Genomic DNA, 57671 nt, shown 5'->3' on the forward strand with positions numbered 1-57671 from the left:
GATGTCGCAAACGAAACAAAAACCTTTTGACATTAGATTTGACCGGGTAGTACTTGCCTATCAAACGGTGAAGGCCAATAAGGGTAGCTATGGTGTAGACGATGTGTCGCTGGAAGCATACGAAGAAAACTTGCAGGGTAATCTGTACAAGTTATGGAATCGTATGAGCTCAGGAAGCTACTTCCCACAACCAGTGAGACAAGTGCAGATAGACAAGAAGAACGGTGGCACCCGTCCACTGGGAATTTTTGAAACCCGTCCGAATGCAAAGCTCAAAAACGTTGGCTGTAATTTTAAAAAGACACATTCCAGTATGAAAAATTTCATGATCTTTCTTGTTGTGTTATTCCTTACAGTCTCAACATCCTATGACAGACCCAAACTTCTGACACTATACAAATCAAATCGTGTTCAGAAACTGTAAATTATTCAGTTGATGACATGATATTAAAAGGCCAGGTTGGACAAACTCTTGCAAAGCCAGACACAAATCCTTCATTCCAAGGTGGGCTTGACGAGCTTAAAAAATATTTTGCATCGCACCCCTTGACTGACACAAGAGCTAAGAATATCGTTTTTAGAGTTCATATCGGATTCTTAGTTAATTGCAATGGATAATCAGGAAATTTTCAAATAATAAGCAAAGGCAAAGGTAACTTACAGGAAATGGCACATCAAGTGTTGAAAATAGTAAAAGATATACATCAAAACTGGCAAGCAGCATCTGTTGACAATAAAACTGTGGACTGTTACCAAATCTTATCATTTACTGTTTTAAACGGAGCATTGGACAAAGTATCATGTCGTTAGACAAAAACTGCCATACCGCTACATCGCCAATGCTTCAACGTTGGTAGCAAGCCAAAAGAGATATCCTACATCTTATGTAAAATTGGCTGACAAGGCATTTATAAAAATGAAATTTCTTCTGCTGACATTTTTCTTTTGCGTGACTCAAGCTACTTTAAATGCACAACAACTTGACAAAAGACTTTTAGATGAAAAAGTAAAATTAATTGACTCGACTTTCAGATTCAAACAGACAATGTATGTAATAAATGGCATTCCTTACTCTGCGGCTGATAGTGTGACAATTGATTCCGTGCTTCTAGCAAACGGATTTAAATATTTGGTAAGCATTGATATTTTAAAGGAAGCAGCAAGAAATCTAATGCATAACAACAATGATGTTATCCTTGTTACTTTTGCTTACAATCAAAAACTTAAACGAAAAAGGGAACTTTTTAGAACTGTAAGACAACGTTTTGTTGATAATTACGTTTCATTTTCTCAACACTTTTTTACAGACGCAAAAGATCCGGTACTTTACATTGACAATTTATTGATACATCATACAGAAGCTAAAGAGAAACTAAAAGGACTGACATTGAAATCTGTTTATTACATTGACTATAATGACAAAGCCGTTTCAACTGAACATTATGGACAAAATGCAAAGAATGGACTTGTTCGAATTTGGACAGCACCAAAATAGACAATGGCCAGCCACTAACATTGGGTTTTATGCAAGTTGGGCGACACGGAATACCAATTCCCAACCTGCATAAAGTCCTGAACGTTGACTGCAAGTTCTTCGACCAGTTTCAATCCCAAAATTCACAACAACAAATTGGTGCGACTAAAAATTTTGCTATTCCTTTTTGGTGGCCGTTAGCCGCAATTATTCACATCCACTTTAAATATGATACTGTCAAAGAGAGCATCCGATTTTTTGCAGAAATCTAAAAGAGAAAGTTCACAACTGACAGACTCTGAGATTCGAGAACCGTCAATTATAATAATGCACCAATATTTGAACCATTGATTGACTTTCAGAAAAGATATGGTGGTTTTATTTTCTATGCAGGACTTGAACCTATTAAGTTCAGTCTTATAAAAGGAGGGGGCGGATATCCTAAGTCCAGTAAAACAGCGATTGTAGAATTTGAAGAATCGGAATCAGCATCACCAAAATACTTTTTTGATTGTGCGACCACACGTTATCAAATGCAATTCTTTTTAGATGAAAATGGGGTTTATTATGAGGATTATGAAGCAAAGGCTTCTAGCTTTGCCAAAACAGTTGAACATTTAGCCTTGTGGGACGAGATGCGTAATCGAAAAGACTTTGAACTTCTTTTCAGAGACCGTATTCTTAAAAATAACAATGTTGACAAAGAATTAAAACTTGACCTTTTATCAGAAGCATCCGACCAATACACTCTTTGGTTCAGTAATGATGTTATTTATATGCAACAATGGCAAGGACAGACTACATTAGTTGTATCGAACAGTTATCCAGACAAATCAAAGCTTTTAGCACTCTAACGAATGCGGCTAACATTGGGTTTTATGCAAGTTGGGCTCGACATTCTAACATCAACTAATTGCAAATCCCAGCTTCAGTTCGGTCAGACGAATAACTATAAGTTTTTGTACATAACTTCAACAATATATTTTCAATCGACAGTGATTATCGGCAGACGGAATGTTATTTCCCAACCTGCATAAAGCCCTGTTCGTTAGTGGCAAGGCTTCAAAAACTTCACGATGCCAAAACAAAGACAATATTCGGGTGACGAGACAACTGAAACTCTTACCAATTGGAAGAAGGATCAAAAGTCAGCAGAACGGCTGGCAAGTAGCGTATTACATTTAGATAACTTCACTGACATAGACCCATCACATCCAATGGGTGGACGAGATGGCACAAAAGATATTAGTTGCAAAAAAGGTGACAAGACTTTTATTGTAGCCGTTTATTTTCCAAGAACAGCTCAGGCTTTTACTACAATTTCTAAAAAATTTCAGCAAGACTTCGCTGGCGTTTCAAAGAATAAAGCAGATGGCATAATATTCTTTACAAACCAACATCTAACTATAGGAGAAAGAGCAAAAATTAAGAAGGCAGGAAAAAATGTAGAAGTTGAAATTTATCATTTAGAAAGAATTGCTTCTATACTTAACTCACCTGTTGGCTATGGCGTTCGATTGGAATTTTTGGATATAGAGTTAAGCAAGGCAGAACAGCTTTCTTACTTTGCACATAAGGACAATGAATACAAAGTTATTCAAAGCAACCTTTCAGATCTTTTAGGAGTATTAAATCAAACCGGTAGTCTTCCAAATATCTCCACTGATAAACTTAAAGAATTCAAAGAAACATTGGAAACAATAGTTGGTGACAGAAATTCAATATTTGTTTACGGAAACTCTCTAATTGATAGGCTTCACGTTCCACTTAAAGAACTAAAGGAGTTTCAAGAGGTTTTGAGTGACTTAACCGGTTCGGATGGTAGCTGGTTGGTTAATAGCTATTACTTTGCTCCGCTACAAAAACTAAACGTTCCGGTTCAAGCTCTTGAGGAATTTAGAGATATGCTATATGATATTGTTGGCGACAACAATAGTTGGATGATAGCGAATAACGCACCGATAAACAAACTTTATGTTCCTTTAAAAGAGTTAGAACAATATAATGAAGCTCTCGATGACACTTTAGAAAAGCTTAAAGAGATAGAAGAACTTAGACAGAGAACAATAAAATAGCCCATGCCGCTAACATGGGGTTTGGCACTATGGCGGCGGAAGAATATATACTCATCGTTCCGTTCGCTGCTAAGCTGTGGGTCAGGGGCCGACACGATTACAAAGGCAACTTTTTCATAAATTCATATTCATAATTTTGTTTATCACCAGCACCGGGCTGACGGATCACGGAATATCGCCACAGCGCCAAGCCCCGGCCGTTGTGCGTCATTCTTTCGGCTACTCTAACATGAACAATCAGCTAAAAAATATCAGTATTTGCGACGAATGCAATAGCGAATATTATTCCGACACTTCTCAAATGACTAGACTCTGCCCCGAGTGCTCTCATGTTTTATATGGTTATGAAAACTGTCAACACGAATTCGCAAACGGACGATGTATCAAGTGTTTCTGGAATGGCAATTCATCTGACTATATAAAAGGTCTTAAAGAAAAACAGCAAAAAAAGAGCGAGAGAATATTGTACGTCGTAGACTTTTTCCGAACTAAATATGGTGCGACAAATATTCTGATAAACGACCATTGGGAAAGCGATGCAGAGGCGACTGGCTTAACTGATAGAAGTGGTCAGTTTTTAGCTTACATATCAACAATAAGTGGCAAGGACAACAATTACTATTTGGCTTTAGAAAATCCATCGACGGACAATCAATTACCATATTCGCCGGCTGGTGAGTTTGACAATTTGATTTTGGAGGAGCTTGAGAGCCTATTGACAAAACATTTAAAATTGGCTGACTAAAACGAACGCACAACAGGTGGTTTTGTGCAAGCGGAGCACGGCATTGTAACTTCAGCTAAGTGCAATCATCATCAGCAGTTTCGTCTGGACGAACTAAGCCAAGCGATAAAATAAACAATGAATAATAATTTATGAATTTAGCAGCGGTAATGAACAGACGGAATGCTAATTCCCCACCTGCACAGCCCTGTACGTTAGCAGCAACTCTATTTAACAACCCTATGTTTTGGAAAAAGAAAAAGACGGACACCTCACACGACAGCAAAATCATTCTTGGAATGATAATGCTCAATGACAACAATACTTTTGACATTGACCGATTTACTGTCGATTTCAAAAACAATTACGTTAAAACCATTCAAGAACCTTCTGGTGACAATGCTTCTTTTGTATTTAGAATCGGCGATGAAATGGTGGCTATTGCACACATGGACATTCCTATTCCCAAAGGTGACATTGAAGCGACAGCTCAATATTCCTACAATTGGCAAACCGCATTAGAAGACACAAAAGACCATAAAAGCCATTTGATTGTTTCCGTTATGCAAGGTGGACAAGACCAGATAAAGCGATTCAAACTTTTTACACAAGTTCTTTGTTCACTTTTGCGGACAACAAATGCAATCGGAGTTTACAAAGGAAACCAATCTTTGTTGATACCTAAAGAAGACTATTTGAATGAGGCTGAAGTAATGAGTGAGGAATACTTGCCTTTGAACCTCTGGATTTATTTTGGCTTACGTATGACTGAAAATGGCAATGCAGGTTATACATACGGGCTTAAAGAGTTTAACAAAACCGAGATGGAAATTGTAAACTCTTCAAAAACCTTGGAAGACATAAGAGGATTCCTTTTCAATATTGCTCATTATGTGTTGGATTACGATGTAGCATTTCAAGATGGACAAACTGTTGGCGGTTCAGCAGAAGAAAAAATAGCAATCAGTTTTTCTAAGGGACAATTTGTTGAAGGCGAAACATTCAAATTAGCTTATTGACAAAGAGTGTGCTGCTAACATTGGGTTTTATGCAAGTTGGGCTTGACATTTTAACATCAGCTAATTGCAAATCCTAGCTTCAGTTCCAGCAGACGAATAACTATCAGCTTTTGTACATAACTTCAACAATATATTATCAATCAGCAGCGGTTATCGGCAGACGGAATACTAATTCCCAACCTGCATAAAGCCCTGCCCGTTAGCTTCAAACTTAAAGACGATACACATGAGCGACTTACCATATAGAATTAGGATAAAAAATGAAGCAACTGGAATGAGAGTTGTCGCTCAATTTATTCAAGAGTTCTGGGAATGCGGTTGGCAACCTTTTGACGCAAGAAATGACAAAGGAATTGACGGATTAATTCTCATGAAAAAAAGAAACACTGACCTTGGTGTAAAAATTAACGTTCAAGTGAAGTGCGGGGCAAAATATATATCGAGCGAAACTAAAGATGAAATAAAAATATCCATTGACGATGAACATGGGTTAATTGAGCATATTGAATATTGGAAAAAACAAGTTGAGCCTGCGATTTTAATTTTTGTAAACCCAGCAAAACCAATCAGAGATAAGAGTGGAAATATTGTTAAAGATGATAAGGGTAGGACCACTTGGAAGGAAAGTCGCTTAAATTCAAAAGCATGGTGGGTAGATTTAAAAAGTGATGATTTAAGAGTTGAGAATTCAAAAACACTAATTAGCATTCCGAAAAAAAATGTTTTTGGTGAGCACAGTAAAGGGGCGTTTCTTAAATTGATAAGACCTCTTATGTCCAATGCTCATTTACCTTTAATTGAGTTGAATACTGAAAGTAAAAGACTCTTGAATTCTATAAAGCTCAAAGAAGAATCTCATAAATTTTACAAGGATTGGAAAAATGGTAATACCATATTTTGTAAAGCACTAGATAAGAATGTTAGAGTTTCAAGAACTGGTTGGAATCATATTTTGTCGTCAAATAGAGGCGCAGAAAGACGAATTAACTCATTAAAATTGTTAGGAGTTGCGAAACAAATGATTGACCAAGTTGAAAAAGACAAGTTCTTTTTGCTTAACCAAAAGGAAAATTTATTTGAACTTGAGCAAAAATTAGGAATTAGGGCGAGATACATTGACAAGCAACTCGGTGAACAAGTCGTTCAAGTAATTATATTAAGAAAGCTAAATACAAGAAATCGAAATGAAAAACTATGGTTTTACAGCGTTCATTACAGGAGATAGATGCATTACCCTTGTTTAATTCACCTTTATAATCGGTTGACTTGCGTCCTAAAACGCTAAATAGCCGGCCACACATCTATCTCGCTGAAATGAGTGATAAATATATGAAAAATCTTGAAAAAGCCAACAGGTAACACGGGTTTTGCGTCAAAAGGGCTGACGTGCAAATTTGGAGCTTTGTGCTTCTAATGAACTTTAGTAATAAAATGAAAGTAAAAAGTATTTTGACCGGTATTGGCTTTGTTGTTCTCTTTTTTATTGTAGTAAACTTAATACCTAATTCTGGCACGACTTATTACGAATTTGAGAACTACAAAAATACCATAGATTCATCAATTTCGGGAACAGTAAAAAGACTTATTGCATCATAATTACGTGCTGCTAACATGGGTATTGCTGGCAAGCGGGGCTGGACATTGGAACTTCAGCAGTTTGCATCGCTGTACATTAGTCCGGGTTGGACGTTATTAATTTCACTTTAGATCATATCTTCCTCAAAAATATTTTCAATCATCATTTGTTCGGGGCTGGACAGTATAAACATCCCGCCTGCACCAATGCCTTTCCGTTAGCGGTCAGCTTAAAACGACACAACAGAAATAAGAAATGATATTTTTATATACTGCAAGGGGAACATATGACAGTACTTATGACGAAGACGGAATGTCTTGGGACAAATACATTGAATGGTCTAAGTTGACACATTTAACCGAACTTGTTTCGCTAGACGGAATGTTAAATGAAATTTTAGTTGACCCTGATTATGACAATGCAGACGATTGGAACTATATTCATATCGTAGAACAATATCAAACAGGCTTTTTTACGACACTTGACTTTGTATTCAAACGTCTAAAAGCAAAAAGCAAGTTTAACCTTTTGACAGTTGTGTTAGAGCCAGACAAAGACTGCAAGAATATAAACGTTGAAGGTTATGAATTTATCGGTTATGATTTATTAGACCAAGATTTCAGCATCAGTGCTTTGACAAATTGTGGTGGTTTTGACGAATCATTTTTGCCAGCAGACGTAAACGACAAAGGACTTATTGACGACTTCACAAAAGCATATGAAATTAAAAAACGACTTTTAGAAAACAATCCTGAAGAACATCACGCAGACACAAACGTTATTGCTGTTTGGCGTCACAAAACAATTGGACGATGACACAAACTGATACGAACAAAGAAAGCCAAACAACTAACAGACGTTTGGCTCAATGGCGGGTGACGTGCTTAATTGAACATTCTACCTCGCATCAACGTTTGTGGTGTATTGACAGTTTTGTGCTCCGAAATCCGCCACTGCGCCAAGCGCCAAAACGTTAGCGGTAATAATATGACGACACTACCGAAACATAACATAACAACCGAAAGTGCGACTGACTTATTAAAAGACGGACGACCCTTGACTGACATTTATATTGACGGAGTACTAAAAATTGAAACGTCTGACACATGGGACAAGGAAGTTGTATTTGAGAATTGTATCGTAGAATATTTTTCTGGTAGTGTTACTCAGTTTGACAAACCTGTAAGACTAATAAACTGCCACTTCAAAAAATGCCAATTCGTATTCACTTATTTTTTAGGCGGACTGACAATAGACAATTGCACTTTTGACAATTACTTGGACTTTCAAGCAGGCGGACATAACAAAACAGGAAATCCAGTAATCATAACTAATAACGAATTCAAAGACTTTGTAAACTTCTTTGACTGTTGGTATGAAAATGAAGTTACAATTCGCAACAATAAGTTTCACAAAGGGACGAACTTATTAGGCAAACCACATAATATTCCTGTGACATTTGATAAAATAGCAATTATCAAAGACAACATTGGACAACTTGACTTAGATAACGAAGGAGAAAAAAAGTGAGTAACAGAACGATAAACATATTGACAGCCATACTGCCCAACAGTTTCATCAGCGTTGGGGCGACAGTAAAAATGTTCTTTATCATTTAGATTTGACTTGACCCAAAGCCCACATGGGCTTGACAATCTTTGTTCGGCTTTTGTACATTTTTTGTTCTTGGTTTTTCAATTTAGCTTTTGTAACTGGTGGACTTTTGCTCAAGTCTAAGCAAGTGGACATAGTACACGGTTTGACAATCACTGCAACCTTGACAAAAACTATGACCAGCACGCACATAACTATCAAGCAATAACGTTTATTTTTATGAAATTTTTGAGACTATTATTTCTACTAACATTGCTGACGAATTACTCCTTATTGCAAGGGACAAGACACTTTAAAACATGCCAACATAGAAAGCAATAAAGTTAGCTTTGTGACAACTATTGACATCAAACAAGCGACTAAAGACGGTATTTATCTAAATGGTTACGTTGTAAATATTTCATATGACAAGCTGATGAAATTAAATGGCAAAAGAGTTCGTATTAGCGGCAAAGTGACTATTGTAAAAGGACTTAAGCATTATAATGACGGAGAAATAAGACAAGGAAGACAAGAAGACACCAAACATATTTTAAGACCTAAAATCAAAATTATTGACAATTGATTTCTCCGTTTTAAACTTATGAAAGACGTAAGAAGTACGGCACAAGAGGGTTTCTGCTATGGTGGCTTCAGAATAAGTATGACAGGCTTCTAGCCAAGACGGAATTCTCGCGATGACCCCAAAAAATATTAAAGACGAAAGGAAAATAGTTACTGCTGCCATCTCAGCTGGCATCATCTTGTATTTATCGAAATTTTTAAGACCCTACTTTAGTGACAATAATTCTGCCCTATTTATTCTGGGATTTTTACCCAATTTAGGGTTGGCGTTTGCTCTACCGTTTATTTATGTTGCCAATAGGATTCGATTAAACAAACCAATTAAGCATTTTACTATTTCCTGTGTTGTTACACTTTTCCTAATGATTTTGAATGAAATAAGAGATCAATATCAATCAGGGCGAGTATTTGACTGGTATGACATTTTTGGATCATTAGGTGGAGTTGTATTTGCATTTTTAGTATTTAATTTTGTATTTAAAGTAAATAGTGGAAAAGTTTGAAAACCGAGTTCACCCAAAAATCTGCGCAACGAACCGCTAACAGGGGATTTCTGCTATGCTGGTTCAAGTGCAGGAATTCTATTGAACATTTGTGCCAAAAATCCGCCACATCGCCAAGCCGTAACTCGTTGGCGGCAATGCCAGGGAAAACTTTTTCCAATCAGCAACAAAAAAGACATCTTATATTATGACAAGGCCGCTTCTGTTAGTATTATTATTGGCAAATCTTCAAAGTGCAATTGGACAGCAAAAAGATATTGATGACTTGAAGACGCTCAATCAGAACTGGCTCAATTCATATCCAAAAAAGGATACTGCAACATTGGCAAACATCTTTGCTGACGATTTTCTACTGATATCTCCTAACGGTACCAAAATGACGAAGAATGACATTCTAAGAAATTTGAATAAACAGGAGACAGTTTCAATAAGGGCGGACAGTGTGGACGTAAAACTGATTTCTAGCAACGTGGGATTAATAACCGCTTACACAACATTTGTTTTAAAGGTGGATGGCAAAGAAGTGACAGGACGAAATTGCTATCAAGATGTGTATGTAAAAAGAAAACGCAGGTGGTTTGCTGTTGCAGCTCATGTGACATTACTCAAGACCAATTGAGAAGATGCTCTGCATGGCACATGCCACCAACAAGGGGCTTTCTGCTATGCTGGCTTCAGAACATATCCTCATCGATATATCGCTATTCAGCTTCAGTCCCAACTGAACGAAAATAACCGAACTTTGGAATATACCCTCAGCTTTCTATCTTTACTCAGCAACAATACCAAGCTGAAGTCGACTTTCAGCACAGCAGAAAGCCCTGGATGTTGGCTGCCATTTTAAGACGAACGATAATGAACATATTTGGACTAAATAAAAATGACAATTCAGAAGACATTTACTTCCTTAGAGAGACCTTGCCACACATTGACACCTCAAAGCTTTTCACAATGACTAGCGAGTACGGAAAATTGCGTGTTCAAAATAAAAATGTAAACTGTTTATTCAGTAATCTGACCCGCGACAGTTTTGACAAAATATACAACGACTTTAACCGACACTTAAACTTGAACTTTGAGCCGCTTAATCTCGACAACAAAGTATATTCTCTGACAGCAGACGAACAAGAAAAATTGTTCGAGACAATCGTGACAAGTTGGATATACTACTATACTATAAACAATTTGATTGTTAAGGTAAAAAGGTCAGACTTTACGCATCCTTATATGGTTGACTATGTTCTTAACATTGTTGACAAAAAATATGGGTCTGACACTAATGTAAGTTTGGCTTTAGGGGCAAAAATACTTCGACAAGACCTAAACGATTATACAAAGACCGTAAAAGGACGAAAAGCATATTATGACAGATAAAAAGCGTCAGCTAACACAGGTTTTGCGTTAGTGGGACGGACGGTACGAATATGAACATTGAACAATTAATAAACGTTGGTGCTGGCAGACAGTTTACGGTTTCAAAAGCCCACCAACGCAAAGCCCAAAAACGTTAGCTGCGATTTTGACAGAACTGCTATATCAAATCACACACACAATGAAACTTGTAACGATTTTGACCCTTGTGTTGGTCACAAAATTTTCTATAGGACAAACCACTTTCAATGATACACTTGCTAAGCAACTTGAAATTGTTTACAACGACGACCAAATCTATAGACAACAACTTGACAGCGTTCAAAAGAAATATGGACCAAAATCAAAGGAGATGCAAGCACTTTGGCAAAAGTTAAATCAGCAAGACAGTATTAACGAAATAAAAGTGAAAGCAATTTTGGACAAGTATGGATGGCTTGGATCCAACATTATTGGGGTAAATGGAAATGACGCATTGTTTTTGGTAATTCAACATGCAGACTTATCGATACAAGAGAAATATTTGCCAATAATGAAAGAAGCTGTTAAGAATCGAAACGCAAAAGCAAGCAGTTTGGCATTACTTGAAGATCGCGTTGCTTTAAGACAGGGCAAAAAACAAATCTACGGTAGTCAAGTTAGCTGGAACATGGAGACAAACGAATACTTTGTTTTACCTCTTATTGACCCGGACAATGCAGATAAGAGACGAGCGGATGTTGGACTTCCGCCACTTGCACAATATCTAAGTAATTGGAATATGAAATGGGATGTAGAACAATACAAAAAAGACTTGCCAAAACTTGAAGAGAAGTTGAAAACTAAAAACCAATAAATCGCAGCTAACATCGGTTTTGCAATATGGTAGCTGATGAATAAGTGTTCAGCGATTGTAATACTATTAAACTTTAGTAATAAATTTAAACTGACGGAGTACGGAATGCCACCACATCGCAAAGCAACATTGGGTTTTATGCAAGTTGGGTTTGACCTTGTACCATCAGTTAATTGCAAATCCCAGCTTCAGTTCCAGCAGACGAATTACTATCAGCTTTCTTACATAACTTCAGCAATATATTTTCAATCAGCAGCGGTTATCGGCAGACGGAATGCTAGTTCCCAACCTGCATAAAGCCCTGTTCGTAGGCTGCTACTTTAAAGAAACTCTCAAATTATCAGACACTGACATCTAATATATGCGACACATTTATTTGTTGATAACAACTCTAATTTTTATAAACGCTTGTGGACAAAATAAAAGTAAAAGACTGACAGTTATTTATTTTGACGACCAAAACCCGAACTCAAAGGTGACAATTGACACATTGCTTAAAGCAAAAAAAATCAATGTAGCAGACACACCTATTGATTTATTTTTTGCTTGCAAGAATTTTCATTTGCCTTATTACGTCCCATCTGACGGGATTTATAAAAATGCAGCTAAAGACAAAGAGTGTGACATGAAGATTTATCCAAGAAATGTAAAGTGCTATGAATATGACAACAAGAAAAGAGTAACCAAAATGACTGTTAAGGGAAGCGGAACGATGAATAATTTCACGTACTTGTATAATGACAAAAGCCAAATCACGGAGATAACAGATATGGGTTCAAAGTTCGAGTTTACATATAATACCGACGGAACACTTTCTGAATTAAAACAAACAAGTCCATTTAATAAAAAATTAGTTTTCGTTTACGAGTGACGAAAAGCAGCAGCCAGCAGGCGGTTTGGCAATATTTTTACCCAAATTTGGGTTGGCGTTTGCTCTACCGTTTATTTATGTTGCCAATAGGATTCGATTAAACAAACCAATTAAACATTTTACTATTTCCTGTGTTGTTACACTTTTTCTAATGATTTTGAATGAAATTAGAGATCAATACCAAGCAGGGCGAGTATTTGATTGGTATGACATTTTTGGATCATTAGCTGGAGTTGTGTTTGCATTTTTAGTATTTAATTTTGTATTTAAAGTAAATAGTGGAAAAGTTTGAAAACCGAGTTCACACAAAAATCTGCGCAACGAACCGCTAACAGGGCTTTCTGCTATTCTGGATTCAGAACATATCCTCGTCAACAAATCGCTAATCAACTGAAGTCCTAACTTTACGAACATAACCGGGCTTCGGAATATTACTGTTATTGTAAGTGGACCATAAACAACAATAAAACTACCACCAACAAAAGTATTTGCAAAAGCAACCGGGCTGAACAATCAATGAATTCCCTGCCTTTGCAAATACTCGAACGTTACCTGCAATTATTAAGCAGCCTAATTAATTCAAATGAGACAATTCACATTCGCAATTCTTTTTATTTCTTGTATCGGCTTTTCGTTTTGTAGCAGCGGACAAGAAAGTTTCCCAGACAAAATCATGGTTGCTAAGTCAGACAAATTAAAGAGAGTGAAAGGAACAAGACTTTTTGTTTCCACACCAGATAATTACAAACCAATAGAAAGTATGGTTCGTATGCAACGAGATGACAACACTTACTTTCAGGTGCTTGAAATTCCCAACACCAACTTTCTTGAATACAAAGGCAGCTTGACAAAAGAAGCGATTGAAAGTAAGGGAGCAAAAGTTGACATTGACAAGCCAGTTAAATACAACGGGTTTGACGCCATCTATTTTTCAGGACCATCGAAAACAGACGGTGAAACAAAATTAGGTTTAGCCTTTGGCGACCAAGATTTTGTTGTAATGCTTGTTGGTGTTTGCAAAACTCCCGATAAGACGGCTATGGATGAACTGAATAAAATTTTCAGCACTTCATATTACGACAAATCATTTGACCTTAATCCATTGGAGTTAGCTTCTTTTAAGTTTGATGGTAGCATTACAGGTTTCAAGTATGCTTCATCAATGGGTAACGTTTTCATTTATACTCCTAATGGCAAAGAAGACTTGAATAAACAGCAAGACGACTTACCAATTTTTCAATTTTCCACAATTGAAGCTCCCACCTTTTCAAAAGCAAAAGAGTTTTTGGACTATACCATTTCAAGATACAGTGTTCAAGGAATACAAATGAGTGACATTACTAAGAAGGACATTTCTATTAACGGAAATCCTGCTTACGAAGTAACAATAAAGGCAAAAGATGCTAATAATAACACGACATCCTTATATCAAGTCATCATTCATAAAGGGACAAAAGCAATTTTATTCTTAGGCTCTGACACAAAAAACGGAAAATGGCTTGACAAGTTTAAAGCGACAGTTCAAAGCATACAACTATAACTGCAGACAACAGTGCATTGGCAATATGGCGGCTCGACGAACAAATTGTCGGCTACAAATCGTTAATCATTACACCTGTTCGGTTCGACCGAATTTAGTAAGCCTTTGAATAAATTTTTACATTAGTTCTTTAATCAGCTTCTCGGCAGACGAATACTAATTCCCAACCTGCATAAAGCCCTGAACGTTAGCAGCAATTTTAAAACGACACTAAATAAAAATATGAATAAGAAGATTGATTTGGCTGAATCACAATTTATGATTACAGTTAATTACGACTCGCAAATTTTGATTGATAATCAAAGTGTGGGAAATGTTAAGAAAGGAGAATTTGGAATTTTTAAAGTATTCCCAGGAGAACATTACATTGAAGCTAGAAGTTTAGACGGAAAATGGAAATACAAAGGACTTCATAGCGTTCAACTTGGTTATCAAGAAATAGTGGAATTAGTTTTGCTACCAGCAGATGTTAGTATAGGTCTTTCTGGAACTTATAGAGACCAACGTGACAATCGAACTTATAAGACAGTCAAAATCAATGGAAAGACTTGGTTAGCAGAAAATTTAAAATACACTATACATCGTAGCTGGTGTTACAGTAACAATCAAAATAACTGCAACAACAATGGACGACTATATCATTTAGATTATATTAAAGATGCCTGTCCTATTGGCTGGCATATTCCGACTAGAGAAGAATGGCTAGAACTAATTCAATTGTATTCTAATGAAACATTGATAAATGATTTGAAGTCCGGGGGTAAATCAAACTTTAACTTACAATTTAGTGGCAATATTTGGGCTCGTATGAACAATAATGCTGTTTTTGAATCTTATGAATTAGGGCAAACTGAAAAATTTTGGTTAGACGAACCAACTGTGGTTGATGGTCATAATGAAAAAGGAATGTGTGTAGCATTTAATCTCAATGGATTTAGTATACAAAAAAATGTTGCTAGACAACATGGTAACCAATACTGTAATGCTATTAGTTTAAGATGTGTTAAAGACGATTAAAAATAACAGTTGCTAACACGGGTTTTGCGTCAGGCGGGGATACGTGCAAAATTCAATGTTAGTTTTTCAATTGAATATTAGTAATAATTTCAGCTTTTGTGGTCCGAAACCCGCATGAACGCAAAGCCCGAAAACGTTAACTGCAACTCTATTTGACACATCACTATGTTTTGGAAAAAAAGGTAGACAAAACTCAAGACAGCAAAAAAATCTTAGGAATGGTCTTGCTGCAAGACGCTAAGGCTTTTGACATTGACCCTTTCTGCAACGAAAAGACTTAAAAATGGAACTTGCTAAAAAACTAATTCAAAGTTCACAAGACAAATAGGGCAGCAGGCAACAAAAGTATTCGGGCGGTACGTTCATCTTTTCAATAAAAGAATCTTATACATCCAGAGGCGTGCCCGAAGTGACGTGAATTTTAAAGATGGCGAAACCATCGGTTACACTGAAGACCAGAAAATTAAAATTACATCATCTAAAGGAGTATTTGTTGACGGAGAATCCTTCAAACTTGAAATGTAGAACAAAAAAGCAGCATACAACAAGGGGATCCCGCCCGAACGCAAAGCCGAAAACTGTTAGCGGTAATTAGATTAAAAAACTTCTTGGTAAAGAAAAAAATACAACAATGGATTTTCAACAACTAGTTCCGAATGTTTATTATGTGAATATTACTAATGGCTTGAAAATGTTTTCCGACTGTTTAGGTTTTGTTATTGGACATAATGAAATAAAATCTGACCAACCTTTTTGCGTACTGAATAATGATGGATTAAGCATTTATCTTTTTGAACATGCAAAGCTTGCCAAGGAACATAATCCTGAGTTTAGGTTTGTTACTAAAAATATTGAAGAAGTTTATGAAAGGGTTTCTAAATCTCATCCAGAATTTCTTCATCCAAATCTTAAAGAAATTACGCTTCGCCCATGGGGTGCTAAAGAATTCGCATTAAGGGATGAACAGGTGTGTATTATAATTCAACAGTGGTGAGGTCATTTTGCAGAGCGACACCCAAACCGGCACATAGATAAAATGGATCAATGACAATTTGAACAATGAAAAATTATTTATTAAAAACTCAAGTTTTTACTTTCTTGACAATATTACTTTTTGGCTCTGCCTGCAACGGACAGGTTAAAAAAGATTTACCAAAAGAAAAGGAACATCCAAAACTTATAAAAACCTTAGGTGGCCCCCGCTATGGAAATGTTCAATGTATCCTACAGGACAAAGCCGGCAACCTTTGGTTCGGCACCACAGAAAATGGTCTTTATAAATACGACGGAAAATCGTTTACCCAATATTTGGTGGCAGATGGGCTTAACAGTAATAGCGTCTATACCCTATTTGAAGATAAAGATGGTAAGTTTTGGATAGGTACAGAAGTGGGGCTGTGTCTTTACGATGGTAAAACATTTGCAGAAATCAAGATTCCTTTACCCAAAAACCTGCCTCCCAACAAGAATAACCACTATCGCAACAAGCATTGGGTATTCAGTATCATACAAGCAAAAAGCGGAAAATTATGGTTCGCAACTATAGATGGTGTTTATATCTACGATGGCAAATCTTTTACTCCATTTATAATTAATGACACAGCTAGTGGCTTTTTGAGCACTAACCATAACGTGGAACGAATTTTAGAAGATAAAGCAGGTAACATTTGGTTTGGAGCACGAACCGACAAAGGTGTGTATCGTTACGACGGAAAATCTGTAACAAAACTTGAACTAATGGAATTATTTCAAGATGGGCCAACGCCAAAACCTCATAGTTGGGGCTGGCCTCAACTGCAAGACAAGAACGGGAATATTTGGTTCACTAATTGGGGTGGAGCCTACCGGTATGATGGCAAATCATTTACAAGTTTTAAGTTTCCTAATAATGGGTTTACCCGAATTATAGAAGACAAAAAGGGAAACCTTTGGTTTGGTGGTGATGGTATTCACCGTTATGATGGCAAAACTTTCACTCATTTTTCTACAAAAGATGGGCTAACCAATCCTTGGGTTTGGTCAATTTTGGAAGATAAAAGTGGCAATCTTTGGATAGGCACAAGAGAAACAAGTCTTTTTCTTTACGATGGAAAAACATTTATTACTTATTCGGAATATAAACCCAAGCCTGTAACGGACTAACTAAATTTGCTGCAAATAGACTGAATTGGAATCTTTTTCTTGAACAACGATGATGTAAATGAAAATATTGAATTATAGAAAAAATAGCTATAAAAGGCGTTTGGCAAAAAGGCGGGTTCAGTGCTCAAATGAAGCTTTGTGCTTCGTATTAATAAAATATTTGCAAAAATAATGACAAATATTTCGAAACTCTTCTTCCCGACAATTCTTTTAATAGCACTAACATTTTGTGGACAGACACCAAAAAGCTTTGACAATGGTGCTTATGTTGTTGACCCCAGCATAAAATCCAGGATTGACAAAAAAGTAAAATCTTTTAACGGTGTCACTATGAGTTCTATGGATTTTAAATTGTTTAAAAATGACAGCATCCTTGCTGACACTTACGCTAAGGGAAAAAGTATTGACGAATGTATGACTATGACTTCACTTGACGGTGACACAATAAACATTATAGGGTTTATGGGAATGTTTGCAGGTTTTGGTTATCAAATTGCCTTATTTAAGGACGCTTGTATAGTTAGACACTTTGCGAAGTCTGACGTTGAAATTTATAAATTAAAGAAGACAGACTCTTTAAGTTTCGGCGTATCTGTTCCTTGTAAAACTTACAAATTGACTTTGGTGAGCAAGCCAACTTTCAAAAAAGGCGACATAGTGGAAGGAATTATTGAATTGATGAGTGATGAATATTATGCAGCAGCAAACGGTAATGAACGAAAATATAAAATGCAGTTGACAGGATATTTTAAGACCAAGCCATTAGCAAGTTCCGCAGAAAGTTATCAAAAAACTAATTGACAAAAACAAATGAGCATGCTGCTAACAGCCAGTAGCGGCGACATCTTAGGACAGCCCTACACTTATTAATTATTTTCAATAATGACCATTAAGGAACTTTTCGGCAAAACAATAACTAATATCTATGCGACCTTTGGTGTAGAGCAAGAGTGGCTAGACACGGCAGATTGTTTTATTGAACTGGATAATAATTTAGTTATAGCATTTCCTTTCAGTTTTTCTGAAGAAGTTTGGGTAAGAGAACTTGACGCAAAAGCAACCACACTTTTTAATGACTTATCTGATTATCCAGTTTATCACGTAAACAAAGAAGGAAAATCCATTGGGGAAATCGCAGCGACTTATCAAAAACAAAAGCGAAATATTTTCAATAGAATCAAAAAGGCAATATTTGGACAAGATGTAGTAATTAAAGAATATCAGCCTTACAAAGTTGAGTATAAAGAGAATAAAGCTAAATACATTCAAGGGGCTAAGATTTCAGACTTTCTTTGGTATGACGACGAATCCGAGAAAGGACTATTTCTACTTGAAAATGGCTATGTGATTACGGAAACAAGAATGTCGCCAAGCGGTACTGGACTTGCTGGACTGAACTACTATGAATCGTTGCAGGACTTGGAATCATGGAGAGGAAATGATTTTAAGCGACTTTCGGAAAACGAACAAGGCAGCCGCTAACAATGCATTGGAATATGGCGGGGCGACGAACATATTGTTTATCATTGGCGCCCACCGTCACCAGTTGTGCGTTGTGCCGGGCTGAACATTCAATGAATTCCCTACCTTCGCAAATACTCGAACATAAACCATTTAAAACCTCTATGCAAAAAAAATTATTGACCATTTTAACTGCTTTCGTAGCGACAATTTCCTTTGGACAAAACGCAGAAGAACTTAACAAGAAATCAAAAGAATTCCTTGCCCAACAAGACTTCAAAAATGCCGTTCCCTTAATCAAACAAGCAGCTGAAAAGGGAAGTGCGGAAGCTCAATATAATTATGGCATCTGCTATCAACAAGGCGTTGAAGTTCCCAAAAGCGACAGTATTGCCAACATTTGGTTTTCAAAAGCTGCCAATCAGGGTTGGAAAGACGCACAGTTTAAGATGGCTTACAGTTACGCAATAGGTCGCGGTGTGACAGAGGACGATAATCAAGCATTTTATTGGTTTGTTAAATGCGCCGAACAGTATGACGTGGAATGTATGTTTAACGTGGTGACCTATTATAAGGCAGGTCGTGGGACTCAGAAGAATATGGACAGCATGTTGATTTGGGCGACACGTATTGCATTATTAGAAACACCGGAAAATTTAAGAATAAGCGGACAAATCACTTCAGCGAGAGCAAATCTTGCAATGATGTATCGTGACGGACAGGATGTTCAAAAAGACCTTACAAAAAGCTACATGTGGTTTCTGATATACAATGAAAGCAAACGTGATTTTTCAGTTCTTGTGCAACAGAAAAACATAGAAGCCATTCAAGCTTTGGAAAAGCAACTTTCTCAGGCCGACAAGGACAAAGCAAAACTTGATGCGGAGAAACTTTTAGGAACGAAGTTGGAAAACCTTGCTAACCTTTATAAACAGGATTTGTAGTGCGACAACAGGTTTGACCAATCCAGAAACAGAGAAATTCCAGTTGGAATGAAAATGATCAAACTTCCAAACTCCATTCACAACGATATGGACGACCACGCTAATAATGAGCAGCGAAATGAAATTAGAAGATATATTACGGCATTTTTAAATGACTGACAATTTTCTGACAACTATATGGAAGAAATTCCTATTGGTAAGTGGTTAACTTATAATCCCGACCATACAATTAAAAACATAGCGTATTACAATGATGGTAAGGTTGTTTCGCTTGACAAATAACTATGGAATGCCCCCTTTTACAACAAAAACTGAAACTGTCGCTTGGCGCCGTCGTTGCCCCAGTCTTTCATAATGGTTTGCACATGCGACCGGTAATCAGTGCCGGTCATTTTCTTTCCTTTCCTTGGCGATACCAGGTCTTTATCTGTCACTTCTATCAATTGCAGTTTCGTGGCATACCAGGTGGTATGCAATCGCGGAATGGCAAGCCCCAGTATCATGCCCGGTAATCCATTAAATGATTCCGGTCCGCCGTTGGTTAAAATTTCATCGGTGTAGAATGCGATCACAACAATGGAATCCATTACCTTGCCTACCGCTTTACGGCAATCGAACCCGGCAATCTTTCTTATTTCGGGCGTGATCTTCCATTCTACATGACGCAGCGAGTCTGCTACCAGATATAAATCGCCCCATATGCTCCTTTGCGTTATAGAGGTATTGCTGTCTAATTTGGTGAGAATGGTATTCTCCGAATCAAATATGCCCCAATATTTATTCTGCTTCGTATCCGGATCACGGCCCACTTTGAATATCGTGCGGTCTCCTTTGAAGGTGAGGTCATAATAGAAAGTTACAAATTTCGGCAGGTTCTTTTTAGCCATATCATCCCAGATGCTGCTTTCATCCATAAACGCATGCTGGTTGGTCTTCCGTTCAAATTCAATCCTTCCCTGGGTAATAAATTGTTGCTGCGCCAAAAGCGTAGAAGGGGATAATGATGCGATTATATAAATAAGTATCTTCATTGCTTTATTGATAGTTTTTTGTTATTTAGTTAAGAACTTAATAACTAATGAACTTATAAACTTGCTTTTACCAATCCATCGGTTTTCCATTCTTGTTAAAATTCCAGATGAACGACAGCATAAAATACCGCCTGATGGTATCATAGGTTCGCTCTGATAAAAAGTTGCTGTTGATGTTCCGGTTGAACCCGATGTTCTGGTCAAGGATGTCATTGGCGGAGAACCGTAACCGGGCTGCATCATTCTTGAACAGCTTCCGGTCTAACCGCGCATTCAACCTTATTGAATTGTTGTTCTTGTCAAATACACTTGTTTTTTGGCGAATATTGAAGTTGCAGGAACTGCCTATTTCAAGTTTCCAGGGCAGGTGTACGTTTGCATCTACATAATGGTCTTGCGTCCAATACCGGGTAACCAGGTCGCTTCGTAACGATGTTTTGGAAACATTATGGTTGAAGTTCGTGGTAAGCCAAATAGAAAATTTCTTTTCCTTTTCATAGCTGAATTCTGGCCCTGCACCGAATGTATAACTATCGTTCTCGTTTTGTAATCCATCAATAAAATTGGTGTTGTGGTTCACATTGAACCGGCCATTGACGCCCGCCCTGAATCCCAATTTCTTTATTTTCTTTCCATAATAGAAGTAGCCGTTTATTCTATAATTACCGTCCACATTTACGGGTTTGCTTGTTTTTCGCCCGGTAGAAAGGTCTAATGTATTGAGCGTACTGAAATCATGCTGGGTGGCAGTCATATTTAAGCTGACATAAATATTTCGCTCCGATAAAAATTTATAACTGTTGAACGTCAGGTAAAAGTTGTGGCGAAATGCCTGTTTCAGATCAGGATTGCCCACCCTGATGTTCAATTGGTCTGTAATGTCCTGTATCGGTTGTATCTGGTCAATAGAAGGCGCTTGCGTGCTTCCGTTATAATTAAACCGCAGGTTGCCTTTGCCGCCCATGGTCCAGTTAAGGTTTGCCTGGGGATAAAAATTGGTAAAGCTGTAATTGATGGTGGAATCGCCTTTCAGGTCTTTGCGGGAAAAAGCGGCATTAGATACATTCATGCCGAAGGAAAAATTAACTCGTTTGGGTTTGGCATACCGGTAATTGATGCCGCCCGATTGTGTCAATACATTAAAGCTGTATTCATTGCTTAAGGAATCTATTCTTTCTTCATATTTCCCTGTTGGGGCTGTTTTTTCAAATGTAGCAATGCGCGATTGCCGGTGGTTGTTATCGATACTGTAATTGAATTCGAGTAACGATCTTTTGGTAAGCGGCTCGGTGTATGTAATGCGGGAATTTATTACCGACGTAATATTATCCGTTCCTTTTTGCTGGTCCAGTATTTTAGTGCTATCCAGCACGTTGTTCCTGAAATAATTGTTGTCGGAAAAGAAAATGCCTTTCGATGCAACTTCAGTATAATTCTGGCGGGCAGCCAGTGAAATGGTCCTTCCCTGTTTTTTGAATTTCTGTTTCCACAGCAGGGTAGAGTTGAAGTTTTTGTTGTTTGCATCTGTGGTGGTTTCCCGGTCAATAATACTCAGGGTATCACCGTAACTGTTCAACGATTCCTGGTGAAACTTACTATGGCCATAGTTATTGCCCGTTGATGCCTGTGCCGTTATTTTTACTGATGAGAAGGAGTCGATCTGAATTTCATACAGGCCCTCGATGCGGTTTCTGTCGCGGCTTCGGAAGCTATTGCCGTAATCATTCACATATAATATGGTATCGGGTAAACGATACTGGCTGAATGTATTTCCCTGGGCTTCCGTGTTTATTTTATTATACTGGTACGTACTGTTTAAATGGATCTTATCGCCCTTCCATTTATTGGAGTAATGCAATCCACCGTTCCATCCTTTGGGCAAGCCTTCGCCCCAATAATTGCCGTAACCAAATTCATCATCATTACCATTAAAGGAAATGTACATGCCGCCCGCATCATCGCTACCCATTTCTACGTTATTGTTGGCGCCGTAGTTCATGCCTTCCTTCCAATCGAGCCCCGTTTTACCGGTGTTCGACATAATACTAAAAGCCGCAAACTTCCGTTTTCCTTTAAAGGCATTCACCATTACATTATTGTTCCAGTAACGGTTGGCATCGGAACCCAGTTCCACTTTGCCAAAATACCCTTTCTTTCTATCTTCTTTCAGTTGCAGGTTAATGGTCTTTGTTTTCTCGCCATCATCGATGCCGGTAAAGGCCGCCTGATCGCTTTTTTTATCAAATGCCTGTACTTTATCTACGGCGTCGGCTGTTAGTCCACGCGTGGCAATGGTGGGGTCATCGCTGAAAAATTCTTCACCGTCAACCAATACTTTTTGAACCGTTTCGCCCTGGGCAGAGATCTTTCCATCTTTGTCTACCTGAATACCGGGTAGTTTTTTCAGCAGGTCTTCCACGGTAGCGCCCGCACCCAGTTTAAAACTGTCGGCAATATACTCGGTGGTATCGCCCTTGATGCGAATAGCGCCCAGTTTGTGCTGTACTACTACTTCCTGCAACAACTGGCTTTTCAGGGTCAGTGAAATAGCGCCCAGGTCAACCGTTGAACTTTTGGTTATTTCTATACGGTCGAAATAATCGGCATAGGCCGGGCGGGTAACCATAAGAATAAATTTGCCCGGCAATAACTTTTGCAGGTTGAACTGGCCCGCTTTATCAGTACGGGTAAAGCCTGCCAATACCGAATCGGCAGGTCGCAATACAGCAATAACAGCATTGGAAAGGTTTCTTTTTTCCGATGTGTCAATTACTGTACCTTTAATAGCGGCATCCTGGGAAAATACAGTCAATGAAATAGCGAATAAGACAACAAGGAGTGCAGTCGTTTTTTTCATGGCGTTTTTAAAGGGACAAAAGCAATTAGCCATATTGCTGGTTAATATGTTTTAAGGAATCTACCCCAATACGCCTTTTTGGAGTTTGCGAATGTCTGTAATGAAATTGGGAAATGACCTGATCGATATCTTAATTTAACGTTAAAGCACCGTTCAATTTATCTGGTAACGTAAAAAAGACAAGTAATAACCGGAACAAACAAACAGAACAGGTATATGGATACATTGAAAAAATACGAAGAGGTCCATTTTGTAGACAGTACAAAGGCAGTATGGAATTATTCTTTATTATCGGAGGAAGACATCCGCAATTTTCAGCAGGGCACGCATTACCGATTATACGATCTGTTTGGCTCACACGAAGTGGAGGTGCTGGGAAAAAGAGGCTATTACTTTGCCGTATGGGCGCCCAATGCTACTATGGTTTCGGTGATCGGTAATTTTAATGACTGGAACCCCAACAGTCATCCGTTGTTTGTACGGCTCGATAAATCAGGTATATGGGAAGGTTTTATTCCCGGCCTGGCAAAGGGCGAAGTATATAAATATCATATTGATGGTTTCCAGGGCGTCAAAACCGACAAAGGCGACCCATATGCTAATTTCTGGGAGAAAAGACCCAATACCGCTTCTATTACCTGGAACCTTGATTATACCTGGAAGGACAACGAGTGGATGCAGCACCGCGCGTGGCACAATTCGCTGGAAGCGCCCTGGAGTGTTTATGAGGTACACCTGGCGAGCTGGATGCGCCCGAATAAATATGATGAAGAAACATATAACACTTATGATCAGATTCGCGAGCTGCTGGTTCCGTATGTAAAGGAAATGGGATTTACCCATGTAGAGTTTATGCCGGTGATGGAACACCCGTTTGATGGCAGTTGGGGGTACCAGGGCACAGGTTATTTTGCGCCTACATCCCGCTATGGCGATCCGCAAAGTTTTATGGAGCTGGTAAATGCTTTTCATGCCGCAGGCATTGGCGTTATTCTCGATTGGGTGCCTTCACATTTTCCTTACGATGCGCATGGCCTGTTTATGTTCGACGGGGCCAACACCTACGAATATGCCGATATGCGCAAAGGTTTTCATCCCGACTGGAACAGCTATGTGTTCAATTATAGAAGGGGAGAGGTGAAATCTTTTTTGATCAGCAGCGCCCGCTTCTGGTTCGATAAATTTCATATCGACGGCATACGGGTTGATGCGGTGAGCTCCATGCTGAAATTGAATTATTCGCGTACCCACGGTCAGTGGGAGCCCAATGAATACGGCGGCGATGGCAATATTGAAGCCATCTCGTTCATCAAAGACCTGAACGAATGCATGTACCGCGATTTTCACGATATACAATCCATTGCTGAGGAAGCAACGGACTGGCCCGGCGTTTCGCGCCCTACTTTTCAAAACGGCCTGGGCTTTGGCATGAAATGGATGATGGGCTGGATGCATGATACGCTGGATTATTTTAAAATGGACCCTATTTACCGGCGGCATTACCAGAACAAGTTTTCCTTCAGCATGATGTATTATTATGACGAAAACTTTTTATTACCATTAAGTCATGACGAAGTGGTGCATGGTAAAAGCCCGATGATCTTTAAAATGCCCGGCGATGAATGGCAGAAGTTTGCCAACCTCCGCACGTTGTATACATATATGTTTACGCATCCGGGAGGGAAACTCTTATTCATGGGCAGCGAGTTTGGCGATACCAATGAATGGAATTATAAAAGCGAACTGCAATGGGACCTCTTGCAGTTTGATGCGCACCGCCAGTTGAAAGATTGTGTAAGGGATTTGAATAATCTATTACGTACCGAACCGGCGATGTATGAAAACCAGTTTAATATTTACGGGTTTGAATGGGTAGACCTGAACCATCCGGCCGAATGTGTGATAGCGTATCGCCGTAAGGGTAAGGACCCGGCAAACGATCTGCTGATAATTTTAAACCTTACGCCTGTGGTACGGAACGACTGGAAGGTATACACCTACGGCAAATCGCAGTGGAAGGAAATTTTTAATTCCGACGACAAAAAATACTGGGGAACCGGGGATATTTACAATCCTGAGATATTAACCACTAGTCTGGATAAAAACGATAATATGTATGAAATAAATGTGCACCTGCCGCCGTTGGGTGCAATAGTGTTGAAGTAAAGCTTTTTGCAGTGAAGAAAATATAATAACTATGAAGAACCTTAATATTATATTAATGTTGGGATTGATTTCCAACATTACTTATTCTCAGACCGACAGCACTGATTTTTATTTTCAGAAAGGAATGGCCGAAAAAGAGGCCCGCCGTTTCCGGGAAGCAGAAAAGAATTTTGCCAAAGCCGCACAATTCTCTCCCGGCAGCGCCAAAGTGTTGGTAGAATGGGGCCAGTCGCTGATAGAACAGAAACGCTACTCTGAAGCCAGGACAAAATTTACCACCGCTTATCAGTCGGATAACAAAAATCCCGAGGTCATTGAAAACCTGGCCACCTTGTCGGTGAATACCCGCCAGTGGAATGATGCGATCACGTACGCAAAAAAAATGCAGGAAGCGAAAATTGGTAACTCCGCCAATTACATTATAGCCAAAAGTTATTATGAGCTGCAGAATTATGGCGAATGCCTGAAATACTGCGAGCTGGCATTCAAAGAGGATCCCAAACGGGCTGAAACCCCTTATATTGCCGGTCGCAGCCTGGTAGAGATGAGCAACTACAAAAAGGCCGCCGGTTGTTTTGAACAGGCTATTGAGCGTGACAGCACCAAAGCGAACTGGATGTATGAAGCGGGACTGGTTTACTACGCAATTCCCGATGACAAGAAAGCCATCTACTGGTTCGAAAGAGCAGGCGCCAAAGGATATACGCGCAGCAACGATTATATGGAGAACCTCGCCAATGCGTACCTGAATATCAAGAATTATGAGAAAGGCCTGTCGCTGATGCAGGAAGTACTGCAACGCAAACCGCAGGACCAGGAATTATTATATAATATTGCTGATGCTTATTACCAGACTGGTAAATATGACGACGCCATCAGTTACTGGGACAAGATCCTGGCCATTGATAAACAAAACGCCAGTTCTTTATATATGATCGGCTTATCGTACCAGAAGAAAGGAGAGAAGGAGAAAGGGCAGCAGCTTTGTGACAGAGCCATTGAAATGGACCCTTCTTTGAAGAAATTGAAAGAGGAGAAGAAAATGCCCGGTGGAATTTAATTAGGAATAGTTTGGTTATAATAAATAGCTTCCAATTTTAATGATTCATTTAATTGGCAATTGGCAATAAGCAATTGGCAAAGAATTCAAAAAGTTTATTATATAAGAAAGCCCCGGATTATAGTACCCGGGGCTTTTGATTTTTAATTTGCCAATTGTCTATTGCCTATTGATTCACTACATTCTCTCCGGTACCCGTATCCCCAGCAACGCCATCCCGGATTTAATAACATGGGCGGTCATTTGGGATAATTGTAAACGCAATTCCTTCTTTTCAGCAGATTCGGCTTTCAAAACTTTATGCTCATTGTAAAATGAATTAAACAGCTTCGCCAATGCAAATGCATAACCCGCGATCACACTGGGGTTCATTTCGGCGCCGGCTTGTTGTAAAACGTCGGCATATCTTTCCAGTGTAATGATCAGTTGTTTTTCGAGCGGCAACAGATCAGCGCCTATTTCACCACCTTTCGGTAATTCCTGTCTGAATATAGACTGCATACGCGCATACGCATATTGAATAAAGGTAGCCGTAAAACCATGCAGGTCTATCGATTCTTCGGGATTGAAGATCATCCGCTTTTTAGGATCAACGCGTACAAGGAAGAACTTTAAACCGCCGGTTCCTATAATATCATACAGATCTTTTAATTCTGCTTCAGCCAACCCTTCCGTTTTGCCCAGCTCCTGTGTTTTGCGTTCGGCTTCCTTAATCATTTCATCCAGAATATCGTCAGCATCAACCACAGTACCCTCACGCGTTTTCATTCTGCCGGTAGGCAATTCCACCATTCCATAACTTAAATGGAAAATACCATCAGCGCCATCAACGCCCAGTTTCTGGCAAATGAGCTTTAATACTTTGAAGTGATAATTCTGCTCATCGCCCACCACATATACGCTTAAATCGCACTTGAATTCATTTTGTTTCACTTCGGCAAGACCAATGTCCTGGGTAATATATACTGCCGTACCATCACGGCGTTGAACGATCTTTTCATCGAGACCATCTTTGGTTAGGTCTACCCATACGCTGCCATCATCTTTTCGAAAGAATACTTTTTTACGCAGGCCTTCCTCCACCAGTTCTTTTCCCAGAAGATAGGTTTCGCTTTCATAATATACTTTATCAAAGTCGCTGCCAATACGTTTATAGGTTACATCAAAGCCACTGTACACCCAACTGTTCATCATGCGCCAAAGCTCTACTACATCGGGTTTACCAGCTTCCCAATCGACCAGCATCTGCTGGGCGGCTTTCATAATGGGGGCTTCTTTTTCCAGCTCCTCTTTTTTGTCATCCATGTATTTGAGGGCCTCTTCCTTTGATTTTCCACTCTCAATCAATTCAGCCAGTTTCTTTTCCTTGATGGGCTCCATTTGTTTTTTCAACGCTGTGCCGAACATCACATAATAATCGCCCACCAGGTGGTCGCCTTTAATGCCGGTGCTTTCAGGCGTGGCGCCATTGCCAAACAGTTGCCAGGCGATCATGCTTTTGCAGATATGAATACCGCGGTCGTTGGCAATACAGGTCTTTATTACTTCATAGCCATTGGCTTTATAGATCTCAGCAACACTCCAGCCCAGGAAATTATTACGTAAATGACCCAGGTGAAGCGGTTTATTGGTATTGGGAGAAGAATATTCCACCATTACGCGTTTGCCATTACGCGGCTGCCGGCCAAAGTTGGGATCGTTATATTGTTCCTGCAGGAATTGCAGCCACCAGCCATCGCTTACCGACAGGTTTAAAAATCCTTTTATGACATTATAACCGCTAAAAAGGGCGGCATTGTCAGCCACTAGTTGCTGGCCCAGTTCATTACCTAATGCCTCGGGCTGCTTTTTCAACGTCTTAAGCAGGGCAAACAGCACAACCGTATAATCACCCTCAAATTCGGGTTTGGTCTCGCTTACGGTTATGGAGGAAGGGTCAATATCTACCTGGTACAATTTGTTGATCTGTACGCTAACTGCCGACTGAATAACGGGAACTATTGCCATGCTTTGATTTTGAGGGGCAAATTTAATACAATTAAGCTGTAAGCCTTAAGCTTTAAGCTCTAAGCTAAAAGAAGGCACCAGGTGTGAGGTTGTATTTGCTTTAAGCTGTATTGGGGTAAGAGCCGCCCTCCGGAGAAAGCAGCTCTTTTAGTGTTTAGGGGTTAAACTGTCTCAAATATGTAGGTTTTTAAGAGATTAAAAACAAATGTTAATTTTTCTTGACTTGAGTCAATGGAAAATTGACCGAAACTATCATGTGATCGACGTTTTGGCAAAATAGTAACCCCGGGAAGCCAGCGCGGAGAGCGAATTGGGATAAAATATGCACGTTTCCGGGAACGGCACCCGGTAATTATTGATATTCAATTACCTTTGTAGCGTACAAAAAACCGTTTGTGAAGAACCTGATTAATGCCGTAATAAACTTTTTTTATCCTTTTTTTCGCCGGTTAATGCCATTGCAAACCTTTCGGTATGCAGCGTGCGGTGGAGGTAATACATTGTTGGATATAACGATTTTTTACATCAGCATTCATTATTTATTCAAGACTCCATTGGTTCCCACACCCCTGGGGTTCCCGATCAAACAGCACGTGGCCGCTTTTCTCGTTTCGTTTTCCATAACTTTTCCGTTGGGCTTTTATATGAGCCGCACCATTGTATTTCCCGGTTCAACTATACGGGGAAGAATTCAGCTATTCAGGTATTTTGTACTGGTGATGATCTGTCTTTGCCTGAATTATCTCTTCATCAGGCTGTTTGTTGAGCAATGTCATTTATATCCCACCGTATCAAAAATATTGACCACTTTTATTGTTGTAGGTTTTAGTTTTCTTACCCAAAAGCATTTCACATTTAAAGAAGAAACACCTGAAGAAGAGGCATTCCTTGAAGCAGAAGCGGTGATGGAAGCAGAAGCGCTGGATGAAAAGCAGAATTAGCACCTTAGCAATTCAGCATATTCTTTCATCATAAATTACGATGAATTATGTTAGTACCGGAATGTTACTGTTACTCATCTTAATATACTTCCTCAGATTCCTCGGCCTGTACTGGTACATTTCGCGGAACCGTTCCAGCACACTTTCATCAATGGTTTGGCGGGTATCATCGTGCATGGTGATGGGGCGCCATACCGGCCACCAGAACCAGTACAACGGTGAATAAGATTTGCGCAATTCGCCCCAGGGATTGCCTTTTATTTCTTTGTATTCTTTTTCATCATAACACAAACCGATCTTATGGGCTTGGGCAGAGAGCCATTGTAGTGCAATATCACTAAGCCCGCAATCGGCATAGCCGCCGCCAATATTACTGTGAACACCGGCAAACCAGCGTTGCTCCACCTGTTGCGGATGATTGGGATCATTTTTAACGGTGTCGCTTACTTTCCATAAAGTGGGCAGGAACATTTTTCTTCTTTCATCAATAGCCAAAGCATGGTAAGCATTTTCAACAGTGCTGCTCAGGGTAACATCGTGAAATTGATATCTTTTCATATTGAATACCCTGTACCAGGGCAGGGGAATGCCCAGGCTGCCTACCGTATCCCAAACCCCGATAAATTTTATGGGGGTTATATTTTCTCTTGCATATTGCTTTCTGAAACCTGTCATCATATCCGAATCAGGAGCTGTATATTCATCGCGGGCGCGGTATAGTTCGTAGGCTTTATCAACCAGTTCAATGTATTCGGGTTTCAGGATACCGCAATTCCTGATCAACCCACCGATGCTGCGGGCCGTATAAGCGCCCCGGCTAAAACCAAACAGGTATATTTCATCGCCGGGCTCGTAGTTTAATATCAGGAAGGTGTAAATGTCTTTGATGTTTTTGTCGATACCCGCACCGGTAATGCCGCCGAGCAAATTGGCTTTCCAGGAATAACCGGTGCCAATGCCCTTATCGTAAAATTTTAGTTGGGGAATAGGCTGACCGTTCGATGTATCATACGAGCAAATACACTGATACATTTTTTCGACGTTTGTTTCTACGCGTTTCCCCCGGTCGGTATTGCCCGGTTTGTTCCAGGTTCCATCACTGCAGGTTATAAGACGTTTCATGGCAGTTAGATTAACATTATAAACCGAAGAGCGCTTCCTTTTTGGGAAGTATGGTTTCAGATTCGGTAAAAATTAATAAGAACAGCTATTTTAAAAGTACGAGTGTTTAGTTGAATGGTCCGGCCGGGAAATACCTGATTTTACAGGTAGTTATACGGGGGATCAATAAACGCAGCTATTAAATCAGGCGGGAATAATAAGTATATGCGAAAATGCGAGCAGCAAGGTAAAAACAATTCTCATTCAATGTACATTTTTGCAATTGATATTGATCAAAAAGAGAAGGCATAAAGGCAACGAGGCATAAAGGCTGAAAGCTTAAAACCGCTGTAAGCCTAAAGCTGTAAGCCGAAAGCCGAAAACCCAAAAGCCCGGTTGTATTTGCTTACGGCTTATAGCTTGGAGCTTATAGCTGTATTAGTCTTTAATTGTATTCGCGTGTAACGTGCAGTTTGCGGCTTGTAGCTTGCGGCCTTCTTACTTCACTCCGCCGCTCCAGAACCAGTTGCCTTCTTCGGTATAATACCATTTTCCATTACCGTTCACCGTTTCGCCCTGCATGGTAAATCCGTCATAGGCCAGTTGAATACCGGCATTAACCATATTCGTTATCTTATACACCTTACCGGGGCCGGCCCGCAGGTTCAGGCGGGTAAGCGTGGTTACTTTGCCAAACTTTTCGGTTTTGCTTATCTGTCCGTTCACTGCCTGGGTGCTGCCATTTACCAGGGCAATCAGTTTATCAAGGTCAACCTTGAAGCCCGGACAGTTCTTTAAAGAATAAATTTCATGGTGACCGATAATATGCAGCCGGTCAGCCGGTATGCTCCACCGTTGGCACATTTTACGGATCAGTTCGGCGCTGGTGGCATACATGGTATCCGTCCATTCGCTCATTTCATTGCCTTCGTGTTCTATGCCGATCGTATAGTAGTTGGGATTGATATATTGACCGTCGGAAGTCTTTTTGATCAAAGGCCAGGTTGGGTCGTGAATGCGGCCGGCATGCCAGGCGGTATCGATCTCTTCCACATATTGATGTACTTCGCCGCTCTTGCCAACGCCATAATGGGCCGATACCTGCGACAGCGGGCTGAGAAACCAGCTATCCGTACCTTTCAGGGTTCCATCCATAATATGAATAACAATGGCTTCGGGTCGGTAGGTTCTTCTTCCCTGGGTAAAATTGGGACTTAAAAGTGATGTGATGTTCATATAAACGTTTTAACCCTGTGCAGGGGTGTTCAAGGCTTCATCCACCACTTTTTCTGACAGGGTTTCGGAAGCAGATCCTTTGTTTTCGGTAATTTTTAAGGCAGCATAGGTAGCCGAGCTTATTCCTAATAGTATCAGGTTGTTATCGCTGATAATTGGAATTAAAAAGTCGGTTGAATGCAGCAGGCATTGCGCCAGGTTGGGATCGCCTTTGGCAAAATCTGTAAGGCAATAATTGGGATCGCCGAGGTTCCCCAGTACCGATGCAATGAACCAAATACCAAATATCACATTGAAGATGAGGGATTGAAATCGTTGAATGCTTACTCCATTATTATCGGATAAGAGGTCAAGGAAAAAGTTACTTGTTTTAATGTCCTGGTGCCGGAATACCAGCGGGTTTTGCTGATCGGCCAGGTCAATAACGCGGGCGGTTGCCGTTGTGCCGGCGCTGATACCAAGTAAAACAAGGGTAGAAGTGTGCAGATTAGGCGCATGACCGGTTTGCAGCATAATGGTGGTAAAAGCAGAAATTATGATCACCGACCACCAGGCTAATTGTACCCGCGACCAACTGTAAGGGCGGGGGCTGGCTTTGCTGAGGTCGCGCAACATGTTGAACTTTCTGTCGCAAAAAACGATGCATGCAGTTAGGATAGCAAACAGGGCCCAGAACTGAAAAACCATAGAGTATTTTTTAAGGACATTATTAAGACAAACCCTTTACTTTCAAAGGGAATGCCGGATTTTAAAAAAGAGCATTATTCCTGAACTTAGCGTACAGTTATTTATCTGATACCGAAAAACTTCGGATATGGCATGGGTTTTCTACTGCGTATTATCAGCAGGTATAGGGGTGTTGAGGCAGTAAGATATACACAACCTTGTATAATTGCAATGAGGATTTGTACTCGAATGGAGGGGAAATTTACGATCGATGCCCAAAGGCTGCAGGCTAAAAGCCTAAAGCCAAAAGCTGAAAGCAAAAGCCTGAAGTTAAGAACTAAAAGCTCAAAACTGTATTCCCCGGTAACCGGAACCTGGAAACCGGTAACCCGCCATTAGCACATTCTGCCTTAAAACCTGCCATTTTTTCACCCTTTACCGGCACGGCATAATCATTGATAACCATAAGGGAACATTAAATTCAGCATAATATGGGAAAGATAATAGGAATTGACCTCGGTACCACCAACAGTTGCGTTGCCGTAATGGAAGGGAACGAACCGGTGGTGATTGCCAATGATGAGGGACGCCGTACCACCCCGTCTGTTGTGGCTTTTTTGAAAAACGGCGAACGTAAAGTAGGAGATCCGGCTAAGCGCCAGGCGATTACTAATCCGCACAATACCATCATGAGCGTAAAGCGTTTCATGGGTCGCCGGTTCGACGAGGTGACAGAAGAGATCAGCCACTGGAGCTATAAAGTGGCAAAAGGTGACAATAATACGGTACGTATTGACATAGATGGCCGTTTATATACACCCCAGGAATTATCTGCCATGATCCTTCAGAAAATGAAGAAAACGGCCGAAGATTATCTGGGTCAGGAAGTAAATGAAGCAGTTATTACTGTTCCGGCTTACTTCAACGACGCACAACGTCAGGCTACAAAAGAAGCCGGTGAAATTGCCGGTTTAAATGTACGCCGTATTGTGAACGAGCCTACGGCTGCCGCACTGGCGTATGGTCTCGATAAAGGCAAGCACGACCAGAAAATTGCCGTATTTGACCTCGGTGGCGGTACATTCGATATTTCGGTACTGGAACTTGGTGATGGCGTATTTGAAGTAAAATCTACCAATGGTGATACCCACCTGGGTGGCGACGACTTCGATAAAGTGATCATGGACTGGCTGGCCAACGAATTCAAAAATGATGAAGCCGTTGACCTGCGCAAAGACCCCATGGCCCTGCAGCGGTTGAAAGAAGCTGCTGAAAAAGCCAAGGTAGAGTTGTCTTCCTCTACTGAAACAGAGATCAACCTGCCTTACATCACAGCTGTTGACGGAGTGCCTAAGCACCTGGTTAAAAAGCTGACACGCAGTAAATTCGAGCAGTTAAGTGATAAATTATTTGAACGTTGTTTGCGCCCTTGCGAAAAGGCGTTGGAAGATGCCGGCATGAAAACATCTGAAATTGATGAAGTGATCCTGGTAGGTGGTAGCACGCGTATTCCAAAAGTGCAGGAAATTGTTGAGAAGTTCTTTGGCAAGAAACCCAACAAAGGGGTTAACCCCGATGAAGTAGTAGCCGTTGGCGCTGCTATCCAGGGTGCCGTATTGACCGGTGAAGTAAAAGATGTACTGTTGCTCGATGTAACACCGCTGAGCCTTGGTATTGAAACGATGGGCAGTGTAATGACCCGCCTCATCGATTCCAATACGACCATTCCGCATAAAAAATCGGAAGTGTTCTCTACCGCCAGCGATAACCAGCCTGGTGTTGAGATCCATGTACTGCAGGGCGAACGTCCGATGGCCAACCAGAACAAGAGCCTGGGACGCTTCCAGTTAACAGATATTCCGCCTGCGCCGCGCGGCGTACCGCAGATCGAAGTAACTTTTGATATTGATGCCGACGGTATTCTGCACGTTACGGCCAGGGATAAAGGCACTGGTAAAGAACAAAAGATAAGGATCGAAGCCGGTAGCGGTTTGAGCAAAGACGAAGTTGAAAAAATGAAAGCTGAAGCCAGGGCCAATGAAGCCACTGACAAAGCTGCCCGGGAAAAGGTCGATAAGATCAACCAGGCCGATAGCCTCATCTTCCAAACAGAAAAACAACTGAAAGAATACGGCGATAAAATTCCGGCCGACAAAAAAGCGCCTATTGAAACTGCGCTGAACAAGTTGAAGGAAGCTCACAAGTCGCAAGACTTAGGCGCCATTGATGCTGCTACAACAGAAATGAACAATGCCTGGACAGCAGCCAGCGAAGAGTTGTACAAAGCTACACAAGGCGCACAAGCCGGTGGCGAACAACCCGGAGCCGGTGGTGGTAATCAACAACAACCCGGTAATGGTGGCGGTGGCGAAAACGTAACCGACGCCGAGTACGAAGAAGTGAAATAAAGGACGACGAGGAGATAATAAAAGACGAAAGCCTTCTGCTTGATTGCGGAAGGCTTTTTTTATTATTAGCACATTGGTTATATTATCTCCATTTTCTCCATCAAGAACGAGGCATTCTTATTCTTTGCCACGCCACGTTGCAAGGTATAGTCAAATAACAATTCACCATTGCGAATGGTGCTTTCAAAGCAATAGTTGTTGACTTTGCCCGGCAACTCATCTTCGAGCCGGCTGAGCGCCAGGTCGTGGGTAGCAAACAAAGTGAGGCAACGGTACTGCAACAGCTTTTTAATAAATTGTTCCGACCCATGCGTTTTGTCTTCTGAATTGGTGCCGCGTAAAATTTCATCAATCAATATCAACACCGGTACGGTTTGTTGCTGCAGGTAATGAATGATCTGTTGCAAACGTTTCAATTCAGCCATAAAATAAGAAGTATGCTCCTGCAGAGAATCGCTTACGCGAATAGAGCTGCGAATGACCATCGGCGTAAAAGCAAATGACGCCGCGCATACCGGCGCACCGCATTGCGCCAAAATGAGATTAACGCCCAGGGTACGCAGGAAGGTGGTTTTGCCCGACATATTGGAGCCGGTTACCAGTACCAGCTGTTCATCAATACCGAAAGCGCAATCATTGGCAACGCGCTCTTCGCCGGGTATCAAGGGGTGGGCCAGTTGTGTGGCCGATATGGATATGTTGCTGGTATTTACCACCGGGTACTGGTATTGCGGGTAATTAAAAGCAAAGGTGGCCAGCGCATTCAGGCTTTCTATCATGCCCACACAATGGATCCAGTCGTTGAACCGGGTTTTATACCGCTGTTTCCAGCTTTCCAGCGCCCACAGGCATTGGATATCGTACAGGAAAAAACTGTTCAGGAATATGTTTACGATCAGGTTCAACCGCTGATCGAACATGGCCGATAACCGCGAAAGCTTTTTTACTGATTGATGCGCTTCCACCGCAATGGCTTTTTCTTTTTCCAATTGCACCGCATTGCCCGTTTCTACTTTACTGAAATGAGATAAGATAGTGGCATACTGATCTAATATCGACTGCTTTTTGCCCAACAGGTTGTGTTGTTGCTGAATGCGCTTCGCAAAAAGGCCAATGGTTCCCCAGCTTACAAATACAATGGGTATTAAAGGGTAATAATTATTCGTAACCAGGTAATAGAACAGAAACACTATACTGTAAGCAGGGACCAGCCAGCGCAACCATTGAATCCAGGTTTTATTAAGAATGATGGCCGGCCGTTGCAACCAATTGGCAATATCGTGCAGGTTGCCTTCTTTTTCTTCATTTAACAATCCATGTGCCGTTAATAATTGTCGCAATTCTTTTTGCGTGCTCAATGCCTGTACCGCTTGTTGTTGATGTTCTATGGCTTCGTTTGCCAACAGCGGATGTTGTAACAGGGCGGCCAGTTGTTGCGTGCCATGCCAGGTAGTAGTGCGATTGAGCAAGTGAAATAAAGAACCGGCGCCAAACAGGTCCAGGTCGCCCGAAATATTGTCATACGATAGAAACGATTGGCCATTATTGAACTGGTTGGGCTGATGCCGGAGTACAGCCAGTTCATTGGTATTAATGAACAGCAGTTTTTCCAGCAAAGCTTTGCGATCGCTCAACCGCCAGGCAATGCGCACCAGTATGGCAAAAGCGATAGCCACCAGCAGGGTAGTGATCATCCAGGGAGTGCTATGTGTAACGATCCATTTATACGCGGCCCAGGCAAAAACAAAAAAGCAGGCCAGGCGCAAACCCGCTACCAGCGTAGCAACCGGTTGTATGCGTTGTAATGCGTCTTTATAAAAGGTTACTTTTTCTTCGTAATATGTAAGGGTAGACTCCATAATAGGTAACAGCAATGTGTTTTTCAGAATGCAAGATACGGTTCTAAGACGGTTACCAGTTGCCGGTTCCCGGTCACCGGGCAAAAAGTTTTGGAGAACCCGACTGCCTGCAGAGTGATCGAAATTCAGGTCCAGGCAACCGGTAACTGGAAACCGGTAACTGCCATCAAAATATTTTTTTATTCACTATGCAATGCCACCTCAAAAAATAAAACTTCACTTGTGTTTTACTGTTATAAGCCGTAACTTTAGTTAAGTTAAACGGCTCCTGAAATGGAATTTCAAATCTTATCCCATGCCGGTTTATTAGTAAAGAATAAACCGGGTAAGTCACTTATTTGTGATCCCTGGCTGGTTGGTAGTAGTTACTGGCGTTCGTGGTGGAACTATCCACCGGTTAGCCCGGCACTCATCAACTCCCTGCAACCCGATTTCATTTACCTTACGCATATACATTGGGACCACTTTCACGGCGATTCATTAAAAAAGTTCCCTGCTGATATTCCGATCATTGTTCCCAAGGGCAACTATACGCGCATGAAAGATGACCTGTTTTACATGGGATACAATAACATCATTGAATTGAAACATGGCGAACGCCTGCAACTCGATGATAACTTCTTTATTACCTCTTACCAGTTCTGGATTTTTCTCGATAGCGCGTTGCTGATAGAATGCGATGGCGTAAAGCTGTTGAATCTGAACGATTCCAAACACATGGGGCTTACGCTAAAGCAAATAATCCGCAATCACCATCCTATAGATTTTGTTTTCAGAAGTCATAGCTCAGCCAATGAACGGCTGTCGTATGAAATAGTTGATGAACCAGATGCACCGGTTGATGACCTGGAGCGGTACATTACAGAATTTGCGCAAACAGCAAAAGCTACAAAGGCAAAATATGCCATTCCTTTTGCGAGTAACCATTGTCATTTGCATAAAGACTCTTTTCATTTTAACCGGTATATTCAGCATCCGGTGCTGGTGGAGGAATATTTTAAGCAACATCACATACAATCGCCCATGGCAAAGGTGATGGTATCGGGCGATAGCTGGTCAAGTGAAACAGGTTTTAATATCAGTGATAAAGACTGGTTTACCAACCGCGAACAATTACTGGCCGACTATTTACAACAACAAAGCGAAAGCCTGGAGAAATTTTATAAACAGGAGAATCAAGCGACTATTGATACACAGGTGGTAGCCGATTACTTTGAACAATTCTCAGCCAGCTTACCATTTTTTATAAAACGTTATTTTAAGCGGGTTCATTTTACGTATGTTCTTTCAGCAGGGGATTCGGCAAAATATATCTACCAAATAAACGTCAGCAATGGCAGGGTTGTGGAGTTGCCTGCCGATACTAAATTAGATCATGCTACATACCCCATACAAATTCATACCACTGCTTTTATTTTTCTGCGGGGGATAGAATTTAAAATATTCTCGCACATGTGCATTGGCAAACGCGTGTTTTACAAGGTTACTGCCAAACACAAAAGATACATGGAAGCATTGAACCTGGTGTTTAATGCGTATGAATATGACCTGTTGCCGTTGCGGAGGTTGTTTACCCGGCGTTCGCTTCAATCGTGGTTGATGCGCTGGCGCGAGATCATTTTGTATATGCAGTTTGTGCGGGATAAAGTTGTATACGGCAAGTTAGATATTGAGAAATATCTTAAGTAAGGCATAGACGCATAAAGGAAAAAATAAATACAGCATTTCTCTATGCTTTATGCCTTGTTGCCTTTATGCCTTCAACACAACCTGAACAGTCTCTGGGGTTTGCTGTAATAACTCTACTGAACGGCCGGCGATCATTTTTTGAAGAACTTCTTCATTGTAGTGACGTATGGTAAGCAGGGTAAGTCCTTTTTCAACCTGCACCTCAAAAATGCTGGCAGCCGCCAGGGCGAGCTTTTCAATCTTCTCCGTTTGATTATCCAAACAAACCTGGATGGTAACCGCACCGGTTTGCATGAGGTTGGGTTTTATTTTACTGTCGGCCAGCAGTTGATACAGATCGGCTACGGGCTTTTCTCCCACAAACGAAAAATCTTTTGAATGCAGTTGTATCAGTGCCTGGTTTTGTTTCAATACAACGATCGGGGGCAGCCCTTTAATGGTTTTACTATGGATCACCGTGCCGGGCAGGTCTTTATCGAGAAAGCATTTCACGTACAGGGGAATGCCTTTGTTTTGCAGCGGTTTAATAGTTTTCGGGTGAATTACCTGCGCGCCATAATAAGCCATTTCAATCACTTCGTCGTAATTCAGTTCCTGTAGCAATTGCGCATCGGGAAACAGTTTGGGGTCGGCATTCATTACTCCTTCCACATCTTTCCAGATGAACTGTCCTTCGGCGTTCAGCAAATTGGCAAATACGGCCGCTGTATAATCGCTGCCTTCACGCCCAAGGGTAGTGCTTTCCATTTCATCGGTAGAACCGATAAAGCCCTGGGTAACGATCACTTTATGTGCTGCAAGCAGCGGCTGTATAACGTTCTCTACTTTTTCACTGGTATAGCGCCAGTCGATATTGGCATCGCGGAAGTTATCATCTGTCCTGATGATATCCCGAACATCGATCCAGTGATTGGTAAAGCCGATTTCATTCAGGTAAGCGCTTACGATAACGGTCGACAACAATTCACCGATGCACACCACCTGGTCGTAATAATAATCGAACCCCTGTACCGGTTTGTCGTGCAGCAGCCATTCTACTTCCGTAAAAAAGTTGTTCAGTTGTTCAAGCGTTTCATTATAGGTGGTGACAAGTACGTATTTGGCAGTGGTGAGGTGACTTTGTTTAATGGCCTCAAACAACCGCAGCGCCTCTTCTTTTTTATTATCATAAAATGCCTCCACTACCTTTTCCAGGGCATTGGTAGTTTTACCCATGGCCGAGATCACGATCAGCAATTCCTCACCGTGGAAAGATTTTAGAATATGTCCTACCTGTTGGATTCTTTCCGTACTGCTTACACTAGCGCCGCCGAATTTGAAAACTTTCATAGCTGGTTGAAAATGTTATTTGATTGGATTGCAAAAGTAGTGAAAGTAAGGAAGGACAGAGGTTTCATGATTTAGAGATTTTGAGATTTCGTGATTTTGCGATTTTTCGGAGCGCTTAAACCAATACAAATCCCAAAATCAACAAATCCCAAAATCAGAAATTGCTTCTGTTTCCCTTACCTTCGCAGACTAACAACTGTTAACCAAAACAAGGGATTTATGACCACTATCAACAGAAATGTATTAACGCTTGACGAGTTTACCATTCAGCAGTTAAGGGATTTTCCACATGCCACGGGCGAACTGAGCGGTCTGTTACGTGATATGGGACTGGCTGCCAAAAGAGTGAATGTAGAAGTAAATAAAGCAGGGCTGGTAGATATTTTGGGCGATGCAGGAACCATTAATGTACAGGGTGAAGATGTAAAAAAACTGGATGTGTTTGCCAATAACCAGTTTACCGGGGTGCTGCAACATGGTATTAGCTGCGCCGGTATTGCCAGTGAAGAGCTCGATGAGCATGTTGCCTTTGATGATGCGGTAAGCAAGAACTCAAAATACGTTTGTCTGTACGATCCGTTGGATGGTAGTGGCAATATTGATGTGAATGTATCTATCGGCACTATTTTCAGCGTTTACCGCCGGGTTAGCGAAAAAGGAACTGTGGCTACCAAGGAAGATTTCTTACAACCAGGAAGAAAACAGGTGGCCGCCGGTTATATCGTATATGGAAGCTCTACCATGCTGGTATATGCTACCCGCCGCGGGGTAAACGGGTTTACGCTAGATCCTTCTATAGGCGAATTTTGCCTGAGCCATCCCAATATTAAATGCCCTGAATTTGGAAAGATCTACTCTGTTAATCATGGCAATTTCTTCCAGTACGACCAGGCTGTTCAGAAATACATTGACGTTTGCCAGAAAAAGAACAAGGATACCGGTGGGCCTTATACGCAGCGCTATATCGGTAGCATGGTAGCCGACGTTCACCGCAACCTTATTAAGGGCGGCATTTTCATGTATCCCGGTACTATAGAAAAACCTAAAGGCAAGTTGCGCCTGTTATACGAGTGCAATCCGTTTGCATTTATTGCAGAAGTAGCGGGTGGCAGGGCTACCAATGGTAAAGAAAGGATCCTGGATGTACAGCCTACCGAACTGCACCAGCGCAGTCCGTTATTTATCGGCAGCAGAGGCATGATGGATGAGCTGGACGGATGTTTGAATGGGAAAGAATAAGGGGTGATGGCTCAATGGCTGAATTGTTTGATTGTTATTGTGTCTGCAATTTGAGCTTTTCGCGGATAGCAAGAGGCTTGAAATTCGAGAACCCAACCATCAAACAATTTAACCATCAGGCAATCTTTTCTGGTATAGATTTAGCATTAATGGCTCAAAGCCCACTTCATGAAAAGGGATATGTGTAGATTTATTGGCATTTATATAGTTTTCATTAGCATATTTTTAACATTAGCTGGTTGCGAATCCACTAAAACAACTTCATCCACAACAAAAAGCACCAGCAGAACGACCAGCAAGGGGGGCAGCATAGCTAAGTCAACCACGAACGAAAAGAAAGTGGTGGTTACGCCTTCTACCCCCGTTGTTGAAGCCAACCTGGCGCCGGGGATGGAGCGTGATATTCTTGGGTTGGTGAATGAATACCGGAAAACGAAGAAACTGGCGCCATTGCAAACAAATGCCGCCATAGAATACCAGGCGCGCCGCCATAGTATGGATATGGGTACACACCGCATTCCGTTTGGTCACCAGGGATTGTCATTTCGCATAAAGTACATTATGGAGAAAGTATCCGGTGTTACACAAGTGGGCGAAAATATAGCGTATGGAAATCTATCGGCCAAAGCTGTAGTGAGCGGTTGGATAAAAAGTCCCGAACATCGTAAGAATATGGAAGGCAATTTCAAATACACCGGTGTTGGGGTTACGCGTAATATGCAGAATCAGTTGTACTTTACGCAGCTCTTTGCGAAATAACCAGGGATTTAGTGATTTCGGGATTTTTGATTTCGGGATTTAGAGAATACTCGGCATGTTCAATCTAGAGCAAATCCCCAAATCACTAAATCTCAAAATCAGCAATCGAACATCTGCTCTTTAGAAATCAGCGGCATACACTCTATCACTGGCCTACCTGCTATATTAATTCCGGCCCCTCATTATCAAACTTTCGGGGTATCTTGTGCCTCAAATTCAGGAACAGTTAATGAGCAAGGTGATCATTTCCGTAAAGGACCTCATCAAAAATTACGGCCAGTTTGAAGCAGTGAAAGGCATTAGCTTCGATGTTATTGAAGGCGAAATATTCGGACTCTTAGGTCCCAATGGCGCTGGCAAATCAACCACCCTCGAGATCATTGAAACGCTGCGCGAAAAAACAGCCGGCGAAGTTTGGGTGAATGGATTTAATCTTGATAAAGAACCCAATTCCATTAAGCAGATCATTGGCGTGCAATTGCAAACATCGGGCTTCTATCCGGGGTTAAACCTCGTTGAACTGATCGAACTGTTTGCCGGTTTGTACAATAGAAAGATCGTTGCCCGCGACCTGTTGAAAATGGTGAACCTCGAAGACAAGGCGAAAAGCAAATTCAAGGAACTCAGCGGGGGCCAGAAGCAACGCTTCTCAATTGCCACTACGCTCATCAACGATCCGAAGATCATTTTCCTCGATGAACCCACCACCGGCCTTGATCCACAGGCGCGCCGCAATTTGTGGGACCTCATCAAATCTATCCGGGCAAAGGGCACTACTGTAATTATTACCACCCACTATATGGATGAGGCAGAGGTGTTGTGCGATCGCATTGCCATCATCGACGCCGGCAGGATCGTAGCACTGGCTACGCCCGATAAACTCATCGACGACCTGGTAGCTACCGGTTTTGAACGACCTAAGGAAGTTAAGAAAGCTAACCTGGAAGATGTTTTTATACATTTGACTGGACACAATTTACGCGAAGAATAACTTTAAAATTTGAAAATTAGCCAATTTGAAAATTTGAAAATGGAATACAGTGAATGACTAAATGGCTTCTTAAATTAGAGACGGCATACCAATAACTTCTGATAATCAAATTTCGAACTAGTTTTCAAATTAACTCATCTTCAAATTTTCAAATTATGGACTTACGCTATCCCATAGGCAAATACGAACCGCAACCATTTTCCGACAAACAAAAACGCGATTGGTTGCAGGATATCCAGTTCTTACCCGGGTTACTGGAAATGGCCATCGAAAACCTCGATGAAAAACAACTGAACACGCCCTACCGCGATGGCGGCTGGACGGTAAAACAAGTGGTGCATCATGTGGCTGACAGTCATATAAACGCCTACATCCGGTTCAAACTGGGGTTAACGGAAAACAATCCGGTTATTAAGCCTTATGAAGAAGCATTATGGGCCGACCTGGCCGATGTAAAAGCAGTGCCCATCAATATTTCCATTACTTTGTTATATGCGTTGCACACCCGCTGGCATTCAGCTATATTGAATTTACCGGCAGAAGCGTGGAACCGCACGGTATTTCACCCGGCAAGCAACAAAGAAATGTCGTTATACTATCTGTTAGGCAGTTATTCCTGGCATGGCCGGCATCATGTAGCGCATATTACTACCCTGAGAGAGAGAAATGGCTGGTAGATTCACCATTCACCTTTCACGACTGCCGATTGCCGTAAAATAAAATTATACAATGAGAGACCTGAAATGGAAAACTATTAAGTCGGAATATTTATTCAATGATCTGTGGTTTACGGTGCGTAACGATACCTGTGAAAGACCCGATGGCAAATTGGTTGCACCGTACTATGTATATGAGTTCCCAACCTGGGTAACGGCCTTTGCGTTAACAGAAGATGGCCAGGTGATCCTGGAAAGACAATACCGCCATGGAATAGGGGAGACCAATTTCGAACTTCCCGGTGGCTGTGTAGATGATACTGATAAGAATTACGAAGAAGCCATCGCCCGCGAATTACTGGAAGAAACAGGTTATGCCTTCACGCATTATGAATACCTCGGTAAAACCTGCGCCAATCCTTCTACCAATAATAACTGGATGCATATGTACCTGGCCACAGGCGGCAAAAAAGTAAAAGGCCAGGAGTTGGACGATAATGAGGACATCGAGATCAGACTGGTTTCAATTGAAGAGTTGAAACAATTGCTGCGCGATAACCAGTTCATTCAAAGTATGCACGTGACTGCGATATTTTATGCATTGAGTAAGTTAGGAGAGTTGAAGTTTTAAATAAGTTATTAAGTTCATGAGTTCGTTAGTTCCTGTTCAACTTAATAACTTACTAACTAATGAACTTACAAACTAACTTCCCCAACTACAAACACACTCCCGCAAACAAGTATCATATCATTCTTGCCCGCTTTGTGCATGGCCTGCTGTACTGCCGTATTTACATCGCCATAAGCCTGGCCGCTTAAACCGATGGCTTGTGCCCGGGCCGCCAGTTCTGTTTCGGGCAAAGCGCGGGGTATTTGTGCACGGGTAAAATAATAGGTGGCTTCTTTAGGCAAAAGCGCCAATACTTTTTCAATCTCTTTATCTTTCACCAATCCGATCACAATATGCAAATGCTGGTAATCGCTTAGTTCAATTTGAGCGGTGATCTGTTTAATGCCGTCTTCATTATGCCCTACATCCAGCACTACTACCGGGTTGGCATGGATCACTTCCCAGCGGCCATGCAACCCGGTTAGCTTTTTCACCTGGCGCAATGCCTTTTGAACATGATCTTCGGTTATTTTAAAACCAGCCTTTTGTAAATGATAAATGACCTCCAGCACAGTTATGCCATTCTTTGTTTGATAATAACCCGGCAGGTCAAGCTGGTAAGTAGTTCGTTCATCTGAGCCGGATTCAGATACCTGCAGTATCAGTTGATGATGTTCGTATTTCCATTCGGCCACATACCGTTGTTTATCGGCAAAAAACAACGGCGCCTGTTTTTCTTGTGCTACCTTTTCAAATACAGGCCTGGTTTCAGGAGCCGTTTCCCCTATAACAATTGGTACCTGCGGTTTTATAATACCGGCTTTTTCTAAAGCAATGGCAGGCAAAGAATCGCCCAACAGGTTCATATGGTCCCAGCCTATATTGGTAATGACGGCCACTTCGGGCGTAATCACGTTCGTTGAATCCAGCCGGCCACCGAGCCCGGTTTCTATCACGGCAATATCTACCTGTTCGTGTACAAAGTATTCAAAGGCCATCGCCACCGTGATCTCAAAAAAGGAGGGTTCTATTTCATCAATAACCGGCTGAATGCGTTGTACAAAATCAACGACAAACTGTTTATCGATCATTTCGCCGTTCACCCGAAAACGTTCCCTGAAATCTCTCAGGTGAGGCGAAGTATATAAACCGGTTTTATAGCCGGCTGTTTGCAAAACAGCGGCCAGCATATGGCTGGTAGAACCTTTGCCATTGGTGCCGGCAATATGAATGGATTTAAACTTTGTTTGCGGGTTCCCTAAATATTCACAAAGTTGAATGGTATTGGTGAGGTCCTTTTTATAGGCCGCTGCGCCAATCCGGCTGAACATCGGCAGCCGGGTAAACAAATAGTTCGTCGCTTGCTCGTAGGTCATCGGTATAATTAGGGCGACAAAGCTAAAAGAAAAGTCCGAAAGAAAAATTGACTGAATTTCCCTCGGACTTTGTATATAAAGGATTAGTAAGTATTACCGGGGTATGATTTTTTAGTTAGTAACCTTAAAATTCATTTCAAACGTAACAATCTGCGTCTCTGGCGCATTTCCATCAACATTCAACTTTAACTCTCTCGCTTTTCTTTTTGCTATTTCTATTAATTGGCCATCGCCAGTTGTTCCCCTTGGTACAATATCAACGCTTAACACCGATCCATTTTGTCCAAACTTAACCGCTACCACTACTTTTCCGTTTTGATCAAAATCATCCCTGAAACCGGGCCAACTTGTTACTTTTCTATTACCAAGCCCCGACCTGATTCCAATACCTGAATTACCGCGACCGCCACCAGTATAATTCTTTGAATCGGGATTGCCACCAGGTCTTCCCTGGTCACCTGTTCCGCCGGCTATTCCCTCACTGCCCCCTTTTTTATAGGTGGAAGCCTCATTGCCGCCTGTACCGGTACCATTTACTGCTCCCATCGTGGCCTTCGGTCTGCGAACAGGATCTGCTGGCGCTGTTACAGGTTGCGGATTTTTTACCGGCTTGCTTTTTACCACCTCTTTCTCGGGCACTTTGGTAGCCTCCGGTTTTGCTACCGGCGGTTTTTTAATAACCGGTGCGTCTTCATCTTTATCGTCGGTCTCTATATCTTTTACGTCTTCTTTGGCCGGTTCTGCTTTAGGCGGAACATAGGCATTCTGTTGGGTGACAGGCGCAGGTGAACCTGGCTCAAAGGGCTGATCATTGCCCAAGCCAGCATCGCTGTTACCCAGGTTTACTTCTATACCTTCGTCAATAGGCGGTTGCGGTAAAGGAGGTAAGCCCCACTTTACAAAGATGAATATAACCAGCATCAATACACATACCACAGCGGTATAGCTGCCGGCCTGAATATTTTTCTTTGATTCAAATTCCTGCGACATGATTATTGTAAATTGGTTATACTAAGATAAGTTATAAAATTTAAAGGTTAACAAGTTGACAGGTTAACAGGTTTACAAGTTAATGAGGAAAGCTGCCGGCTGTATAAATTTTAACAGTTCATTTGTCTTATCAGGCCCTTGTTCACTCGTCAACTCTTAAACCACACATCATAGGCAAACCGAATAATAGTAGCGCATACAACGATCAGAAAGAAGATCCTGATGAACGCATTGCCGCGTAAAATAGCCAGGCGGGCGCCCAGCCACCCACCCAGGGCGTTACAAGCCGCCATAGGTAAGGCAATAGAAAAAATGATCTTGCCGCTAAGGGTAAAAAAAGTAATTGATCCCAGGTTGGTAGCCAGGTTTACAAACTTGGCGTGGGTACTGGCTTTTAAAAAATCAAAACCGAGCAGACCAATAAAGGACAGTATTAAAAAGCTGCCGGCACCCGGACCAATAAACCCATCATAAAAACCAATTACCAAACTGATCAATACAGAATAGATGATCTGTTGCCGGAAGCTGTGGTCCTTTTCGGTATGATCGCCAAACCGGCGATTGGTAAAAGTATAAATGGCTACAATGATCAGCATAATGAGCAACAGCGGCTTCATGAAGCTGTTATTTACTTTCGTAAGCAAGGTTGAACCGGCAAAGGCGGCAATGAAAGCAATGATGGCCATTAACCCGATCAACAACCAGTTTACCGGCACGCGGCGCACATATTGAGCGGTTGCAATACTGGTGCCGCTGAAAGAAGGGATCTTTAATGTGCCCAATACCGTTGCCAATGGATATTGCGGTAATAATACCAGGGCGGCAGGCGTTTGAATTAATCCGCCACCTCCGGCAATTGCATCAGTGAACCCGGCGAGGAAAGCGAATAAACAGAGTAAAAGTATCTCCATGGTGAATCGTGAATAGTGATGTTTAGTTTATAAGTTATTAAGTTCATAGGTTATTTAATTCGTAAGTTCATTAGTATGTTAAGTAGTTAAACTAAGAACTTAATAACTCAATAACTAAAGAACTAGCGTTTTCCGCCAAGAACCCCCATAAACTGTTTCCACGGGCCTACGGCTTCGGAATATTGTTTGGCCATAACGCGACTAAGCTGATGTATATGCGTAAGGTCATGCACTACCCAGGAAGCTAATAAATGACGTAATGTTACCGTCCCCAATGATGGATGTATCCCTGTTAGGTCGAGCATTTCTTCGGTCGGGCCAAGCGCTTGTAATTGCGCCAGATTTTCTTTCCGCAAAATTTTAAACTCATCCAGCAACTGGCTCAACGTCTTGCCCTTGCCTTCTTTAATATGTCCTTTCATATCGAAAGGCACAAACTCTTTATTGCCCTCGCCCAGTATTACTTGTGCGCGTGGGATCCAATCTGTTTTTTCACCATGTATTAAATGCGCGACAATCTCAAAAGGCGTCCAGGTATCGCCGCCTTCATTATTATGTATCCATTCATCCGGTAGTCCGTATAACAGCGATTCCACTACTTGTGGCGTTCTTTCCAGTACCGGCAATGCTTTTTGTAATTCAAATTGCATACAGGTCATTTTTAAAAGGCAAAAGTAAGTTAAGATGGTCGGTTACCAGGGTGCCGGTTACAGGATTGTGGCGGGGCCGGTTGGGGAAACAGCTTCAAGCTGCACGCCGCAAGCGAATACAAGTACAGCTTTCGGCTTTGGGCTTTAAGCTGCGTTCATATAACTAACAGTTGTTTTTAACTATGTCAACTTTTAAACTTTTCAACTTGTCAACTTACCCTTGGGCATCATGGTCTCAATTTTACAGAACCCGCTACCAGGGCGACTTTTAACATTTTGTATGGCCTTTCAGCATCCTAAAAACGGCCCTGAGTTGATTTTTGGAGCGAAAAAACGCGTGCTATGTTTGCATTACGAAACGCAACAAACCTTAAAACATACAATTATGAAAACGAGGAATTATGGAAACCTGGCTATCGTAGCGCTGGCTTTTACATTAGCATTTTCAACACCTGCTATGGCCAATGACGGAGGAAAGAATGATCACAAATCTGAATTAAAGTTTATCGGTAACATGGAAAACCAACCGGTATTCGAGCTGAGCCTGAACAATAGTGAAGAAGATGAATATACCGTAATTTTCCGCGATGAATTGGGTAATGTACTGTATAGCGATAAATTCAAAGGCGCTGGGATCACCAAGAAGTTCCTGTTAAAATCTGAAGAATTCGGTGATGCAGCTTTGAACGTAGTAGTGAAATCCAAGAACCGCAATACCACTGAAGTGTATTCGATCAACAGAAGCCACAGCTATGTTGAAGAAACACAAGTAAACAAGGTTAAGTAATCACGAAGTTCATCATAGAGTGTTTTATAAAAAAAAGTCTGTTTCAGAAATGAAGCAGACTTTTTTTATAAAGTATAGATAACATTGCTCAATTTAACCATCAAACTATAAAACAATCAAGCAATTTCCCCCATCAATGCGCGAAATCTTCTTCGTAGTTTCCGGTTATCCGTTCCATTGACGGGTTGAAGTAACCGAATTTTACCTGAGGGAATTCCTCACGGATCAATTCCTGTAATTGTTTTATACCCAGCAAATCGCCGGTTTCGTAAGCGCTGATCTTTCCCATATACCAATCCGGATCGATATTGAAATTACGCCACTGTATCATGTTCAGGTCTGTATCGATGATCAGCTTTCGCAACGCTTCGTATTCTTCCACACTGTCCGTCATGCCGGGGAATACAAAATAGTTGATGCTCGTCCAGCCATTATAACTCCGCACTACTTTCAAACTTTCTATAATATCCTCAAACTGGTAATTATTGGGGCGGTAATACGCTTCATAAATATGTTTGCGGGCCGAGTTGGTGCTTACGCGAATAGAGTTCAGGCCTGCTTCGCACAACGCTTTTACCGCTGCCGGTTTTGAACCGTTTGTATTGATATTGATGCTGCCTTTGTCGGTATGCTTACGCATTTGAATGATCGATTCGCGAATGGTTTCCCACATCAGTAACGGTTCGCCCTCGCAACCTTGCCCGAAACTAACAATGGGGAAAGGTGCTGTTTCCAGGTGAGGCACCGTGAACTCCACAATTTCTTCTGCAGTGGGTTTAAACGTCAGGCGATCCTGAGTAGAAACAATTTCTTCTTCCTGCGGTTGAAAAGAAATACAACCGATGCAATTGGCATTACAGGCTGGTGAAGAAGGAACGGGGCATTCCCAGCGACCCATAAAATAATTACGGGCAGCCGGACAATTATACGTCAGGCAACAATTTTCAGCCAGGTGTTTCACCAGGCGGTTTTGCGGATATGCTTTTAAGAAAGTATCTACGCCGGTTTGAATGCGTTTGGTATCAAATCCACTGCATTCCTGCCTGATGTCCTGTTCAATGCGTACGGCCGGCACGTAAAACACGTCGTTGTCCCAACCAACAGCCGTATAACAAAACAAGGGCAGGGTGGGTGCATCGGCGGCTGTTTCGTAGGCAGCCAGGTATAAACCGGTATGGGCGGGTGGAATGAATGCTGCTACCGCCCAGCCTTTATCGCACAGGCGCATCTGGCCGGTTTTAACATCTATACCAATGCCCCGGCGACCGGGTAATTCGTACAAAGAACCGCCATCTGGTAAAATGATCCAGTCTTCTACCGGCACTTCATAGGCATCCCAGCCGGCTCTTCCCGTAGCATACAAAGTAGTATCCTCAAAAATGTTTCCTTTCCCGTCGGAATACAGTAAATACGGAGAGTTCTTTAATTCAGACATTTTTTTCTTTTTCTAAAGCTCAAAGCTTCAAAGCTGTAAGCTTCAAGCGGTAAGCTATAAGCAAATACAGGTTCCAATAAACCGGAAACAGCTAACCCTTTTCCCTGGCTTGCAGCTTTGGGTTTAAGGCTTATAGCTTTTTGCTTACAGCTCTGTTTTCAAATAATGTCTGCAAAATTCGTGAATTTGATCGAGTTCTTCGAATTGAAGATTTTTCTGTAGATCAAAGTGGTAAGATTTATCCCCTGAAGCCGCAATGGTGATGGAATCGTATTGAGCCTCAATGCGGTTGATGTTCGACCATATGATGAACCGGCTCTCGGGCAGGGCTGGAATACTGATTCCGGTGTGATGAATGGCCACATATTCGCCGTTCAGCATTTTTTTCTCGCACCAGAACAGGTAAATATAGGCGGCACTCATAAAAATATGTCCGGGGCCTGTGAACCATTCCCCGCCGGTGCAGGAAGTAAGGCCAATGCCCAGGAAAAAGAGGATTTCTACCAGTCTGAAAAATAAATTCACCAACGGCATGTCGGCAGCGATATTTTTTCCGGCCATTACCAAAATAAAAATATCCACCGCCATAAATAGCAGGCAGCCTAAATAAACCGGACTGCTATGCGGCTGATTAAAATGCGAAAGGGCATGTACAAGGATCAAACCACCGGCAGCCAAATGCAAATAGCGACCAGCGTGTTTCAGTTTTTGAAATGCTGGATGAACAACGGGGAGGGCTAATGAGTTCATACGGCAGTAGTTTAAGAGAAAGATGCTGCACGAAAAAAATTCCACAAGGGAATTTTAAAAAATGTTTCCACAACAATCGATTGCATAATTATTAACTTTTATTTATGCGTTTTTGTGCGAGGTAGATTTTTTATTGTGAGTACATTTTTTTAGTACGTTTAGTCTTTACTTCTTCAAACACCAACCATCATGAGAAAACTTTATCTTATTCTGTTATGTATTATACATAACGTAACCTCATTTGCGCAAAGCGATTCCACCATTGTTCATCACGTTAACAAATTGATTGCACACGAACCCTCCATTCGAATGCGGGCCGATAGCATTATCAAGGTCAACGGCGACCTGCAGGTGTATTTCAACACCGATAGATCATATGTGCAGGGTTCAATTTCTGAAACAGAATCGGAAGGACTGAACGAACTATTAGTACACCTGATTACCGACACAGACAGCCGAAACGTGCTGTTGCTGGCAAAAGACAAAGCAACCGGCAAATATAAAACGCTGGATTATTTTGTAAAGACACCAGCTATTGAAAAGTACAAAGCAGTTAAAAATAATGACCCTTTTCCGGATAAGCAGGGAAAGGCTGCCGCAGCACAGGCCCGCGTCATTCCGGGGGTGGGACAGCCAATTGCAACCGGCGCATTAAGCGGCAAAACCGTCTGGTTAAGCCCCGGCCACGGCTGGCACAATACGGGAACAGGCTTTATCACCCAGCGCGGTACTACCAACCAATTGGTAGAAGATTTTATAACTGCTGAAACAATAGATTATTACCTGTTGAATTACCTCACGAATGCGGGCGCCAACGTTTGGAGTGTACGCGAACGCGATATGAACACTTCAGAGATCATCGTTAACAACGACGACGGCGCACCGGCCTATACTGAAACCGGTACCTGGAATACCGGCACCGCTGTCGGTTATGGCGGCACGTATCGTACCAATACTGCCAATGCCAGTGCAACAGCCAAAGCTATTTTTAAGCCAACCGTTACTGCCAACGGATTGTACTGGGTTTCCGTACGCTATATCAGTGGCGCCAACCGCGCTACCGATGTGCAATATATCGTAAAACATGCCGGCGGGACCACTACGTATAAAGTGAACCAGGAAATACATGGTGATACCTGGGTATACCTGGGACAGTTTTACTTTTTTGCCGGTGGTGATTATAATGTTACCATCAGCAACCAGTCAACCGACGCTTCTCAGGCCATTATTGCCGATGCCGTTCGTTTGGGCGGCGGTATTGGCCAAACCCCGGATTGTATAAATGGCGGTGCAGCCAGCGGCAGGCCTCGGTTTGAAGAATCAGCCCGGCAATTTGCCAGGTATCAGGGGCATCCGACATGCCGTGAAGATGTAACGGTTCGTCCTGTTTATTCAGAATGGGAATTAAGCAAGGGCGGCAATGAAATAGACAATGCGGTGTATGTATCCTTTCATACCAATGCAGGAGGTGGAACCGGAACGGAAACCTACCGGTATAACGGGGCGGGTTCCTCGCAACCGAACATTACGCCGGGCAGTACGCAGCTACGCGACAGTATTCACAAGCAGCTTGTTGCCGACCTGCGGGCCGGTTGGCGCAGTACCTGGGTCGACAGGGGCGTTAAAACCGCAAACTTTGGTGAATTACGGGAGTTACTCACCGTGCCCGGCACATTGGTAGAACTTGGCTTTCATGATCATACCGGTGATGCAGCCGATATGAGAGAGCCGGAATTCCGCCGGTTGGCTGCCCGTGCCACCTACAAAGGCATCGTTAAGTTTTTCAATTACCGCGATGGCGTGCCGGTTGTTTTTTTGCCTGAAGAACCAACGCATGTAGCTGCCAGGAATACAGGCAATTCCACTATTCGCATTAGCTGGAAGGCACCTGTTAGCGGGGGTATTTACGGACATCCGGCCACCGGGTACCGCGTATATGTAAGCGAGAATGGCCGTGGCTTTGGCGATGGTATCAATGTCACTGACACAGGATACACCTTTAGCGGCACCGCCGATAAAACCTATTTCTTCAAAATAACGGCGGTAAATGCCGGTGGCGAATCCTTCGCTTCGGGCGTAGTTGCTGCGCATACACCCCTGCATAGCGGCGGCAATTACCAACCGGTTAAATACCTGTTGGTCGATGGGTTCGACCGGATCGATGCATCGGCCATGTTGCTGAAGTTTGAAAGCAGCGCCCTGGGTAATGTTCGTAGAATGGTACTCGATAAAATGAACAACTACAGTTATATGGTAGAACACGGCAAGGGCCTGGCCAGTTGCGATGTGGCTTTTGATGGAATTCAAAATGAAGTAGTCACTTCCGGAAATGCGGGACTGTCGAATTACTTTGCGGTTGACTGGTTTTTAGGCGAAGAAAGCACCAGCCCCAGAACTTTCGAGGCAACCGAAAAAACGGCCATTAAAAACTACCTCGATAATGGCGGCCGGTTGTTGCTCTCCGGGGCCGAAATAGGGTGGGACATTGGCCGGACTGCATCCGTAAATGCCGATACCAGTTTTTATAAAAATTATTTGAAAGCCGTATATGTGAGCGATGACGCTGGTACTTATAATTTTAACGGCACTACCGGATTTTTTAATGGAGGCAGCGGCACATTCGGCAATGGCGTCAACGGTTATTATGATGTAGATTATGCCGATGTTCTTGGTACCACCGGTGGTTCTGAATTGGTATTGAACTATTCAACCGGTACAGGAGCCGGAGTAGGTTATAAAGGCCAGTTCCGGGTATTGTATTTTGGCTTTCCCATTGAAGCGATCATCAATGATAATGTAAGGAATAATTTGATCTGCGAATCGGTTGATTATCTGGCGGAAGCAGACAATAATTCTCTTTTTGTTTTGACTGGTAAACAGGGTCGCAGCGGGAATAAGTTACAATGGATCACAGGACCGGAAATAAATACCGCACATTACAGGCTGGAAAGAAGTACAGACGGCAAAAATTTCAAAACCATTACTGGTCCCATTAAACCCATGGGTTCGGCTGCTGAAGGATATAAATATGATGTTGATGATAATGATATTAATACTACCGCTTATTATCGCGTGGTAACAACCGATAAGAACAACAAGCAAACGATCTCTAACCTGGCCATCATTCAAAACGAGCAGCAGCAAAAAATGTTTGTGTTGAATAATCCGGCGCGTGGCGATATCCGGTTAAAGATCCAGGGAACAGGATCCTTCCGCTTAACGCTGGTAAATGCGGCCGGACAAACCGTATATCAAACCAATGTAAATGCCGTTAATAGCCGCAATGTGGTGATACCGGCGGGCAAACTGAACAAAGGCATATACTGGTTGAGCGCAAATGTTAATAATCAAAAGCTGGAAACGGTGAAGATTTTGATACAGTAGAATACAGCTAAAAGCCTAAAGCTAAAAGCCTAAAGCTATAAGCCTAAAGCTATAAGCCTAAAGCTATAAGCCTAAAGGCGCAAAAGCAAAAACAGCTTCCCGTTTTAGGCTTTTAGCTTTGTATTTGCTTACAGCTTGCAGCTTGCAGCTTACGGCTTACAGCTTGCAGCTTACAGCCATGCAAACGATTGCATCTGAAATGCCCTTTGTTTTTTGTTATAAACATTCATAAGTGGTAATTTCATCGATACGATTGCATTCACCCACATTATATATCCATGAATAGAAGACATCTTATAAAGCAGCTTGGTCTGGGCCTTGGCGCCACAGTATTAGGACCAAAAGTCATGGCTCAACTTGCCAATGATACCATTGAATATGAGTTGCCTCGAAATCCACTGCACAAACGAATAGACAAACCCGTTACTGCCATTACGCTGGGTGCAGGTAACCGTGGAAATGTGTATGGAAATTTTGCTGCTAAATTTCCTAACCTGTTAGATATCGTTGGCGTAGCCGAACCGGTTGCCATTCGTAATGAACGGTACGCCGCCAAACACCAGATAGATGATAAAAACCGCTTCGATACCTGGGAACGGGTATTTGAGCGGCCCAAATTTGCAGATGCCATCATCATTACAACTCCTGATGCATTGCATTATGCGCCATGTATGAAAGCGTTGGAAATGGGCTACGACATTTTGTTGGAGAAACCCATTGCGCCTACAGAAAAAGAATGCCGCAGTATTCTGGCATTGGCCAAAAAAACTGGTCGCATTGTAGCGGTATGCCATGTATTACGCTATGCGCCTTACTTCGTAAAAATGAAAGAGCTCATTGCACAGGGCGCTGTTGGCGATATCATCAGTATTCAACACCTGGAGCCGATCGAGCACCTGCACATGGCGCATTCATATGTACGCGGCAACTGGCACAATTCAAAGAAAACTACGCCGATCATCCTGGCTAAATCATGCCACGACCTGGATATTATAAAATGGATCATCAACAAGCCGGCCAGGCAAATTTCTGCCATGGGCGATCTGAAATGGTTTAGAAAAGAAAATGCACCCACCGGCAGTACTGCCCGTTGCACCGATGGTTGTGCTGTTGAACGAACCTGTCCGTATTCCGCCATCAGGTCGTACTACGACAAACGGCTTCGCTTATCCGTATTTGACCTTCCGGATGATAAGACGAAACACCCCGAAGCGATTATGGAAAAATTAAAGACCACCGATTATGGCCGGTGTGTGTATCGTATGGACAATGACCAACCCGATCATTACATAACCAACATCCGGTTCGGCGATAATATAACCGCCAGCTTTTCTATGGAAGCGTTTACCTCTTACGCAGGCCGCCGTACGCGGGTTATGGGTTCCATGGGCGATATGGTAGGCGATATGAATGAACTGGTGATCACCGATTTCAGGACCGATAAACAAACCAAACTGGTGCCTAAAGCTGAGGATGTGGAAGAATACAGGAACAGCGGCCATGGCGGTGGCGACTGGTTGCTGGCGCATGATTTTGTGCAGGCGGTGTCGCAGCAAAATCCCAAATTACTGACCTCTACCATCGATGAATCTATCGAAAGCCATATCATGGGCTTTATGGCCGAAGAAAGCCGGAAGACCAATAAGGTGATGGCGATAACGATGTAAAGCGGTCATGACCTCGTTAGGCTGGCTTTGGGGGCATTACGACCCCCGAAGCTTTAGCGAAAGGTCATGTTATTATAATGATAAATGTACAATTCACAGTTTTAATAATGGTATACATACTCAAAAAATAGTGTATATATCTGATTGTCAATTCTATAGGCGCTCCGTTATAATTTTTTCAGACTGTTTCCAGGATATATTCGAATTCTTCAGTTTCACGTAACGATTAAAAAGGGAGAGAACATGGGTTGGCAAAAAACTGGCCGACACAACGCAGCATCGACTTTTATTTCGTTATTCAGCTTCATCAATCAGCTCGACGTTATAATTTGGCGACATCTATAACAATGAAATTTTAATTATAAATTTAGCTGCGGTTCGGGCTGGACAAATTTCAAATACCTGTTCTTCGCCAAGCCCCGACCGTTGGCTGCAAGCGTACCGCGCAAGTCAGCTATCCCAAACTTAATTGAAAATCACAGAAATTGACATATTAAAGGACAAGACAACGATGAGGCTAATTATACAATTCATAATTATCATTTTATTTACTTCAGTGACCTTTACTTCTGTTGGTCAAATAACAGACAGTGTTCAGACGACAGCCGTTTCTGCCGACACATTGAGTACTGTTCAGACAGAAAATTTTCACGAAGAAGTTGATGAGGGTTTTGAACCAGGGCTTGCGTTATTTGCTTTATTCGGAATAGGGTTTATGTTTATTTGTGTTGGTGCTTTTGTGGCTGCTGGCGTTTCGTTCAATGAATTCCATGCCTTCGCAAATACTTGAACGTTGGTTGCAGTTAATCACCAGCCGGTACCCGGCAGACCGAACACAGAATGCCGCCACATTACCAATGCTTTACTGTTGGCTGTAACCGCCCGATAAATGTTAAAATGACAGAATAATATATAAAGATCAAATTATGGGGATCAAGAAAAACATTTCTATTACTTATTTTACCTTACTATTTACTTTTCTACTCTTTCAGCAAATGAAAGTTAGTGCCTGTACAATTGCTAGCGCAGTTGCGTCCAATGGACATGTCTGGAATTGTAATAATGAAGACGGTCCTCTTGGTGTCGCCAATTTCATTAATGTATTTCCTAAATCCACTTCAATGAAATACGGTTATTTTACACTTTCATATTTTTCTCCAAAACTTGGGGAAGGAAGTAGCATGCAAGGGGGAATGAATGAAGCTGGATTGACATTTGACTTCAATGGAATTAACACTGTGAAGGGATTCGACCCAAAAAAAATGAAAGCCTTCCATTTCGGAGACGAGCAAATTCTGCCTTATATTTTGGGCAACATGAGTTCGGTGACGGAAGTAATTGAGTTTTTCGAAACGTACTGGTTTCAAAATGGTTTCGTAAGTGCTC

The 57671-nt window shown here is 41.7% G+C and carries 50 protein-coding genes and 1 pseudogene (1 of these 51 running past the window's edge); 37 read left to right on the plus strand and 14 right to left on the minus strand.

Annotated features, from left to right (window positions below; genetic code table 11):
• The 22 genes and pseudogenes from FAM09_RS30910 to FAM09_RS14950 all read left to right on the plus strand — a co-directional run.
• Positions 1-424: pseudogene (locus FAM09_RS30910) on the plus strand (hypothetical protein); the annotation flags it as partial.
• Positions 425-892: 468 nt separating this feature from the next.
• Complete coding sequence (locus FAM09_RS14850; protein WP_136577920.1) at positions 893-1495, plus strand: hypothetical protein; 603 nt, start codon at positions 893-895, stop codon at positions 1493-1495.
• A 326-nt stretch (positions 1496-1821) separates the two neighbouring features.
• Positions 1822-2328, plus strand: a complete 507-nt coding sequence (locus FAM09_RS14855; RefSeq protein WP_136577921.1) for a hypothetical protein — start codon at positions 1822-1824, stop codon at positions 2326-2328.
• Positions 2329-2550: 222 nt separating this feature from the next.
• A complete protein-coding gene (locus FAM09_RS14860) occupies positions 2551-3549 on the plus strand; it encodes a hypothetical protein (RefSeq protein WP_136577922.1) in 999 nt (332 codons plus the stop codon).
• A 136-nt stretch (positions 3550-3685) separates the two neighbouring features.
• Positions 3686-4294 carry a hypothetical protein gene (locus tag FAM09_RS31060; RefSeq protein WP_208025573.1) on the plus strand — a complete coding sequence of 203 codons (609 nt, stop codon included), beginning with the start codon at positions 3686-3688 and terminating at the stop codon, positions 4292-4294.
• Between the two features lie 131 nt (positions 4295-4425).
• Positions 4426-5292, plus strand: coding sequence for a DUF4261 domain-containing protein (locus FAM09_RS14870; RefSeq protein ID WP_136577923.1), 867 nt, complete (start codon positions 4426-4428; stop codon positions 5290-5292).
• Between the two features lie 226 nt (positions 5293-5518).
• On the plus strand, positions 5519-6517 hold the full coding sequence (locus FAM09_RS14875; protein WP_136577924.1) for a DUF4365 domain-containing protein: 999 nt from the start codon (positions 5519-5521) through the stop codon (positions 6515-6517).
• Between the two features lie 606 nt (positions 6518-7123).
• Positions 7124-7684, plus strand: coding sequence for a hypothetical protein (locus FAM09_RS14880; RefSeq protein WP_136577925.1), 561 nt, complete (start codon positions 7124-7126; stop codon positions 7682-7684).
• Positions 7685-7855: 171 nt separating this feature from the next.
• Positions 7856-8398, plus strand: coding sequence for a right-handed parallel beta-helix repeat-containing protein (locus FAM09_RS14885; RefSeq protein ID WP_136577926.1), 543 nt, complete (start codon positions 7856-7858; stop codon positions 8396-8398).
• A gap of 415 nt (positions 8399-8813) precedes the next feature.
• Positions 8814-9047, plus strand: a complete 234-nt coding sequence (locus FAM09_RS14890; protein WP_136577927.1) for a hypothetical protein — start codon at positions 8814-8816, stop codon at positions 9045-9047.
• A gap of 112 nt (positions 9048-9159) precedes the next feature.
• On the plus strand, positions 9160-9549 hold the full coding sequence (locus tag FAM09_RS14895; protein WP_136577928.1) for a hypothetical protein: 390 nt from the start codon (positions 9160-9162) through the stop codon (positions 9547-9549).
• 187 nt (positions 9550-9736) lie between these two features.
• Positions 9737-10168, plus strand: a complete 432-nt coding sequence (locus FAM09_RS14900; RefSeq protein WP_136577929.1) for a nuclear transport factor 2 family protein — start codon at positions 9737-9739, stop codon at positions 10166-10168.
• A 933-nt stretch (positions 10169-11101) separates the two neighbouring features.
• Entirely contained in the window at positions 11102-11755 is a 654-nt protein-coding gene (locus FAM09_RS14905) for a DUF6624 domain-containing protein (protein ID WP_136577930.1), read from the plus strand.
• 361 nt (positions 11756-12116) lie between these two features.
• Positions 12117-12626: a hypothetical protein gene (locus FAM09_RS14910; RefSeq protein WP_136577931.1), complete on the plus strand. Its 510-nt coding sequence runs from the start codon at positions 12117-12119 to the stop codon at positions 12624-12626.
• Positions 12627-13209: 583 nt separating this feature from the next.
• Positions 13210-14166: a hypothetical protein gene (locus tag FAM09_RS14915; protein WP_136577932.1), complete on the plus strand. Its 957-nt coding sequence runs from the start codon at positions 13210-13212 to the stop codon at positions 14164-14166.
• A gap of 222 nt (positions 14167-14388) precedes the next feature.
• Positions 14389-15183, plus strand: coding sequence for an FISUMP domain-containing protein (locus FAM09_RS14920; RefSeq protein WP_136577933.1), 795 nt, complete (start codon positions 14389-14391; stop codon positions 15181-15183).
• Positions 15184-15597: 414 nt separating this feature from the next.
• Entirely contained in the window at positions 15598-15708 is a 111-nt protein-coding gene (locus tag FAM09_RS31575; protein WP_208025574.1) for a DUF4261 domain-containing protein, read from the plus strand.
• 106 nt (positions 15709-15814) lie between these two features.
• Positions 15815-16177, plus strand: coding sequence for a VOC family protein (locus FAM09_RS14930; RefSeq protein ID WP_136577934.1), 363 nt, complete (start codon positions 15815-15817; stop codon positions 16175-16177).
• Between the two features lie 65 nt (positions 16178-16242).
• A complete protein-coding gene (locus FAM09_RS14935) occupies positions 16243-17325 on the plus strand; it encodes a ligand-binding sensor domain-containing protein (RefSeq protein ID WP_136577935.1) in 1083 nt (360 codons plus the stop codon).
• Between the two features lie 171 nt (positions 17326-17496).
• The gene (locus FAM09_RS14940) at positions 17497-18126 is read left to right on the plus strand and encodes a hypothetical protein (protein ID WP_166437162.1); all 630 of its coding nucleotides are present in this window, start codon (positions 17497-17499) and stop codon (positions 18124-18126) included.
• Positions 18127-18207: 81 nt separating this feature from the next.
• A complete protein-coding gene (locus FAM09_RS14945; RefSeq protein ID WP_136577937.1) occupies positions 18208-18807 on the plus strand; it encodes a hypothetical protein in 600 nt (199 codons plus the stop codon).
• A 143-nt stretch (positions 18808-18950) separates the two neighbouring features.
• Entirely contained in the window at positions 18951-19730 is a 780-nt protein-coding gene (locus FAM09_RS14950) for a tetratricopeptide repeat protein (protein WP_166437163.1), read from the plus strand.
• 299 nt (positions 19731-20029) lie between these two features.
• On the opposite strand, the gene FAM09_RS14955 is transcribed toward FAM09_RS14950, so the two are convergent.
• Together FAM09_RS14955 and FAM09_RS14960 are read right to left on the minus strand one after the other, a co-directional pair.
• On the minus strand, positions 20030-20761 hold the full coding sequence (locus FAM09_RS14955) for a GLPGLI family protein (protein ID WP_136577939.1): 732 nt from the start codon (positions 20759-20761) through the stop codon (positions 20030-20032).
• Positions 20762-20828: 67 nt separating this feature from the next.
• Complete coding sequence (locus FAM09_RS14960; RefSeq protein WP_166437164.1) at positions 20829-23618, minus strand: outer membrane beta-barrel protein; 2790 nt, start codon at positions 23616-23618, stop codon at positions 20829-20831.
• 216 nt (positions 23619-23834) lie between these two features.
• Between FAM09_RS14960 and glgB the strand changes: the two genes are divergently transcribed.
• The gene (glgB, locus tag FAM09_RS14965) at positions 23835-25784 is read left to right on the plus strand and encodes a 1,4-alpha-glucan branching protein GlgB (protein WP_136577941.1); all 1950 of its coding nucleotides are present in this window, start codon (positions 23835-23837) and stop codon (positions 25782-25784) included.
• Positions 25785-25815: 31 nt separating this feature from the next.
• A complete protein-coding gene (locus FAM09_RS14970; RefSeq protein WP_136577942.1) occupies positions 25816-26844 on the plus strand; it encodes a tetratricopeptide repeat protein in 1029 nt (342 codons plus the stop codon).
• Positions 26845-27021: 177 nt separating this feature from the next.
• On the opposite strand, the gene argS is transcribed toward FAM09_RS14970, so the two are convergent.
• Entirely contained in the window at positions 27022-28851 is a 1830-nt protein-coding gene (gene argS / locus FAM09_RS14975; protein ID WP_136577943.1) for an arginine--tRNA ligase, read from the minus strand.
• Positions 28852-29246: 395 nt separating this feature from the next.
• On the opposite strand from argS, the gene FAM09_RS14980 reads away from it, so the two are divergent.
• Positions 29247-29792 carry a GtrA family protein gene (locus FAM09_RS14980; RefSeq protein ID WP_136577944.1) on the plus strand — a complete coding sequence of 182 codons (546 nt, stop codon included), beginning with the start codon at positions 29247-29249 and terminating at the stop codon, positions 29790-29792.
• A gap of 45 nt (positions 29793-29837) precedes the next feature.
• Here FAM09_RS14980 and FAM09_RS14985 read toward each other — a convergent pair whose 3' ends face one another.
• The 3 genes from FAM09_RS14985 to FAM09_RS14995 form a co-directional block, all read right to left on the minus strand.
• Positions 29838-30914 carry a DUF2235 domain-containing protein gene (locus tag FAM09_RS14985; RefSeq protein WP_136577945.1) on the minus strand — a complete coding sequence of 359 codons (1077 nt, stop codon included), beginning with the start codon at positions 30912-30914 and terminating at the stop codon, positions 29838-29840.
• A gap of 477 nt (positions 30915-31391) precedes the next feature.
• Positions 31392-32129: an N-acetylmuramoyl-L-alanine amidase gene (locus FAM09_RS14990; protein WP_136577946.1), complete on the minus strand. Its 738-nt coding sequence runs from the start codon at positions 32127-32129 to the stop codon at positions 31392-31394.
• A 9-nt stretch (positions 32130-32138) separates the two neighbouring features.
• Positions 32139-32816 carry a hypothetical protein gene (locus FAM09_RS14995; protein WP_136577947.1) on the minus strand — a complete coding sequence of 226 codons (678 nt, stop codon included), beginning with the start codon at positions 32814-32816 and terminating at the stop codon, positions 32139-32141.
• A 470-nt stretch (positions 32817-33286) separates the two neighbouring features.
• Between FAM09_RS14995 and dnaK the strand changes: the two genes are divergently transcribed.
• Positions 33287-35203, plus strand: coding sequence for a molecular chaperone DnaK (gene dnaK / locus FAM09_RS15000; protein WP_136577948.1), 1917 nt, complete (start codon positions 33287-33289; stop codon positions 35201-35203).
• Positions 35204-35280: 77 nt separating this feature from the next.
• Here dnaK and FAM09_RS15005 read toward each other — a convergent pair whose 3' ends face one another.
• Positions 35281-37062 (minus strand): MutS-related protein, encoded by a 1782-nt coding sequence (locus FAM09_RS15005; RefSeq protein ID WP_136577949.1) that lies wholly within the window; start codon positions 37060-37062, stop codon positions 35281-35283.
• 273 nt (positions 37063-37335) lie between these two features.
• On the opposite strand from FAM09_RS15005, the gene FAM09_RS15010 reads away from it, so the two are divergent.
• Positions 37336-38751 carry an MBL fold metallo-hydrolase gene (locus FAM09_RS15010; RefSeq protein WP_136577950.1) on the plus strand — a complete coding sequence of 472 codons (1416 nt, stop codon included), beginning with the start codon at positions 37336-37338 and terminating at the stop codon, positions 38749-38751.
• Between the two features lie 63 nt (positions 38752-38814).
• Here FAM09_RS15010 and FAM09_RS15015 read toward each other — a convergent pair whose 3' ends face one another.
• On the minus strand, positions 38815-40080 hold the full coding sequence (locus tag FAM09_RS15015) for an aspartate kinase (RefSeq protein WP_136577951.1): 1266 nt from the start codon (positions 40078-40080) through the stop codon (positions 38815-38817).
• A 219-nt stretch (positions 40081-40299) separates the two neighbouring features.
• On the opposite strand from FAM09_RS15015, the gene fbp reads away from it, so the two are divergent.
• From fbp to FAM09_RS15040, 5 genes are all read left to right on the plus strand, one after another.
• Positions 40300-41319, plus strand: a complete 1020-nt coding sequence (gene fbp, locus FAM09_RS15020) for a class 1 fructose-bisphosphatase (protein ID WP_136577952.1) — start codon at positions 40300-40302, stop codon at positions 41317-41319.
• Between the two features lie 180 nt (positions 41320-41499).
• Positions 41500-42078 carry a CAP domain-containing protein gene (locus FAM09_RS15025; RefSeq protein ID WP_166437165.1) on the plus strand — a complete coding sequence of 193 codons (579 nt, stop codon included), beginning with the start codon at positions 41500-41502 and terminating at the stop codon, positions 42076-42078.
• 205 nt (positions 42079-42283) lie between these two features.
• A complete protein-coding gene (locus tag FAM09_RS15030) occupies positions 42284-43069 on the plus strand; it encodes an ABC transporter ATP-binding protein (RefSeq protein ID WP_243751681.1) in 786 nt (261 codons plus the stop codon).
• A gap of 155 nt (positions 43070-43224) precedes the next feature.
• Positions 43225-43746 (plus strand): YfiT family bacillithiol transferase, encoded by a 522-nt coding sequence (locus FAM09_RS15035; RefSeq protein ID WP_136577954.1) that lies wholly within the window; start codon positions 43225-43227, stop codon positions 43744-43746.
• A 52-nt stretch (positions 43747-43798) separates the two neighbouring features.
• Positions 43799-44356 carry an NUDIX hydrolase gene (locus FAM09_RS15040; RefSeq protein WP_136577955.1) on the plus strand — a complete coding sequence of 186 codons (558 nt, stop codon included), beginning with the start codon at positions 43799-43801 and terminating at the stop codon, positions 44354-44356.
• Between the two features lie 65 nt (positions 44357-44421).
• Here the strand turns inward: FAM09_RS15040 and FAM09_RS15045 are convergent, their stop codons facing one another.
• The 4 genes from FAM09_RS15045 to FAM09_RS15060 form a co-directional block, all read right to left on the minus strand.
• Positions 44422-45711 carry a bifunctional folylpolyglutamate synthase/dihydrofolate synthase gene (locus FAM09_RS15045; protein ID WP_136577956.1) on the minus strand — a complete coding sequence of 430 codons (1290 nt, stop codon included), beginning with the start codon at positions 45709-45711 and terminating at the stop codon, positions 44422-44424.
• Between the two features lie 111 nt (positions 45712-45822).
• Complete coding sequence (locus FAM09_RS15050) at positions 45823-46701, minus strand: hypothetical protein (protein WP_136577957.1); 879 nt, start codon at positions 46699-46701, stop codon at positions 45823-45825.
• Positions 46702-46850: 149 nt separating this feature from the next.
• On the minus strand, positions 46851-47612 hold the full coding sequence (locus tag FAM09_RS15055; RefSeq protein ID WP_136577958.1) for a TSUP family transporter: 762 nt from the start codon (positions 47610-47612) through the stop codon (positions 46851-46853).
• Between the two features lie 122 nt (positions 47613-47734).
• Positions 47735-48262, minus strand: coding sequence for a DinB family protein (locus FAM09_RS15060; RefSeq protein ID WP_136577959.1), 528 nt, complete (start codon positions 48260-48262; stop codon positions 47735-47737).
• 385 nt (positions 48263-48647) lie between these two features.
• On the opposite strand from FAM09_RS15060, the gene FAM09_RS15065 reads away from it, so the two are divergent.
• Positions 48648-49049 carry a hypothetical protein gene (locus FAM09_RS15065; protein ID WP_136577960.1) on the plus strand — a complete coding sequence of 134 codons (402 nt, stop codon included), beginning with the start codon at positions 48648-48650 and terminating at the stop codon, positions 49047-49049.
• A 133-nt stretch (positions 49050-49182) separates the two neighbouring features.
• On the opposite strand, the gene FAM09_RS15070 is transcribed toward FAM09_RS15065, so the two are convergent.
• Together FAM09_RS15070 and FAM09_RS15075 are read right to left on the minus strand one after the other, a co-directional pair.
• Positions 49183-50484, minus strand: coding sequence for a radical SAM protein (locus tag FAM09_RS15070; protein WP_136577961.1), 1302 nt, complete (start codon positions 50482-50484; stop codon positions 49183-49185).
• A 144-nt stretch (positions 50485-50628) separates the two neighbouring features.
• On the minus strand, positions 50629-51234 hold the full coding sequence (locus FAM09_RS15075) for a hypothetical protein (RefSeq protein WP_136577962.1): 606 nt from the start codon (positions 51232-51234) through the stop codon (positions 50629-50631).
• Between the two features lie 189 nt (positions 51235-51423).
• Between FAM09_RS15075 and FAM09_RS15080 the strand changes: the two genes are divergently transcribed.
• From FAM09_RS15080 to FAM09_RS15095, 4 genes are all read left to right on the plus strand, one after another.
• Positions 51424-54618 carry a golvesin C-terminal-like domain-containing protein gene (locus tag FAM09_RS15080; protein WP_136577963.1) on the plus strand — a complete coding sequence of 1065 codons (3195 nt, stop codon included), beginning with the start codon at positions 51424-51426 and terminating at the stop codon, positions 54616-54618.
• 278 nt (positions 54619-54896) lie between these two features.
• Entirely contained in the window at positions 54897-56285 is a 1389-nt protein-coding gene (locus tag FAM09_RS15085; RefSeq protein ID WP_136577964.1) for a Gfo/Idh/MocA family protein, read from the plus strand.
• 469 nt (positions 56286-56754) lie between these two features.
• The gene (locus FAM09_RS15090; protein WP_136577965.1) at positions 56755-57075 is read left to right on the plus strand and encodes a hypothetical protein; all 321 of its coding nucleotides are present in this window, start codon (positions 56755-56757) and stop codon (positions 57073-57075) included.
• A gap of 136 nt (positions 57076-57211) precedes the next feature.
• Positions 57212-57671 carry the 5' portion of an Ntn hydrolase family protein gene (locus tag FAM09_RS15095; RefSeq protein WP_136577966.1) on the plus strand. The gene runs 683 nt beyond the window's last position, so only the first 460 of its 1143 coding nucleotides appear in the window; the start codon lies at positions 57212-57214; its stop codon lies beyond the right edge, outside the window.

It is taken from the genome of Niastella caeni (assembly GCF_004834005.1).
In the GTDB taxonomy this organism is placed as follows: domain Bacteria; phylum Bacteroidota; class Bacteroidia; order Chitinophagales; family Chitinophagaceae; genus Niastella; species Niastella caeni.

Coding starts and splice junctions, on each gene's coding strand:
- FAM09_RS14860 (WP_136577922.1), top strand. CDS start 2,551: ATGCCAAAACAAAGACAATATTCGGGTGACGAGACAACTGAAACTCTT.
- FAM09_RS14870 (WP_136577923.1), top strand. CDS start 4,426: ATGAATTTAGCAGCGGTAATGAACAGACGGAATGCTAATTCCCCACCT.
- FAM09_RS14875 (WP_136577924.1), top strand. CDS start 5,519: ATGAGCGACTTACCATATAGAATTAGGATAAAAAATGAAGCAACTGGA.
- FAM09_RS14880 (WP_136577925.1), top strand. CDS start 7,124: ATGATATTTTTATATACTGCAAGGGGAACATATGACAGTACTTATGAC.
- FAM09_RS14885 (WP_136577926.1), top strand. CDS start 7,856: ATGACGACACTACCGAAACATAACATAACAACCGAAAGTGCGACTGAC.
- FAM09_RS14895 (WP_136577928.1), top strand. CDS start 9,160: ATGACCCCAAAAAATATTAAAGACGAAAGGAAAATAGTTACTGCTGCC.
- FAM09_RS14900 (WP_136577929.1), top strand. CDS start 9,737: ATGACAAGGCCGCTTCTGTTAGTATTATTATTGGCAAATCTTCAAAGT.
- FAM09_RS14905 (WP_136577930.1), top strand. CDS start 11,102: ATGAAACTTGTAACGATTTTGACCCTTGTGTTGGTCACAAAATTTTCT.
- FAM09_RS14910 (WP_136577931.1), top strand. CDS start 12,117: ATGCGACACATTTATTTGTTGATAACAACTCTAATTTTTATAAACGCT.
- FAM09_RS14915 (WP_136577932.1), top strand. CDS start 13,210: ATGAGACAATTCACATTCGCAATTCTTTTTATTTCTTGTATCGGCTTT.
- FAM09_RS14920 (WP_136577933.1), top strand. CDS start 14,389: ATGAATAAGAAGATTGATTTGGCTGAATCACAATTTATGATTACAGTT.
- FAM09_RS14930 (WP_136577934.1), top strand. CDS start 15,815: ATGGATTTTCAACAACTAGTTCCGAATGTTTATTATGTGAATATTACT.
- FAM09_RS14935 (WP_136577935.1), top strand. CDS start 16,243: ATGAAAAATTATTTATTAAAAACTCAAGTTTTTACTTTCTTGACAATA.
- FAM09_RS14940 (WP_166437162.1), top strand. CDS start 17,497: ATGACAAATATTTCGAAACTCTTCTTCCCGACAATTCTTTTAATAGCA.
- FAM09_RS14945 (WP_136577937.1), top strand. CDS start 18,208: ATGACCATTAAGGAACTTTTCGGCAAAACAATAACTAATATCTATGCG.
- FAM09_RS14950 (WP_166437163.1), top strand. CDS start 18,951: ATGCAAAAAAAATTATTGACCATTTTAACTGCTTTCGTAGCGACAATT.
- FAM09_RS14955 (WP_136577939.1), bottom strand. CDS start 20,761: ATGAAGATACTTATTTATATAATCGCATCATTATCCCCTTCTACGCTT.
- FAM09_RS14960 (WP_166437164.1), bottom strand. CDS start 23,618: ATGAAAAAAACGACTGCACTCCTTGTTGTCTTATTCGCTATTTCATTG.
- glgB (WP_136577941.1), top strand. CDS start 23,835: ATGGATACATTGAAAAAATACGAAGAGGTCCATTTTGTAGACAGTACA.
- FAM09_RS14970 (WP_136577942.1), top strand. CDS start 25,816: ATGAAGAACCTTAATATTATATTAATGTTGGGATTGATTTCCAACATT.
- argS (WP_136577943.1), bottom strand. CDS start 28,851: ATGGCAATAGTTCCCGTTATTCAGTCGGCAGTTAGCGTACAGATCAAC.
- FAM09_RS14985 (WP_136577945.1), bottom strand. CDS start 30,914: ATGAAACGTCTTATAACCTGCAGTGATGGAACCTGGAACAAACCGGGC.
- FAM09_RS14990 (WP_136577946.1), bottom strand. CDS start 32,129: ATGAACATCACATCACTTTTAAGTCCCAATTTTACCCAGGGAAGAAGA.
- FAM09_RS14995 (WP_136577947.1), bottom strand. CDS start 32,816: ATGGTTTTTCAGTTCTGGGCCCTGTTTGCTATCCTAACTGCATGCATC.
- dnaK (WP_136577948.1), top strand. CDS start 33,287: ATGGGAAAGATAATAGGAATTGACCTCGGTACCACCAACAGTTGCGTT.
- FAM09_RS15005 (WP_136577949.1), bottom strand. CDS start 37,062: ATGGAGTCTACCCTTACATATTACGAAGAAAAAGTAACCTTTTATAAA.
- FAM09_RS15010 (WP_136577950.1), top strand. CDS start 37,336: ATGGAATTTCAAATCTTATCCCATGCCGGTTTATTAGTAAAGAATAAA.
- FAM09_RS15015 (WP_136577951.1), bottom strand. CDS start 40,080: ATGAAAGTTTTCAAATTCGGCGGCGCTAGTGTAAGCAGTACGGAAAGA.
- fbp (WP_136577952.1), top strand. CDS start 40,300: ATGACCACTATCAACAGAAATGTATTAACGCTTGACGAGTTTACCATT.
- FAM09_RS15025 (WP_166437165.1), top strand. CDS start 41,500: ATGTGTAGATTTATTGGCATTTATATAGTTTTCATTAGCATATTTTTA.
- FAM09_RS15035 (WP_136577954.1), top strand. CDS start 43,225: ATGGACTTACGCTATCCCATAGGCAAATACGAACCGCAACCATTTTCC.
- FAM09_RS15040 (WP_136577955.1), top strand. CDS start 43,799: ATGAGAGACCTGAAATGGAAAACTATTAAGTCGGAATATTTATTCAAT.
- FAM09_RS15045 (WP_136577956.1), bottom strand. CDS start 45,711: ATGACCTACGAGCAAGCGACGAACTATTTGTTTACCCGGCTGCCGATG.
- FAM09_RS15050 (WP_136577957.1), bottom strand. CDS start 46,701: ATGTCGCAGGAATTTGAATCAAAGAAAAATATTCAGGCCGGCAGCTAT.
- FAM09_RS15055 (WP_136577958.1), bottom strand. CDS start 47,612: ATGGAGATACTTTTACTCTGTTTATTCGCTTTCCTCGCCGGGTTCACT.
- FAM09_RS15060 (WP_136577959.1), bottom strand. CDS start 48,262: ATGCAATTTGAATTACAAAAAGCATTGCCGGTACTGGAAAGAACGCCA.
- FAM09_RS15065 (WP_136577960.1), top strand. CDS start 48,648: ATGAAAACGAGGAATTATGGAAACCTGGCTATCGTAGCGCTGGCTTTT.
- FAM09_RS15070 (WP_136577961.1), bottom strand. CDS start 50,484: ATGTCTGAATTAAAGAACTCTCCGTATTTACTGTATTCCGACGGGAAA.
- FAM09_RS15075 (WP_136577962.1), bottom strand. CDS start 51,234: ATGAACTCATTAGCCCTCCCCGTTGTTCATCCAGCATTTCAAAAACTG.
- FAM09_RS15080 (WP_136577963.1), top strand. CDS start 51,424: ATGAGAAAACTTTATCTTATTCTGTTATGTATTATACATAACGTAACC.
- FAM09_RS15085 (WP_136577964.1), top strand. CDS start 54,897: ATGAATAGAAGACATCTTATAAAGCAGCTTGGTCTGGGCCTTGGCGCC.